This window comes from Shewanella gelidii (assembly GCF_014647855.1).
Classification (GTDB): domain Bacteria; phylum Pseudomonadota; class Gammaproteobacteria; order Enterobacterales; family Shewanellaceae; genus Shewanella; species Shewanella gelidii.
Map to the genome: position 1 here is coordinate 1 of NZ_BMPZ01000011.1, position 57671 is coordinate 57671.

General features: G+C 42.4%; 50 protein-coding genes and 3 tRNA genes (1 of these 53 running past the window's edge). 22 read left to right on the forward strand and 31 right to left on the reverse strand.

The window, feature by feature from the left end:
* Positions 1-668: 668 nt before the first annotated feature.
* Positions 669-917 (reverse strand): hypothetical protein, encoded by a 249-nt coding sequence (locus IEY18_RS15190; protein ID WP_188922378.1) that lies wholly within the window; start codon positions 915-917, stop codon positions 669-671.
* Between the two features lie 153 nt (positions 918-1070).
* Between IEY18_RS15190 and IEY18_RS15195 the strand changes: the two genes are divergently transcribed.
* A complete protein-coding gene (locus IEY18_RS15195) occupies positions 1071-2639 on the forward strand; it encodes a DUF3369 domain-containing protein (protein WP_188922380.1) in 1569 nt (522 codons plus the stop codon).
* Here the strand turns inward: IEY18_RS15195 and IEY18_RS15200 are convergent.
* Positions 2636-3124 carry a hypothetical protein gene (locus IEY18_RS15200; RefSeq protein ID WP_188922382.1) on the reverse strand — a complete coding sequence of 163 codons (489 nt, stop codon included), beginning with the start codon at positions 3122-3124 and terminating at the stop codon, positions 2636-2638. The genes IEY18_RS15195 and IEY18_RS15200 overlap by 4 nt on opposite strands.
* Before the next feature lie 231 nt (positions 3125-3355).
* Between IEY18_RS15200 and ccoN the strand changes: the two genes are divergently transcribed.
* The 11 genes from ccoN (at position 3356) to ttcA (ending at position 13282) form a co-directional block, all read left to right on the forward strand.
* The gene (gene ccoN, locus IEY18_RS15205; RefSeq protein WP_188922384.1) at positions 3356-4792 is read left to right on the forward strand and encodes a cytochrome-c oxidase, cbb3-type subunit I; all 1437 of its coding nucleotides are present in this window, start codon (positions 3356-3358) and stop codon (positions 4790-4792) included.
* 12 nt (positions 4793-4804) lie between these two features.
* Complete coding sequence (gene ccoO / locus IEY18_RS15210; protein WP_188922386.1) at positions 4805-5410, forward strand: cytochrome-c oxidase, cbb3-type subunit II; 606 nt, start codon at positions 4805-4807, stop codon at positions 5408-5410.
* 11 nt (positions 5411-5421) lie between these two features.
* Positions 5422-5592 carry a cbb3-type cytochrome oxidase subunit 3 gene (locus tag IEY18_RS15215; protein ID WP_188922388.1) on the forward strand — a complete coding sequence of 57 codons (171 nt, stop codon included), beginning with the start codon at positions 5422-5424 and terminating at the stop codon, positions 5590-5592.
* Positions 5592-6560 (forward strand): cytochrome-c oxidase, cbb3-type subunit III, encoded by a 969-nt coding sequence (gene ccoP, locus IEY18_RS15220; RefSeq protein ID WP_188922390.1) that lies wholly within the window; start codon positions 5592-5594, stop codon positions 6558-6560. The genes IEY18_RS15215 and ccoP overlap by 1 nt, the downstream gene beginning before the upstream one ends.
* Positions 6561-6670: 110 nt before the next feature.
* Entirely contained in the window at positions 6671-7150 is a 480-nt protein-coding gene (locus IEY18_RS15225; RefSeq protein WP_188922392.1) for a FixH family protein, read from the forward strand.
* A 4-nt stretch (positions 7151-7154) separates the two neighbouring features.
* On the forward strand, positions 7155-9587 hold the full coding sequence (locus IEY18_RS15230; protein ID WP_188922394.1) for a heavy metal translocating P-type ATPase: 2433 nt from the start codon (positions 7155-7157) through the stop codon (positions 9585-9587).
* Entirely contained in the window at positions 9584-9769 is a 186-nt protein-coding gene (ccoS, locus tag IEY18_RS15235) for a cbb3-type cytochrome oxidase assembly protein CcoS (protein ID WP_188922396.1), read from the forward strand. Before IEY18_RS15230 ends, ccoS begins: the two co-directional genes overlap by 4 nt.
* 2 nt (positions 9770-9771) lie before the next feature.
* The gene (locus tag IEY18_RS15240; protein ID WP_188922398.1) at positions 9772-10461 is read left to right on the forward strand and encodes a sulfite exporter TauE/SafE family protein; all 690 of its coding nucleotides are present in this window, start codon (positions 9772-9774) and stop codon (positions 10459-10461) included.
* 55 nt (positions 10462-10516) lie between these two features.
* A complete protein-coding gene (etrA, locus tag IEY18_RS15245) occupies positions 10517-11269 on the forward strand; it encodes an electron transport transcriptional regulator EtrA (protein ID WP_188922400.1) in 753 nt (250 codons plus the stop codon).
* A gap of 66 nt (positions 11270-11335) precedes the next feature.
* The gene (gene uspE, locus IEY18_RS15250) at positions 11336-12268 is read left to right on the forward strand and encodes a universal stress protein UspE (protein ID WP_188922402.1); all 933 of its coding nucleotides are present in this window, start codon (positions 11336-11338) and stop codon (positions 12266-12268) included.
* An 81-nt stretch (positions 12269-12349) separates the two neighbouring features.
* Positions 12350-13282, forward strand: a complete 933-nt coding sequence (ttcA, locus tag IEY18_RS15255; protein WP_188922404.1) for a tRNA 2-thiocytidine(32) synthetase TtcA — start codon at positions 12350-12352, stop codon at positions 13280-13282.
* Between the two features lie 72 nt (positions 13283-13354).
* Here the strand turns inward: ttcA and IEY18_RS15260 are convergent, their stop codons facing one another.
* Both IEY18_RS15260 and IEY18_RS15265 read right to left on the reverse strand, forming a co-directional pair.
* Positions 13355-13978: a DUF2987 domain-containing protein gene (locus IEY18_RS15260; protein ID WP_188922406.1), complete on the reverse strand. Its 624-nt coding sequence runs from the start codon at positions 13976-13978 to the stop codon at positions 13355-13357.
* Positions 13968-14783 (reverse strand): glucosaminidase domain-containing protein, encoded by an 816-nt coding sequence (locus tag IEY18_RS15265; protein ID WP_188922408.1) that lies wholly within the window; start codon positions 14781-14783, stop codon positions 13968-13970. Before IEY18_RS15265 ends, IEY18_RS15260 begins: the two co-directional genes overlap by 11 nt.
* A gap of 149 nt (positions 14784-14932) precedes the next feature.
* On the opposite strand from IEY18_RS15265, the gene yvcK reads away from it, so the two are divergent.
* Positions 14933-15826 carry a uridine diphosphate-N-acetylglucosamine-binding protein YvcK gene (gene yvcK, locus IEY18_RS15270; RefSeq protein ID WP_188922410.1) on the forward strand — a complete coding sequence of 298 codons (894 nt, stop codon included), beginning with the start codon at positions 14933-14935 and terminating at the stop codon, positions 15824-15826.
* Positions 15827-15943: 117 nt separating this feature from the next.
* Here yvcK and IEY18_RS15275 read toward each other — a convergent pair whose 3' ends face one another.
* The 4 genes from IEY18_RS15275 to IEY18_RS15290 form a co-directional block, all read right to left on the reverse strand.
* Positions 15944-17137, reverse strand: a complete 1194-nt coding sequence (locus IEY18_RS15275; protein ID WP_283103748.1) for an amino acid aminotransferase — start codon at positions 17135-17137, stop codon at positions 15944-15946.
* A 321-nt stretch (positions 17138-17458) separates the two neighbouring features.
* Positions 17459-17544, reverse strand: a tRNA-Leu gene (locus tag IEY18_RS15280).
* 74 nt (positions 17545-17618) lie between these two features.
* Positions 17619-17692, reverse strand: a tRNA-Cys gene (locus IEY18_RS15285).
* Between the two features lie 19 nt (positions 17693-17711).
* Positions 17712-17787 (reverse strand) — tRNA-Gly (locus tag IEY18_RS15290).
* A gap of 285 nt (positions 17788-18072) precedes the next feature.
* Here IEY18_RS15290 and IEY18_RS15295 point away from each other — a divergent pair.
* From IEY18_RS15295 to IEY18_RS15305, 3 genes are all read left to right on the forward strand, one after another.
* A complete protein-coding gene (locus tag IEY18_RS15295; RefSeq protein ID WP_229779967.1) occupies positions 18073-19758 on the forward strand; it encodes a DUF8614 domain-containing protein in 1686 nt (561 codons plus the stop codon).
* 168 nt (positions 19759-19926) lie between these two features.
* Complete coding sequence (locus tag IEY18_RS15300; RefSeq protein WP_188922412.1) at positions 19927-21558, forward strand: hypothetical protein; 1632 nt, start codon at positions 19927-19929, stop codon at positions 21556-21558.
* A gap of 218 nt (positions 21559-21776) precedes the next feature.
* Positions 21777-22241 carry a hypothetical protein gene (locus IEY18_RS15305; RefSeq protein ID WP_188922414.1) on the forward strand — a complete coding sequence of 155 codons (465 nt, stop codon included), beginning with the start codon at positions 21777-21779 and terminating at the stop codon, positions 22239-22241.
* Between the two features lie 42 nt (positions 22242-22283).
* On the opposite strand, the gene IEY18_RS15310 is transcribed toward IEY18_RS15305, so the two are convergent.
* Positions 22284-22985, reverse strand: coding sequence for an SDR family oxidoreductase (locus tag IEY18_RS15310; RefSeq protein WP_188922416.1), 702 nt, complete (start codon positions 22983-22985; stop codon positions 22284-22286).
* A gap of 33 nt (positions 22986-23018) precedes the next feature.
* The gene (locus tag IEY18_RS15315) at positions 23019-23366 is read right to left on the reverse strand and encodes a hypothetical protein (protein ID WP_188922418.1); all 348 of its coding nucleotides are present in this window, start codon (positions 23364-23366) and stop codon (positions 23019-23021) included.
* A 76-nt stretch (positions 23367-23442) separates the two neighbouring features.
* Between IEY18_RS15315 and IEY18_RS15320 the strand changes: the two genes are divergently transcribed.
* The gene (locus IEY18_RS15320) at positions 23443-24489 is read left to right on the forward strand and encodes a phosphotransferase (protein ID WP_188922420.1); all 1047 of its coding nucleotides are present in this window, start codon (positions 23443-23445) and stop codon (positions 24487-24489) included.
* 29 nt (positions 24490-24518) lie between these two features.
* Here the strand turns inward: IEY18_RS15320 and IEY18_RS15325 are convergent, their stop codons facing one another.
* From IEY18_RS15325 to pssA, 10 genes are all read right to left on the reverse strand, one after another.
* Positions 24519-25484 (reverse strand): ABC transporter permease, encoded by a 966-nt coding sequence (locus tag IEY18_RS15325; protein WP_188922422.1) that lies wholly within the window; start codon positions 25482-25484, stop codon positions 24519-24521.
* 2 nt (positions 25485-25486) lie between these two features.
* The gene (locus tag IEY18_RS15330) at positions 25487-26617 is read right to left on the reverse strand and encodes an ABC transporter permease (RefSeq protein WP_188922424.1); all 1131 of its coding nucleotides are present in this window, start codon (positions 26615-26617) and stop codon (positions 25487-25489) included.
* On the reverse strand, positions 26614-28185 hold the full coding sequence (locus tag IEY18_RS15335) for an ABC transporter ATP-binding protein (RefSeq protein ID WP_188922426.1): 1572 nt from the start codon (positions 28183-28185) through the stop codon (positions 26614-26616). Before IEY18_RS15335 ends, IEY18_RS15330 begins: the two co-directional genes overlap by 4 nt.
* 162 nt (positions 28186-28347) lie before the next feature.
* Complete coding sequence (locus IEY18_RS15340) at positions 28348-29352, reverse strand: BMP family lipoprotein (RefSeq protein ID WP_188922429.1); 1005 nt, start codon at positions 29350-29352, stop codon at positions 28348-28350.
* A gap of 794 nt (positions 29353-30146) precedes the next feature.
* Positions 30147-30698 (reverse strand): GNAT family N-acetyltransferase, encoded by a 552-nt coding sequence (locus IEY18_RS15345; RefSeq protein WP_188922431.1) that lies wholly within the window; start codon positions 30696-30698, stop codon positions 30147-30149.
* Entirely contained in the window at positions 30691-31113 is a 423-nt protein-coding gene (locus IEY18_RS15350; RefSeq protein ID WP_188922433.1) for a GFA family protein, read from the reverse strand. The genes IEY18_RS15345 and IEY18_RS15350 overlap by 8 nt, the downstream gene beginning before the upstream one ends.
* On the reverse strand, positions 31110-34202 hold the full coding sequence (locus tag IEY18_RS15355) for an efflux RND transporter permease subunit (protein WP_188922435.1): 3093 nt from the start codon (positions 34200-34202) through the stop codon (positions 31110-31112). The genes IEY18_RS15350 and IEY18_RS15355 overlap by 4 nt, the downstream gene beginning before the upstream one ends.
* A 5-nt stretch (positions 34203-34207) precedes the next feature.
* Positions 34208-35461 carry an efflux RND transporter periplasmic adaptor subunit gene (locus IEY18_RS15360; protein WP_188922437.1) on the reverse strand — a complete coding sequence of 418 codons (1254 nt, stop codon included), beginning with the start codon at positions 35459-35461 and terminating at the stop codon, positions 34208-34210.
* A 164-nt stretch (positions 35462-35625) separates the two neighbouring features.
* Positions 35626-36357, reverse strand: coding sequence for a tRNA-uridine aminocarboxypropyltransferase (locus tag IEY18_RS15365; RefSeq protein WP_188922439.1), 732 nt, complete (start codon positions 36355-36357; stop codon positions 35626-35628).
* Positions 36358-36462: 105 nt separating this feature from the next.
* Positions 36463-37776, reverse strand: coding sequence for a CDP-diacylglycerol--serine O-phosphatidyltransferase (pssA, locus tag IEY18_RS15370; protein WP_188922441.1), 1314 nt, complete (start codon positions 37774-37776; stop codon positions 36463-36465).
* A gap of 398 nt (positions 37777-38174) precedes the next feature.
* Between pssA and dacB the strand changes: the two genes are divergently transcribed.
* Positions 38175-39581, forward strand: a complete 1407-nt coding sequence (gene dacB, locus IEY18_RS15375) for a D-alanyl-D-alanine carboxypeptidase/D-alanyl-D-alanine endopeptidase (protein ID WP_229779974.1) — start codon at positions 38175-38177, stop codon at positions 39579-39581.
* 57 nt (positions 39582-39638) lie between these two features.
* On the opposite strand, the gene IEY18_RS15380 is transcribed toward dacB, so the two are convergent.
* From IEY18_RS15380 to aroA, 9 genes are all read right to left on the reverse strand, one after another.
* Positions 39639-41396, reverse strand: coding sequence for an acyl-CoA dehydrogenase family protein (locus IEY18_RS15380; RefSeq protein ID WP_188922445.1), 1758 nt, complete (start codon positions 41394-41396; stop codon positions 39639-39641).
* 234 nt (positions 41397-41630) lie between these two features.
* Positions 41631-42173: a DUF2058 domain-containing protein gene (locus IEY18_RS15385; RefSeq protein ID WP_188922447.1), complete on the reverse strand. Its 543-nt coding sequence runs from the start codon at positions 42171-42173 to the stop codon at positions 41631-41633.
* 91 nt (positions 42174-42264) lie between these two features.
* Entirely contained in the window at positions 42265-42969 is a 705-nt protein-coding gene (gene pyrF / locus IEY18_RS15390; RefSeq protein ID WP_188922449.1) for an orotidine-5'-phosphate decarboxylase, read from the reverse strand.
* Positions 42970-43021: 52 nt separating this feature from the next.
* Positions 43022-44182: a lipopolysaccharide assembly protein LapB gene (gene lapB / locus IEY18_RS15395; protein WP_188922451.1), complete on the reverse strand. Its 1161-nt coding sequence runs from the start codon at positions 44180-44182 to the stop codon at positions 43022-43024.
* A gap of 1 nt (position 44183) precedes the next feature.
* Positions 44184-44459 (reverse strand): LapA family protein, encoded by a 276-nt coding sequence (locus IEY18_RS15400; RefSeq protein WP_188922453.1) that lies wholly within the window; start codon positions 44457-44459, stop codon positions 44184-44186.
* Between the two features lie 143 nt (positions 44460-44602).
* Positions 44603-44890: an integration host factor subunit beta gene (ihfB, locus tag IEY18_RS15405; RefSeq protein WP_188922455.1), complete on the reverse strand. Its 288-nt coding sequence runs from the start codon at positions 44888-44890 to the stop codon at positions 44603-44605.
* Between the two features lie 71 nt (positions 44891-44961).
* On the reverse strand, positions 44962-46629 hold the full coding sequence (rpsA, locus tag IEY18_RS15410; RefSeq protein ID WP_188922457.1) for a 30S ribosomal protein S1: 1668 nt from the start codon (positions 46627-46629) through the stop codon (positions 44962-44964).
* 102 nt (positions 46630-46731) lie between these two features.
* A complete protein-coding gene (gene cmk / locus IEY18_RS15415; protein ID WP_188922459.1) occupies positions 46732-47424 on the reverse strand; it encodes a (d)CMP kinase in 693 nt (230 codons plus the stop codon).
* Between the two features lie 262 nt (positions 47425-47686).
* Positions 47687-48967: a 3-phosphoshikimate 1-carboxyvinyltransferase gene (gene aroA / locus IEY18_RS15420; RefSeq protein WP_188922461.1), complete on the reverse strand. Its 1281-nt coding sequence runs from the start codon at positions 48965-48967 to the stop codon at positions 47687-47689.
* 355 nt (positions 48968-49322) lie between these two features.
* Here aroA and IEY18_RS15425 point away from each other — a divergent pair, with 355 nt between their 5' ends.
* Positions 49323-50513 carry an amino acid aminotransferase gene (locus tag IEY18_RS15425; protein ID WP_188922463.1) on the forward strand — a complete coding sequence of 397 codons (1191 nt, stop codon included), beginning with the start codon at positions 49323-49325 and terminating at the stop codon, positions 50511-50513.
* Between the two features lie 184 nt (positions 50514-50697).
* On the opposite strand, the gene serC is transcribed toward IEY18_RS15425, so the two are convergent.
* Positions 50698-51789 (reverse strand): 3-phosphoserine/phosphohydroxythreonine transaminase, encoded by a 1092-nt coding sequence (serC, locus tag IEY18_RS15430; RefSeq protein WP_188922465.1) that lies wholly within the window; start codon positions 51787-51789, stop codon positions 50698-50700.
* 75 nt (positions 51790-51864) lie between these two features.
* Complete coding sequence (gyrA, locus tag IEY18_RS15435) at positions 51865-54498, reverse strand: DNA gyrase subunit A (protein ID WP_188922467.1); 2634 nt, start codon at positions 54496-54498, stop codon at positions 51865-51867.
* A gap of 338 nt (positions 54499-54836) precedes the next feature.
* Here gyrA and ubiG point away from each other — a divergent pair, with 338 nt between their 5' ends.
* The 3 genes from ubiG to nrdA form a co-directional block, all read left to right on the forward strand.
* Complete coding sequence (gene ubiG / locus IEY18_RS15440; RefSeq protein WP_188922469.1) at positions 54837-55550, forward strand: bifunctional 2-polyprenyl-6-hydroxyphenol methylase/3-demethylubiquinol 3-O-methyltransferase UbiG; 714 nt, start codon at positions 54837-54839, stop codon at positions 55548-55550.
* A complete protein-coding gene (locus IEY18_RS15445) occupies positions 55550-56206 on the forward strand; it encodes an HAD family hydrolase (protein WP_188922471.1) in 657 nt (218 codons plus the stop codon). Before ubiG ends, IEY18_RS15445 begins: the two co-directional genes overlap by 1 nt.
* Positions 56207-56855: 649 nt before the next feature.
* Positions 56856-57671, forward strand: partial view of a class 1a ribonucleoside-diphosphate reductase subunit alpha gene (gene nrdA / locus IEY18_RS15450; protein WP_188922473.1) — the 5' end (the start) only. Its footprint extends 1476 nt past the window's final position; only the first 816 of its 2292 coding nucleotides appear in the window; it begins with the start codon at positions 56856-56858; the stop codon falls past the right edge of the window.

Below are 57671 nucleotides of genomic sequence, written 5' to 3' on the forward strand. Positions count from 1 at the left end.
CAGCGCACAAGGGTTGTTGTTGAAACTTCGCACAACAGAGATTATGCAAAAAAGCCAACCGGTCACCTTTATTCTACCGATTGGCTTAGATACATAATCGCATCTTCATTGTGCGCAGTTATGTGGGTATGGAGGAGTGTGGATGCCTATAACGGTTTTTGCCTTGCTGTGTTGCTTCTCCTGCGCTCAGGCTTCGCATCTGCAACATAGCTTAACGTTGTTATTGTAAACCCGATTTAATAGAAACGGCTTTGCAGAATTAACACTTCCTATGTGCCGCAGTTTGTACTGTCCCCAAAACCCTAGGCATTTGGTTGCCTCACGAGACTGTGCCACACATCGCGTGTCTATTTGATCAGGTTTCGATAAACGCTTGTGCTGTAATGCTGCTTAACTCGCGGTGCTGATATGCTATATCATATGTCCGTGCATCACAAAGTCGCAAATTTGGCGGCGCTGTGTGAAATCTAAATTTTTTTACCGGTGATTATCTATAGATTTTAAAATAAGTCATGGGAATTGCGTTATAAACAACTTATCTCTAGTGCACTTTGTGCGAAGTGTTTAAGCAAGGAAAATCTGACGGCGAACAGCCGGTTTAGAACAAATCATTGCTTCTCGTGATGTTCAACGTTTCTAAAATTAACTTCTATCTGTGAGTAAATCCTTTAAAACTTCCTTTTGTCTTTGCATTGTTGAATCGTAATAATTTTTTCTTCCTCTACGACCATTCCATTAAGTACATATCTGACTTGCGGACAGCTTAGTGCTTTTTTGCAACCCTGAAGGCACATTTGCCAGATCTGTTTTTTTGCTAAAGCATTGAGTGGCGTAATGTCTGCTGCACACAAGTGCTGCTCAGTGATTAATTCTGCTAGCTTTTCTTTTGATACTGAAATTTCGATTCTTTCTTCCATTGTCTTATTCTACACTTACGGCAAAAATGAGAATGATTATCATTTAGTTAGTGTCGATTGTAAATAGTAAATTGTTTTTGCTTTTCTTATACCTATCTCTATTTGTTGAGCTACACTAAAAATGGCGAAAAAGTTCGATTACGGGGAGAACCAATGCTCATTGATATGGCTAAAAAAAGTCCTCTGTTTTCTGGCAATAAATCTAAAGCAATTGAAACTGAACCTGCATGGAAAGTACTGATAGTTGATGATGAACCGGACGTTCATACGGTTACTAAGCTTGCCTTATCTCGATTTAAGCTCGATAACAGGTCTTTAGAATTCATCAATGCCTATAGTGGTGAACAAGCAAGAGAAATCTTAGAAAAAGAAAGTGATATCGCTGTCGCTTTTGTTGATGTGGTCATGGAAAGCGACCATGCCGGTCTTGAGTTAATTAAGTGGATCCGAGAAGAAAACCATAACCATGTTATTCGTCTAATTTTACGGACTGGACAGCCTGGTCAAGCGCCAGAAGAAAATGTCATCGTTAATTACGACATCAATGATTACAAATCCAAAGCAGAGTTAGACTCTAGAAAACTGGTAACCAGTGTGTACTCTGCCCTTCGCTCTTATCGCGACATTATGGAAATTGAAAAATCCCGCCAAATTCAAGTGAAGCATAGGCATGGTTTAGAAAGAGTGCTTAAAGCGACTTCTGGTTTATTTGAATTGCGTAATTTGCAACAGTTCGCAGATGGTCTTCTGGCCCAAGTCGCTAGTTTACTCAATATCGACCAAGAAACGATGTTAGTCAGTTATAACGCCTTAGATGTTATGAGTGAGCGAATTGATTCAGATTCGATACAAGTACTCGCGGCTACGGGTAAGTTTGGGCATCATGTCAATCAAACCATACCCGAAGATATCATCGCGCTTTTACAACAAGCGATTCATGCGCAGCAGTGCTTATACCAAGAAGACGTCTTTGTTGGCTACTTCCCAACAAATAGTAGCTGGGTGAATCTGCTCTACATCGATGGCGTAAAGGACATTAGCCCGCTCGATAAACAACTTATCGACATTTTCTCAATAAATGTTGGTGTTGCTTTCGAAAACCTACTTCTAAATCAGGAAATAGAAGACACACAATCCGAGCTCATACTAAAGCTAGGTGATGTAGTTGAAAGTCGCTCTAAAGAAACAGCACATCATGTTCGACGGATGGCTGAATATTGTCATCAGTTGGGCATTTTGAGTGGCTTACCAATTGAGGAAGCCGAATTACTCAAGCGCGCAGCGCCAATGCATGATATCGGTAAAATTGCGACACCCGATGCTATTCTTTTAAAACCGGGGAAATTGGATTCTGAGGAATGGGAGGTCATGCGCCAACATCCAAATGCAGGTTATCAAATACTCGCAGATACCGGGCGCCCTTTGCTTGATGCATCTGCAATCATCGCGCTACAGCATCATGAAAAGTTTGATGGTTCCGGTTACCCTAACGGTATTCAAGGAGAAGAGATTCACGTGTTTGCTCGAATCGTTGCAATTGCCGATGTATTTGACGCGCTTTCGCACAAACGTTGTTATAAAGAAGCATGGCCAATAGACAAAGTCATAGAAGAAATGGATGCCTGTTCAGGAAGCCATTTTGACCCAAGATTAATCAAAATATTTCTAGAAAATATAGAGGTATTTTTACAAATAAAACAAAGCTGGCTTGATCCAAGCTAGCTATCGTTATCCGCAAGAAAATCATAAAACATGGTTTGGCGTTGGCCATTATATTCAAACTCTATAAAGAGGCGCCAAACCATATAGCCACTGCTACACGAGCCATAAACTAAAGTTCCCTGATAGTTATTTTTAGAGGTTTCATTCAACTTTAGTGGAATAACACCCATAAACATGTCTCGCCCCTCAACACGACTTGATATCAATTTGATCGTTTTGTTTGAACTCAGTTGAATGCTTAACGGCTTTTCGCTCGGTGTATTTATTGGGTCGATGGTAAGTTCAAGGGACAAATCTTGCTTCACTCCAACACAAGCGCCGCTTTTAAAGTCACATAAACTTGTATCTATAACAGCAGGTTGTACGACTTCTTTATGTTCATCTGAACAAGCAACAAGACATGAGCAGGCAAGCACAATGAACGAAAAGAAAGTGAGCTTAAAATATTGCACAATAATTAACCTGACGAACCAAAGTGTTAACATTCTATGATTCCAATTGATCTGGATCAATATCACCTTCACGTCTTTAGTATCTTTTTTGACTTAGCTCAAGTATCATTGCATCACCTCGCTTTTATTACAAAATGTTGAGGTCGCGCTATTGACACAAAAGCGTAGCTCTCGTAGGGAAAGCCTTGTTTTTGTGTCTTTCATAACAGGTAAAGAATTTCTTTACTAAAACTACAAGTAAAAGTAATAAGCAGTGGAAGCAATATGATGAACCATTCCCAGCCTACAGGCGCTGATTACAATTACACCGTTGTTCGCCAATTCGCTCTAACTACAGTTTTGTGGGGCATTATTGGTATGACAGTCGGTGTTTTAATTGCGGCTCAGTTAATCTGGCCAGCGCTAAACTTCGAAACACCTTGGTTAACCTTTAGTCGTTTACGACCATTACATACCAACGCTGTAATTTTCGCGTTTGGCACATCAGCACTTTTCGCAACATCCTATTATATCGTTCAACGAACCTGTCAAACCCGCTTGTTTGCACCTAAATTGGCTGCATTCACGTTTTGGGGATGGCAAGCAATCATTCTTTCTGCCGTTATCACTTTGCCGCTAGGTCTCACTAGTAGTAAAGAGTATGCGGAGCTTGAATGGCCGATTGATATCCTAATTACCATCGTTTGGGTTGCCTATGCCGTCGTTTTCTTCGGCACGATTGTGAAACGTAAAACATCTCACATCTATGTAGCCAACTGGTTCTTTGGTGCCTTTATTATAACGGTTGCAGTGCTACACATTGTGAATTCAATGGCGGTGCCAGTCAGTATGTGGAAGTCCTATTCCTTATACAGTGGCGCAGTCGATGCAATGGTTCAATGGTGGTACGGCCATAATGCTGTTGGTTTCCTACTTACAGCGGGCTTCCTAGGTATGATGTATTACTTCGTACCCAAACAAGCCGGTCGTCCAGTTTATTCATATCGTCTATCTATTGTGCATTTCTGGGCTTTAATCGCACTTTACATTTGGGCGGGTCCTCACCATTTACATTATACGGCGCTACCTGACTGGACACAGTCGCTAGGTATGGTGATGTCATTGATCTTATTCGCACCTTCTTGGGGCGGTATGATTAACGGGATTATGACCTTGTCCGGCGCTTGGCATAAATTAAGAACCGATCCAGTACTACGTTTCCTTGTTGTTTCATTATCTTTCTATGGTATGTCTACCTTTGAAGGTCCAATGATGGCAATTAAGACGGTAAATGCTTTATCGCATTACACTGACTGGACTGTTGGACACGTACATTCTGGCGCATTAGGCTGGGTTGCTATGGTGTCAATTGGTTCGCTATATCACTTAATCCCTGCCCTTTATGGTCATGGCCGTATGTATAGTAATAATTTGGTCAATGTTCATTTCTGGTTAGCTACGATAGGTACAGTGTTGTACATCGTCTCGATGTGGATTTCAGGTGTTATGCAAGGCCTGATGTGGAGAGCGGTAAACTCTGACGGTACTTTGACTTATAGCTTTGTTGAAAGTCTAGAAGCCTCTTACCCGTTCTATTTTGTACGCTTTGTTGGTGGTTTGTTCTTTGTAGCCGGTATGCTGTTGATGGCGTACAACGTATACAAAACAGTGAAAGCACCCAAAGATTCACTCACTGCAGTTGCTGATGCAACCCCTGCTTAAGGAGCCGATTCGATGAAATTTAATCATGAGATAGTCGAAAAAAACATCGGCTTGATGGGGATCTTAACCGTCATCGCGATTAGTATTGGTGGCTTGGTACAAATTACACCACTGTTGTTCCAAAAGGACACAACAGAGCCCGTCACCGACCTACGTCCTTATACGGCACTCGAGTTAGAAGGTCGTGATATTTATATCCGCGAAGGCTGTAATAACTGCCATAGCCAAATGATTAGACCATTACGCGCAGAAACTGAGCGTTACGGTCACTATTCAGTAGCTGGTGAGCACGTGTGGGAGCATCCGTTCCTATGGGGCTCAAAGCGTACTGGACCTGATTTGGCGCGTGTTGGTGGACGTTACAGTGATAAGTGGCACGAAGTTCACTTACTTGACCCGCGTGCTGTGGTTCCACAATCCAATATGCCTTCATTTAAATGGCTTGCTGACGCTACCCTTGATGGTGAGTTAACAGCCAAAAAGATGGAAGTATTTCGTGGATTTGGTGTGCCCTACTCTGATGAAGAAATTGCAGGAGCTCAGAAAGCTGTAAAAGGTAAAACTGAGATGGAAGCGATTATCGCTTACTTGCAGTCTTTAGGACACGCATTGAAGTAAGGAGGCAAATTATGGATTACGGAACAGCACAAGGCATTATTACAATCATCGTAATGCTAACGTTCGTCGGTATATTTGCTTGGGCATATAGTTCGCGACGTCAAAAGCAATTTGATGAAGCAGCTAACCTTATATTTTCCGATGAGGAAATAAAAAATAAGGATTCAGGAGAGCATAATTGATGAGTAGCTTCTGGAGTATTTGGATTACCGTATTGACTATATTGGTAATCGTAGGATGTTTCGTTCTACTTCGTATCTGTTCTAAAAACACTACGGATGTAGAAGAAGGTGAGTCAATGGGTCACACCTTTGACGGTATTGAAGAGCTGAACAACCCACTGCCTAAGTGGTGGAGTTACATGTTCTACATTACTATCGTATTTGGTGTGGTATATCTAATTCTTTACCCTGGCCTTGGTAACTTCAAAGGCGTCTTTGAATGGACCAGTGCTAACCAAGTTATTGGTTACGAAAAGGGAATTAAAGAAGATTCTAAAGCCGCTGTTGAACTCGCGAACAAAGAAGGTCGCTGGGTTCAATATGACCAAGAAGTCAAAGCTGCAGATGATCAGTATGGCCATATTTTTAAAGCCTATGCTGAAACACCGCTAGCAGAGTTAGTTAAAAACGAAGATGCCATGAAAGTTGGTGGCCGCTTGTTTTTACAAAACTGTGCACAGTGCCACGGTTCAGATGCCCGTGGTAGTGTTGGCTTCCCAGACTTAACTGACAATGCTTGGTTATATGGTGGTGAGCTCGAAACAATTAAAACATCCATCATGAATGGTCGCCGAGGAATGATGCCTCCAAAAGGCGGATTACCAATCGAAGACAGTGAAGCGAAAGGCTTAGCCGAGTATGTATTCAAGCTGTCCGGTCGCGAACACGATGCAGCCCTTGCCGCACAAGGACAAGGTTCTTACATGAAAGGCTGCTTCGCTTGTCACGGTATGGATGGTACAGGTAATAAGCTATTAGGCGCACCTAACCTAACCGACAATGCTTGGTTGTACGGCGCTAGCCGTGGTTCTATTGAACAAACAATCCTGCAAGGTCGAACCGGTGTCATGCCAGCTTGGAAAGAAGTACTGGGCGAAGAAAAAGTCCATGTAATTTCTGCTTATGTTTATTCCTTATCAAACAAGTAATTAAACATGGTTAATCAAAAGGCCTCGATGCATTCGAGGCCTTTTTTTTAGGTGCTAAACCCTTAATTTACCTGTAAAATAACACTACATTTCTACAAGGACACCTTTCGATGAGTGAACAGAAATCCTGGTACAAGCAATTTTGGCCTTGGTTCTTAATTATTCTCCCTCTTTGCGCCGTTGTGGCAAGTTTAACCACACTAAAAATCGCTCTTGATAACTCCGATTCGCTGGTAGCTGAAGAGTATTATAAAGACGGCAAAAAAATTAATAAGGATTTAGCGAAAGTTAATTATGCGAAACAAATTGGCATGGCTTTTTTAGTTAAATTCTCTGATCAGAAAATCACAATTGAACAACATGGCGGTCCAGATTACTTGGCCGGTTTGAACGTTCGCTTTTACCATCCAACCTTGGCAGACAAAGACTTTCAAACGTTAGCAACAGCTGATGCCAAACGTGTATATAACGTTGCATTGGAGCAACCTCTCAAAGGAGATTGGGAAGTTCGACTTGAAAGCTACGATAACAAATGGCGCTTGCATAAACGCATCACTGTAGTACAAGGACAAGATTACTGGTTGAACTAAAAACATGACTTCTAAGCTTTCTTGCTACCATTGCAATGAGCCCGTGCCGGCGGGCATCCACCTACATACTTGTATTAATGATATCGAGCAACCAATGTGCTGCCCTGGATGTCAAGCCGTCTCTCAAGCGATTGTTGATGCCGGCTTAAATAACTACTACAAATATCGAACTGAACCTGGGTCAAAGCAAAACGCGCTGGTTCCCGAAGAGCTTTCAAGTTTTAGTGCCTACGATTTACCTGAGGTTCAACAAGATTTTGTTCACAAATATGGCAGCTTAGATGAAACGTCTTTATCAATTGACGGCATCACTTGCGCAGCTTGCTCATGGCTTATCGAGCATAAAATTGGTCAAATACCTGGAGTTCATTCGATCAACGTGAACTCCACAACGCAACGTGCGTTCATTCAATGGTCAAGCGAGGCCGTTCCTTTAAGCCAAATTCTTAACCAAATTAGTCAGATTGGATATCAAGCAGCTCCTTACCAAGTTGATGAACAAGAAATTCAATCAAAAAAAAGCAGTCGTGTATTTCTATTGCGCTTAGGACTTGCAGGCTTTGCCACCATGCAAGTCATGATGTTTGCGCTTGCGCTCTACGCCGGTTACTTCACTGATTTGGAGTTGCAATACCGCGATTACTTCCGCTGGGTTAGCATGATGTTTGCAGCACCAGTGGTGCTATATAGTGCTGTGCCCTTCTATTTTAGTGCGATTCGAGCGCTATTGAGCGGCCGCTTAAACATGGATGTCTCGGTGTCTATCGCGATTATCGCAGCATTTAGTGCGAGTTGTATGGCTACCATAAACGGCAATGGAGAGGTCTATTTTGAATCGGTATCCATGTTTACGTTTTTTCTATTGCTTGGTCGATACTTTGAACAAAACGCCAAGCAAAAAGCTTCTGTTAGCTCCAGTAACTTACACAAATTAATCCCGCTAACAGCTCACCTTGTCACCAAAGACGTCACCGAAGAGATCCCGGCAAAAAAGTTAAAGCTTGATGACGTCGTGATTGTAAAACCGGGCGAAGTAGTTCCAGCCGATGGGCTAATTATTGAGGGGAAATCTTCATTTAATGAGTCCATGCTAACGGGTGAGCAAATGCCCGTGATTAAAACGGTTCAGGCAACGGTCTATGCGGGAACAATTAATGTAGAGCAGCCGATTCGCGTTAGAGTCAGTGCACTTGGTAAAGACCAGCTCGTATCGGAAATCATTCGATTACAAGAACTCGCGGCAAATACCAAACCCAAAATATCCCTAATTGCAGACCGACTTGCACGATATTTTACGGGTACAATTTTGACCATTGCGGCATTAACTTATAGTTTTTGGCTGTGGAAATCGGCTGATGATGCATTTTGGATAACCTTATCAGTTTTAGTCGCCACTTGTCCTTGTGCTCTCGCACTAGCGACTCCGACAGCAGTGACTTGCGCGACAGCAATATTTACCAAAATAGGTGTAATTACGCGAAAGGCCGGTGTGTTTGAAAAACTGCCCATGATTAATCATGTGGTGTTTGATAAAACCGGAACCCTGACCCAGGGCGAGTTAAAAATTCGGCAAGTCGACAGTATGGCAAACCTGTCCCAAAATGAATTATTAACTCTGTGTGCGGCATTAGAACGGGAGTCACAACATCCAATCGCACAAGTTTTTAAGCAATATGATGAATCGACTTTAAAAGTAACAAACAGCAACCATGTGGTGGGTCGTGGCATTGAAGCAAATATCAACAGCAAGGTCTATCGCATTGGAAATGCGCAATTTTGTCATTACGATAATGAGCCAACACAACAACAATGCATTTATCTTGCTGAATCTTGCGATGCGCAACAAAGTGTCGATATTAAATCGAGTAAAGCTTTTAAAGTGATTGGCCGAGTGATTTTTGAAGACGCGATACGCCTTGACGCCAAACAAACAGTGTCATCGCTTCACAAATCTGGTTTTAAGGTCAGTATCGCAAGCGGCGATGCTCAGCAAGCAGTCAAGCAAATAGCAAACTCGGTCGGGATTAAAAACGTCTATGCCGAGCTGACACCGGCCGGAAAGCTTAAATTAATTAACCGGTTACAAAAAAGTGGCGATCAGGTCGTTATGTTTGGCGATGGTATAAATGATGCGCCTGTTCTTGCTGGCGCAGATCTTTCTGTCGCGATGGGAAGCGGTACTGCGATTGCCAAAAATAGTGCCGATCTCATCCTTCTCGGTGACCATCTACTGCGATTCAACCATGCTGTCGCAGTGGCAAAAAAAACAACCCAGATAATTAAACAGAATTTAGTTTGGGCACTTGGTTACAACCTGTTTATACTGCCATTGGCTGTTAGTGGCTACGTTGTCCCATATATAGCAGCAATTGGTATGTCAGCCAGTTCACTGATAGTCGTTAGTAATAGTCTTAGAATTCTTAGGATCCGTGTATGAGCATAATTTATGTGTTAATACCTATCGCCATGCTTTTTGTACTTGTTGCCGTGGGCATTTTTTTCTGGGCCGTAAAATCAGATCAATTTGATGATCTGGAACGTCAAAGTGTGTCGATTCTATTTGATGATGATATTCAGCAGCCTCAACAAACCAAGCCTTCACCAGATAAAGTGGAATAATCATGATCGAGTATGGTGTGCCCGGCGCCTTCTTAGTCGGCATCATGGGGGCAGCACATTGCTTTGGCATGTGTGGTGGTCTGGTTGGTGCTTTTTCAGCGAATTTACCGAAGCAACCAGGAAATCGTTTAGCCAACCAAATTGGTTACCTTCTGGCATACAATTTTGGCCGTATTCTTAGTTACTCAATAGCAGGTGCTTTGGTCGGTGGTTCTGCAGCAGCACTCGGTGTTTTATTTGATATAGACATATATTTGATTGCGCTGCGAATATTTGCTGGGGTAATGATGATCGCAACAGGGTTGTATATAGCACAACTCTGGTTTGGCATGGTTCATATTGAAAAACTTGGGCAAGGCATATGGCATTTGCTAAAACCTTTAGCGAGTAAGCTGGTTCCTATTCAGACCAAATTTCAATCCTTTATTGCCGGCATCATCTGGGGCTGGTTACCCTGCGGCCTTGTGTATAGTACTTTGACTTGGTCAGTGGCTTCTGGTTCGGCAATAGAAGGGGCTAAAATCATGTTCGCTTTTGGGTTAGGTACCCTGCCCGCATTGTTAAGTGCCGGCATCGCGGCTGAAAAATTAGCAACTTGGGTGCAAAAAAGAACTTTTAGAATAATTAGTGGAATTTTGTTAATTGGGTTCGGTTTACAAACTTTATACATCGCTGTTTCCCAGATAAGCTAGCTCGCTCTTGTTAATTGGTTTAACATATAAGTGATAAACATATTTGAGATTAGGTATGACAGTAGACCACAGTAAGAATCGTCGCCCAGCTGCAAACGGATGTGCAATTCATTGTCATGACTGCAGTATGGCAAGTTTATGTATTCCTTTTACGCTTACCAATAACGAACTTGACCAACTTGATGAAATCATAGAAAGAAAAAAACCAATTCAAAAAGGTGAGCAAGTTTTCAAATCTGGAGATTCTCTTAAATCACTCTTTGCAATTCGCTCTGGAACCATTAAGAGCTACACCATCACTGAACAAGGCGATGAGCAGATAACAGGCTTTCATTTAGCTGGTGATGTTATCGGTTTTGATGGCATTCATGCGCAAACCCATCAAAGCTTTGCCCAAGCGTTAGAAACATCAATGGTATGTGAAATTCCCTACACAACCTTGGATGAGTTATCTGGGGAAATGCCAAAACTTCGTCAACAAATTATGCGTTTAATGAGTAATGAGATTATGACCGATCAGGAAATGATTTTATTGCTGAGTAAAAAAAATGCCGAAGAGCGCCTTGCCGCATTCATTAGTAATCTAGCAAGTCGGTTTGGCAGTCGCGGATTTTCTCCAAAAGAGTTTCGCCTGACCATGACTCGTGGTGATATTGGCAACTATTTGGGTTTGACCGTCGAAACCATCAGCCGATTACTCGGTCGATTTCAAAAAGCAGAACTTATTGAAGTCAAAGGCAAGTATATTACTATCGTAGACTTTGAAGCGTTAAATCAACTTGCCGGAAATGCCAGAATAGCCAGATAAAGAATAATGAGCTTGGGTTTTATTGTGGTACCAAGCTCTTAATATACACATCATAAGGAACAAGTTATGAAGGAATATCAGAAGTTACTTGTTGTTGTAGACCCCACATCAGAAAAGCAAAATGCACTCGCTAGAGCGGTAGAACTTGCTCAAAAAAACCAAGCGCAACTAACCGTATTTCTCTCCATATTCGATTTTTCCTATGAAATGACTTCCATCTTGTCGAGTCAAGAGCGAGAAGCCATGCGTCAAGGTGTCATCGAGCAAAGAAAAGCATGGCTCGACGATCTCATTGGCCAGTACTCTGAGCTTGATATTCAGATGAACTCAGAAGTCATATGGCACAATCGCCCTTTTGAAAGCATCATTCATCATGCAATTGACGGGAACTATGACCTAATCGTCAAAGGGACACATGAACATGACAAGCTCAAGGCGGTCATCTTTACTCCAACTGACTGGCACCTACTCCGTAAAGCGCCTGTGCCGGTATTAATGGTCAAAGAGCATGACTGGCCAGTAAATGGTAAAATTCTTTGCGCGGTTAACGTTTCTTGTGAAGATGAAGCACATCAATCCTTAAACGGATTGATCATCAAACACGCAAAAGAACTTGCGGATAAGTTTTCTGCCGATGTCCATCTTGTTAATGGATTCCCGGGTACACCGGTTAATTTGGCGATTGAGTTACCCGATTTCGACGCACATAGTTATAACGAAACGATCCGAATGCAACATGAGCAACGGGTAAGTTCACTTGCCAATGAGTTTGGTATCAAATCAGACAACACTCATGTCAGTGAAGGACTGCCTGAAGATGTAATCCCTGAAGTTGCTGCAGAGATCGATGCCGAGCTAGTGATCCTTGGGACAGTTGGGCGTACCGGAATATCGGCAGCATTAATTGGCAACACTGCTGAACATGTTATTGATAGTATTAATTGTGATTTACTTGCAATTAAGCCTGAAGGTTATATCTCTCCACTAGCGGAAGAATAAAGTCGATTAAACGACTTTACCCGACCGATTTTAGCTGGAATAATACGCGCCCTGAAACTCTAGGTTACTGGGCGCTTTTTAATGTCTGAAGAATTATCAAAAAAACAACTTACTCGTCTAAACAAGCTTCAAAAACGCTTACGTCGCGAAATGGGCAGTGCAATTGCTGACTACAATATGATTGAGCAAGGCGATCGGGTAATGTGTTGCCTCTCCGGTGGTAAAGACAGTTATGCGATGCTTGATATCCTTCTTAACCTGCAACAACGTGCACCAATTGAATTTGAATTGGTCGCCGTCAACCTCGACCAAAAGCAACCTGGATTTCCTGAAGATATTTTACCAGCGTATCTGGACAGCCTTGGCATTGCTTACCATATCCTCGAAAAAGACACGTACTCTATCGTTAAGGAAAAAATACCCGAAGGTAAAACCACCTGTTCCTTATGTTCCAGGTTGCGACGGGGAACTTTGTATGGTTTTGCACAGCATATTGGTGCAACAAAAATCGCACTGGGTCACCATAGAGATGACATTGTTGAAACCATGTTTTTGAATATGTTTTATGGTGGAAAATTGAAAGCAATGCCACCAAAGCTATTGTCTGATGATGGCGCGAACATGGTCATTCGTCCGCTTGCATATGCACGTGAAAAAGACATCGCTGAGTATGCCGAACTTAAGTCTTTCCCTATCATCCCTTGCAACCTTTGTGGCTCTCAAGAGAACTTAAAGCGCGCTGAAATTAAAGAGATGCTTAAAACTTGGGATAAAGACCATCCGGGTAGAATAGAAACGATATTTACTGCGATGCAAAATACCGCCCCTTCTCAAGGTGTCGACCGAGAGCAATTTGATTTTGTCTCTTTAAATCGAGATGCGAATGCACCTCAAACAGGCCAAGTCGCTGAAGCGGATTTACCAGCATTTGACTTTGTCGACATCAGCAATAATGGTCACATCAATTTAGATAAAGCTCACCAAATTGAAGTCGTGAACGTATACAAGCCATAGCGCTATTCAATGTATCAGCTATTTCACATAAAAAAGCCCACATCACGTGGGCTTTTTTATAAGTCACACAACTTACAGAACCAGTGGACTCACTGAAACTGGTTTGGCACTAAATTGGATTTTGCCAATCTTAGCCAGTGTATCTCGATTCAATTGATAGCGTTGCTTTACAACAACTTTCTTACCGTCAACAATCACATGGATATCAGTTTGCTGACCAAAATCAAATGTGACACCATCTATCGGATCACGAAAGTACTTTAATGGAAAGCCTTGGAGTGCGTCTAAAATATCATCCATCTCATCCATTAATGCTGTAACTTGTTTCGCATTGTATTGCTGGTGAATAAGTTTTGCTCTAACCTGCATTCCAATCCCGCAACCTTGCGCAGAGCCAAGCATATTGAGATTCACTAACGCCCTATCTCGTTTCAATTCTTCATCAAAGGGTAAATAAAGTCGCTGATGGGGAGATATAGAGAGCGCGTAATCTTTGTTCTCCGTGGTAATACTGCCCGATTGAACAGTACACTCATGGGTATTCGGTACGGTAAACGCAAGATCAACAAGGTGATACTCACCTTTTTTCAGTACTTTCATACGGTCAAAGAAGCCCTTGTACTCAAGAGAAACCGTTTCTGCGACGGAACTAGCAGAGAAAGACAGTAGCAGCGCGAACAATAATTTATTGCGCATGAGTAACCACCAAATATTTTTGATTGTGATACAGCATTTCTAATAACTCATCGATGTAGGCTTCCTTACGCTCAGAGTAGTTAATAAGTCCGTAAATTAATTGCTCCGCCGTTGGTTCCTTATCTTGGCTTCTCAAATCAGTGCGAATGGACCGTAATAAGCTATACGCCGCATTGGTGTTAATGTTACGCATATATGATGCGACAGAGGCTTGTACTGAATCAAATTTTGCAACTTCGTGGTTCATTCCCTCAACTCTAGATTGTGGGACTAAACCGCAGCCCTTAGAAAAACACCACTGACCGAAGAAATTGAGTCCTTCACGGACAAATCGAGATGTTCCCCAACCGGTTTCATTCGCCGCTTGAATTAATACCATGGACGATGGAATGGTATCCACTCGCTCAAGTAATGAGTGCAGAGACTGGGTGTTAATATCGTTGTGCTTCCATTGATACTTAGCCATTAATAATTGAATTTGATAAACCTCTGCTTCAGATAATTCATGACCCGAATTCAGATCATCGAGCGCTTTTTGTAGCGTTCGCCGCTCATTCTCAATTCGACGATTCTCAGCATTCACAACTGGCCGAAGGTAATCAAAGAACGCACGTTTTTTATCGGAAACTTTATCAAAGCTACCAAAATCAGGGATTAAACTGACCGGTTCCTTATTGGTCGGGATTGGACTACTCGCTACCGGGGCTTTTACCTGTGACGGTATTAGTCCTATCCTCACAATTAACGTAATAACAATAACGGTGGCTAGCGCCAAAGTGAATGAACCTATTCGACCTGTTTTCAAACGATTGTCCTTAAGCGAAATACACAATTAAATGAATATTGGATTATATGATAAGTCGCGCTTTTCACAAAACCAGTCAAGACACACTTCTTGCTTTTAGGTACAATCAATGTCACAGGTTACTTACGTTTTTAAATAGGTTTTTCAGGATGGATAACCCCGCTAAGCAAAGGATTAAACAAGAATACAAGCAAGTGGTCGCCATTGGCGGCGGTCATGGCTTAGGTCGTGTACTGTCTTCTTTATCATTTTTAGGGTCGCGTTTAACCGGCATTGTTGCGACAACGGACAACGGTGGTTCAACAGGTCGCTTAAGAGAAGATCAAGATTGTATCGCTTGGGGTGACTTAAGAAACTGCTTAACCCAGCTTGCTCCAAAGCCTTCGATAGGTTCATTACTCTTTGAGTACCGATTCAATGCTGAGTCAGAGCTTGATGGACACAACCTCGGCAACTTGATCCTCATGGCGCTCGATCAACTCTGCGTTCGACCATTAGAAGCGATCAACCTCATTCGTGGGTTACTCAAGATTAAGTCAAAAATCATCCCTATGTCTGAAGAGCCGACACACCTAGTTGCCCACAGTGCCTGTGGCGATCGCGTTTTTGGCGAACTTAATGTCGATAGCATGAGCCAAACTCCAATATCGATGACATTAGAGCCTGAAGTTGAAGCAACCTGTGAAGCGACAAACGTCGTCAAAAATGCAGATTTAATTATCATTGGACCTGGTAGCTTTTTAACGAGCATCATGCCACCTTTGTTGATGCCAGAACTTGGTAAGGCCATCCAAGACTCAAATGCTAAGCTGATTTATATCGATAATATTGGTCAAGAAGCGGCGCCTGCCGGGAATATTAGTCTTGAGCAGCGCATTGCTTGGTGTGAAAAATTAATCGGTCTTAAAAAAATTGATCAGATCATTTGTCACGAAAGTGTCTCGTGTGACGATGAGAGAATTGTCCGCTATGCGTTGAAGAACCAATTCAACCCAGCATTGCATGACAAGGAAGCTTTGATAAAAGCAATAGCGGACATTTAGACAGCTAACCTGCGTAAACAGAAAAAAGGGCGATATGAATATCGCCCTTTTTTGAATGTACCAAATCGTTTTGTGTTTAGTTTAGCAACTGACTATTTAATACATCGCTAAACAAAATTAAACCACCTGAGCGATAGCTTTGCAGATCACGGGCATGTTTTCTTTGGTCATACCTGCAACACTAATACGCCCAGATCCGACAATGTAAACACCAAACTCTTCTTTAAGTTTTGCGACCTGATCTTTGTTAAGCCCTGAAAAACTAAACATACCACACTGCTCTGCAATAAAGCTGAAGTCCGTTTTCACCCCTTCCGCTTTTAGAGTGTCGACAAATAAAGTTCGCATTGTTGCAATGCGTTCTCGCATTGCCGTCAGCTCGCTTAACCATAGTTTTGTAAGCGCTTCATCTTCTAAAATTGTGCTCACAACCAAAGCACCATGAGCTGGCGGGTTTGAATAATTGGCACGAATTAATTTCTTAACTTGGCTGAAAGCCTTTGTTGCCGTTTGTTGGTCAGCTGCGACCAAGGTTACGCCACCGATACGTTCATTGTATAAACCGAAGTTTTTAGAAAACGAATTCGCCACGAGCAACTCAGGTACCATATTCGCAATTGTTCGAATACCTTGAGCATCCTCTTCAACACCAACGCCAAAACCTTGGTAAGCAAAATCAAACAAGGGTAGCAACTGCTTTTCTAAACACAACTGTCCAATCACTTGCCATTGCTCTAAGTTTAAGTCAATACCCGTTGGGTTATGGCAACATCCATGAAGAAGCACTACATCGCCCGCTTTCGCTGAAGACAGATCTGCAACCATCGCTTCGAAATCTAAGCCATGACTTGCTGCATCGTAATAGCTATATTGCTTAACTGTAAGGCCTGCGGTTTGAAATATATTGTTATGGTTTGCCCAAGTTGGATTACTTACCCAAATTGTTTTATTTGGCGTTTGAGCGACTAAAAATTCTGCGGCGACCCGAAGCGCACCTGTTCCACCGGGCGCTTGAGCTGTAGCAGCTCGCTTTTGTGAAATAATGCTGCTTTCCTTGCCAAATAATAGCGTTTGCACTGCAAGGTTGTACTTGGCAACACCTTCAATACCCAAGTAACTTTTCGTTTCTTCAAGCGCGACGAGCTTTTGTTCAGCCAGCTTAACTGATTCTAAAATTGGTGTTTTCCCTGTCTCATCTTTATAAATACCAACCCCAAGATTAACTTTATCTGTGCGCTTATCCGCTTTAAACGCTTCTGTTAGTCCAAGAATGGGATCGGCTGGTGCTGCATCTATGTGGGAAAACATCATGACTAAATATCCTAAGATCTGATTGGTATGTAGGGGCTTCAACGAATACTTTATAGCACCGAAAAACAGAGATAGATAGCAAGATTATCCTCTTCTCGTTGATTTCGTCTTAAGCTTGAACAATATTCAACAAAAAGTAGTTTTTACTAGATATTTATTCGTTATCTTAAAAATATTATGAATGATCCTAGTCAATTCTAATAATTGAGAGACAGATCGAATTTGATCGGAACATATAGAGTTTTTCGTGCAAGGTTCCTATGATTTACACGCACAAAAAAGCCAGCTTTTAGCTGGCTATTTTGCTCTTCATAGGAAGAATGGTACCCGAGGACGGACTTGAACCGTCACGCTTATTCAGCGAGGGATTTTAAATCCCTTGTGTCTACCGATTCCACCACTCGGGCAAACTCGTTAACTTGGTGATACGTATTATCGGTAGTTAATACTGTGTCGAGGACACTCACCAAATTGTAATTTGTGGAGGCGCGACCCGGAGTCGAACCGAGATCGACGGATTTGCAATCCGCAGCATAGCCATTCTGCCATCGCGCCTTTGTTCCAATCAAAAGATTGGAGCGACATATCGGGTTCGAACCGATGACCTATACCTTGGCAAGGTATCGCTCTACCAACTGAGCTAATGTCGCATCTAATTCAAGCAATCACTAGCAGTGCTTGACTTCGGACTGGCATTCTACCTGTTTATAATCGTCTGTCAATCATGAAATAAATGATGAAAGCGAAAAGCTGTTTGTTTGATTGATTAATCTACACATCCTTTGAATCAGTAACCCATGCGGTAGCAGATTTCATAGAGTAAACGTCTCCATTGGCCATTAGACATTATTGTCGCCCTCTTCCAAAAATAACTATCCAGAACTCGGAGCTTGGTTTAAATTGATTCGACTTTCAGCCGTACAACCGAGATGACTATGATAAAACGTACACTAGTTGCAACCGCCATCATCACTTTATTAGGGGCTTGTACTTTATCGTTAGATAATGCCGACCAACCGAGTCAAACTACTCAAAAATCAGCTGTTGAACAAAAAGCCGCAGAATACCAACATATGCTTGATCGCTTCGTCGACATTGAAATGACTGCAGATTTATCAAGTTTAAGTGCGATTGACCGCCAAGTGCTACAAAAGATCATTCAAGTCGCAAACATCTTGGATGATGTTTATTTAAAGCAAACCTATGAGTTCAACCCTCAAATTAAAAAGCAAATAGCGGCGACGGATACTCATCAAGAATTATTAAGCTCTTTGTTCCAACTACATTATGGCCCATGGGATACACTAGAAGACGACAAACCATTTTTTGGCAACACCGTCAGACCACTAGGTGCAGGCGTATACCCTACAGATCTCACCAGAGAAGAGTTTAACCAATGGATTGCCGACCATCCGCAGGATAAAGAAGCTTTTGAAAGTGGCTACACCGTAATCAGACGTCAACAAAATAAGCTGATAGCAATCCCTTATAGCCAATATTACGCAAAGGAAATGCAACAAAGTGCTGCACTAATGCGAGAAGCCGCAGCTCTAACACAGGACCCCTCTCTAAAAACATTTCTTTATAAACGAGCAGAAGCGTTTCTAAATGACGAATATCGTGATTCAGAAATGGCATGGATGGATCTCAATGGTTCCTTAGAAATAGCCATTGGCCCTTATGAAACCTATACGGATAAACTTTTTGGCTACAAGACGTTTTTTGAAGCTTTTATAACAGTCCGAAACCCTGAAGATAGTAAGAAACTGGCGCGCTACAAACATTACCTGAAAGGTATGGAGTTAAACCTTCCCATACCTGAGCAGCACAAAAACCTGCAACGCGGTGCCGAGTCACCAATCTCCGTGGTTGATCAGGTCGCTGGCGGCGGGGACAATAAACCAGGCGTCCAGACTGTCGCATTTAATCTACCCAATGATGAATATGTTCGTGAGGTAAAAGGTAGTAAAAAAGTGATGTTAAAAAATGTTTTGAACGCAAAATATCAAGCCATCATGCAACCTATTTCCCAGCTAATCATCGCTGAGCACCAACAGCCTATGCTAATGGAGAAGTACTTTTTTAATGAAACACTATTTCATGAACTATCTCATGGTTTAGGTCCTGGGAATATTGTTAAAAAAGGCATAAAAACCAGCGTTGCAAGCGAACTCAAAGAAACATACTCAAAGATCGAAGAAGGCAAAGCCGATGTTATGGGGGCTTACAATATGTTATTTCTGATGGATAAAGGTGAGCTAAACCCTGATGAACGAGACAATATGCTCGTGACCTATTTTGCTGGCTTGTTTCGCTCAATGCGCTTTGGTGTCCACGAAGCACACGGCGCTGGTGCAGCATTTCAATACAATTACTTTAAAGAAAAGAATGCATTTGAGTATGACAAAAAACAGCAGCGTTATACGGTCAATGTAAGGCGCTTAGAGTCTTCAATTACTGAACTTGTTCGTGATATTTGCATGATCCAAGCGCTGGGTGACTATGATGCGGCAAAACAGTTCTTAGCGGACTACGCTGTTTTAGCCGATGAAGTTTCATTAGTTAACCAAAAAATGGCATCAATTCCAACGGACATTCGTCCTCATTATCCTAAAATCTAAGAATAGCAACGATACACCTATTCTCTAGTCCCCAAAAGCAGCGAACTATCGCTGCTTTTCATACTTATCATCGAGCCTAATTCACACACTTTTTATCAAATTCGGTTAGAATCTAACCACACGGCCAGCCGACTCGCTTCAAAACCAAAATAACAGAAGGACCTTGTTATGAAAAAGCGCCTTATCGTCACAGCATTTCCTAGCGCGGCGAAACTCGAACACGCTCACTTTCCTGAGCATTCAACACTGAAGAGTGAATTTAAAGAGAAGTCTATCGGTATCGCATTCTCCGGCGGCGGTACTCGCTCTGCAAGTTGTACACTTGGGCAGCTAAAAGCGTTTCATGAGACTGGTCTTATCAATAAAGTTGCCTACATCTCAGCGGTGTCTGGTGGAGGTTGGACTGCAACGCCGTACTGCTTTATCAAACAGGAAAAGTTAAACGATTTCTTTGGCTGTATTCAAGAACCGCAAGACATTCAATGGCACACCATTAAATATCCTCTTCAAGGGTCCCTGCAACAAGCTGTTACTCAATCCAGCGTTTTGGGTAAGCTTATCAAAGCTGGTTTTTCTGGTTTTGGTGATGAAAGCTACGCACAGGTTATTGGTAAGATTTTCTTGGCACCATTTGGACTTCACCATCCAAATAAATACTTTTCGTACAATGAAACCACCCTCTCCCCTATCTTAGCGTCTAATCCTGATCTTACAGCATCAGATTTTAATTTATGTCGCGCACATACGCCGTTTCTCGTCCTAGGAGCAACATTGTTAAATTATGATGGGCTGATAGGTAAGCACAAATATCCCGTTGAATATACGCCGTATTATAGCGGTATTCGGACTTCGTTTATCGACAAAGATACTTTCACATCAGATGACTACTTTGGCGGTGGTTACATAGAATCTTTTGGTTATGATTGTAGTGGACCATACAAAATAAAAGTTGAGGGTGACTTGATCACCATGCACGTAAAATCATCTCCTCGTTCATTCATAGGTTGGACACAAGAACGTGCATTTTCTCTATCCGATATCATGGCCAGCACAGGCGCGGCGCCTCAGGAAGTCACGAATGCACTCGGCTTAAAAAGCATTGGCTTCCCCGAGTTTTATCATATCCCCATTACGGTTCCTGAAGGGCAACAGCGCGTTGCGGAAGAACATCCACACTCTGATGGCGCGCATTTAGAAAATCTAGGAATTATGGCACTGCTAGCAAGACGCCTTGATCAACTTTATGTTTTTATAAATACCAAGTGCCAGTATGTACCTGGCCAGTCAATTGACAAAACGAACGTTAACAAATCATTGAAAGCTCTTTTTATAGGTCTAGAAGATAATGAAAGCTTTGGTGTTTTTGAAGACAACATAGTCTTTGAAAACGGTGAAGTAGAGTTTAAGCAACTAATAGCACAATTTAACCAGTGCATTGATACACAGCATCCTGAATACGCGGCCCGTACCGGACTCATTGTGACATCGAACTTAGTGACAAAAGAAAATACCAAATACGGTGTAAAAGCAGGACAACAAGTGACAGTGACCTGGGTTTATAACCAACGCTCAATAGAATGGGAGTCAAAAATCGCTGAAGCTGATATTGTTGCTGCCATGAGCGAAAGTTCAGCTCGTTTCCGCAAACATGCGAAGCTCGATAATTTCCCCCATTACGAAACGTTTTTAGAGAACAACAAAGTCATTGAACTCAGTAGTGCGCAAACACACCTATTGGTAAACCATGCATATTGGGTTGCAAAACTAGCAATCAATACGAATGGTGATAAGCATTTATAGACAGCACCAATTGGTAAAATTTTGTGACCGTTTTAATAATATTGGTTGAGAGTCAGCATTTTTAGCCAGGAGTTTGATACACTGAAAGCGTTAGAGTAGCCAACTAATCCAAAGCTTGACCCATAACAATGATAACGGCTGGGCAAAGCCCATACTCTGATTTTAATGAGTCAATTTGACTGAAAAACCTAAGGTCAAAATGACTGCGAGTCATCAAAATGGTTCATCAAAGATTTGATAGTGAATTCAGCTGGTTAACGGAGCAAGTAGACGTAACCAAATTGGATTTAGACAATATTGGTCATAACACAAGAAGACCTGTATTTTGGTTGAAACAGCAAGACTCTGCTGTGTATTTCATTAACGGTAGTAATGAGTGCCTTGATCTTGTGATTGCCAATACGCAAGATACCAAAACACCAGAAAACATGGCAAGACAACTACCTGAAAAACGTGGTTTTTTCTATGATAATCAAATGCCTAACCAAGGCGTTAAGGTATTTGAGTATTCAAATAGCGGTGATCGTTCATCAGATTTGGTGCTGAATTTGCGAATTAAGTCTAGACACCACAATCATTTAAAATTGTCTATAGCAGCCAATTTAAATAACCAGAATGCCGTCGTTCTTCTATGGAATACTGGTGAAGTCGGTGAAACGGTCGAGTTGACAAAAGGCCTTTAGATTTCACAAAAAAGGAGCAACTAAGCTCCTTTTTTATTGCAGTTACCAAGGTATTTCTACACCTCGATAGTCATAAAAGTGACCGGTCTCTGCAATAGTTAAATTGCTAATCACATCAATTAGGCCAACGACTGACTGCGTTGTATCGATCAGGGCATTCGGGCCGCCCATCTCTGTTTGAACCCAACCCGGATGTAGAATGACGACTTTTACTGAATCTTCCAGTAAATCGATTGCGAGGCTCTTACCAATTGCGTTCAACCCTGCTTTTGAGGAACGATAGATATAACTACCACCACTCGAGTTATCCCCCATACTTCCCATTTTAGACGAAAGACAAGCAACGGTTGCGTCTTGACCGCTCTTTAACTGCTTTCGAAATGCTTCGACTAATTTCAGGGGAGCAATCGTGTTAATTTCCAAAACTTTGCGCCACTCGACTTCATCGGTGGCACCAAGGGCGGCACCTTTAGGCCCATAATAACCCGCGTTATTAATCAATAAGTCAATTGGCATATCTTGCAATGTGGTTGCAAGCTCGTCCACTGCTTCATAATCAGTGACGTCAAGTTCGAAAATATCGAGTTGTTGGTAATCGTCGATGAGTGAAGTCAACTCAGTTGCTGTTTCTGGTGTACGGCAACACGCAACTACATGCCAGTTTAGCTGCAAATAGTGTTTAACAAACTCAAGGCCTATTCCCCTATTTGCACCGGTTATCATCATTGTTTGCTGTGTTGTCATGATATAGTCCTTGTCGATTTGCAGGGATCGCAACTAGCTTTTCTTTGCCGCAATATACTGGTCAATGAGTTCAGGGAGTTTGTCTTCAAATGATTCAAGTACTGTATTAAGATCTAAGTTAAAGGCAGATAAAACTTTTTCAGCTTGACATGAATCTAACCGCTTACTAGCAACAGAATATTGAAACTCGCTCAACGTTTTGTCATATCGAGGGACAATGTGCCATTCGATACCCAGTTTATCGGTTTGATTAAAAAACTTTTGAGAAACTAAACAAAATGCTTCTACATGCTCTAATCCGTCAGGGCCTAAACAACCGGGCTCAATACGATACATGATCGTTAAATGCGTTGTATTTGACTTGTAAGTTTCTGTATTCATTTATAAATATTACTTATTATTTCACTAACGACGATACCATATCATAATTTAAGCGTGTTACTGGAGAAAAAAATTGGTGTTAACCAACATAATTCAAAAACTATTTCCTTTCGCTAACGTTGTAAATACCGAGCTCATTCAAAAGCTTTGGAGTGATTATGGGACGCTAGAAAGAATACATTTGTCTTACTCGACTCCAACGAGCGATGCCCAGCCTCAATCGGTTATAGTTAAAAGAATAGCACCTCCTGACTTAGATCAAGGAGACAAGCCACGACATCCCAGAGGTTGGAGTGGGGTTGAATCTCATCAGCGTAAACTGAAATCATATGACGTTGAAGCCAACTGGTACCAAAATTGGTCCGCCCAGCTATCAGAGCTGGGGCTAGTTCCCCATTGTTATCTCGCAGAAAAAGTCTGGATTGAACGCCAAAACCAGCACACAGAGCAATGGGTATTCGTCTTAAGCGATCTTAACGCACTGGGTTTTAGTAAGCGCCATAACACACTCTCTCCTGAGCAAGCGAAATGCTGTTTAACTTGGCTAGCAAAGCTCCATAGCCGATTTTTGACCACACAACAAGACCCACAATGGGCTTCAGGCTTATGGCCTATTGGTGGTTATTGGCATTTAGATACGAGAAAAAAAGAGTGGGCTGCCATGTCCAGTAGTCCCCTAAAATCACAAGCTAGCGAAATTAGCGAAGTCCTTAATCAATGTAAGTTCAAAACGTTAATTCATGGCGATGCGAAAGTTGCTAACTTTTGCTTTGACGAGGATGCCAAAAGCGTTACTGCTGTTGATTTTCAATATGTGGGTGTTGGATGCGGTATGAAGGATGTCGCATACTTTATCGGAAGCGGTATCAGCGTAGAAGATTGCTTTGAACACTATGAGTCGCTGCTTGATTTTTATTTTGGTGAATTAAGTCATTATGCAAGTGATTGCAGTCTCAATATCAGTGAAATTGAAGATGAGTGGCGTCCTCTTTTTTACCTCGCATATGCAGACTTTAACCGCTTTATTCTCGGTTGGGCCCCTGAACACCATAAAAACAACGCCTTTAGCCAATTAATGACTGATATCACCCTCAATTTATTACAAAAAAAACGCTGCAAATAAGCAGCGTTTTTAGTGAATCAATATCTCAATTAACGAGATTTTACATATGGCTGACCAACTGCTTTAGGACCAACTGCACGTCCAATGAAGCCTGCAAGTAATAACACAGTTAATACATACGGTAGTACTTCAATGGCTTGAACTGGGATCTCCCCGACTATAGGCAGTTCTGCACCTTGAAGTCGAATTGCAATCGCATCAAGGAAACCAAACAGCAAGCAACCGAATAGAACAGGGACAGGACGCCATTTACCAAAAATCAATGCAGCAAGGGCGATGAAGCCTTTACCTGCACTCATATTTGGCACAAAACCAGCGCTGTGTGCCGTGGACAAATATGCCCCAGCAATACCCGTAAGAATACCAGCGACGATCAACGCACGATATCTGAGCCACGCAACGGAGATACCCGCAGTGTCAACAGCATGTGGGTTTTCACCAGCAGCGCGTAAACGTAGTCCAAATCGAGTTTTAAACACGACCCACCAACAGGCCGGTACGAGGGCTAAAGCAAGATAAACTAAAACGTTATGACCAGAAAGAAGCTCTGAATAAACTAAACCGAGTACAGGTACATCAGCAACAGCATCTGCGCCTGGAAGCGTAATTGGCAAAAAGCGCTCTGAATCAACTAATGCAGGAGTTTGCCCGCCTAAACCGAACCAGAAACGACCCAGCGTAACCGTTAAACCAACCGCAAGCATGTTAATCGCTACGCCCGAAACAATTTGATCACCCCGATGTGTAATCGATGCAAAACCATGAATCAGCGATAAACAAACCGCAACACCAATTGCGGCAAGTAAACCAAGCCATACCGAGCCAGTTACCGACGTCATTGCTGCAGCGGCAAACGCACCCGACAACATTTTGCCTTCTAATGCGATGTTTACAATACCTGAACGCTCAGAAAATAAGCCGGCTAGTGCAGCTAGAATCAAAGGCGCCGATACACGCAAAGTCGCGTCTAGAATTAAAATTAGACTCTCAAACATAGTTATGCCCCCGCCTCTACTTTAGCTGCAGCTTTTTTCTTCTGATCGAGATAAACGAAGAAACGCTCAGTTGGTTTAACAAGCATTAATGACAATGCACCGCTAAAGAGTACAACTAGAGCCTGAACCACTTGGATCATTTCTCGGTCAATATTTGGGAAGTCAAACGATAGCTCTGCACCACCTTGATATAAAACCCCAAACAATAAGCTCGCAAGAATAATTCCAATGGGATGATTGCGACCAATCAAACATACTGCAATGCCGGTGAAGCCATATCCAGCAACAAAGTCGAGTTTGAGCTGGTAACTAAAACCTTGAACTTCATTTAAGCCGAGCATACCCGACAGCGCACCAGAAATCAGCATAACGACGATGGTCAGTTTCTTAGAGTTGATGCCACCGTACTCTGCTGCGCTAGGACTTGCTCCCATAGCTCGAATTGCAAAGCCCCAACGAGTACGCCACAACAGCAACCACACGAGAACACAGCAACCGAGGGCAATGAAAAAGCTAAGGTTCATTGGTGATTGAGAGAAGCTCAAGCCAAACCAAGCCACGATTTCATGGAATGCTGGCATAATTGCGGATTCTTCAAACAATCGAGAAACGGGTGCCATTTGACCGTCTAGCTTTAGAACGTTGACCATTAAGTAAACCATCAAAGCAGATGCAATGAAGTTAAACATAATGGTTGTAATCACAATATGGCTACCACGATAGGCCTGTAGATAGGCTGGGATCAACGCCCACAGCGCACCAAAAGCCATACTGGCTACCATTGTTATCGGCAAAATAGCCCAAAACGGCAGAGTGTGATCAAGTGCCAAACAAGCTAGGCCAACACCCAAGCCCCCCATGTAGGCTTGTCCTTCACCACCGATATTGAACAGGCCAGCAGAAAACGCGACCGCAACCGCTAAACCAGTGAAGATGAAGTTTGTTGCATAATACATGGTGTACCCGATGCCTTCTTGATATCCAAGAGCACCTGCAACCATGACTTGAGCGGCTTCAATAGGGTTAACATCGACAGCGACAAAAATAATTGCTGCAAATGCAAAAGCAAAAAAGATGTTGATTAAAGGTAAGACAATTACGTTTACCCAAGCTGGGATTTTAGAGTCGTTCATGACTGACCTCCGTTATCCGCAACTAGCTCATCAGGCATTATATTTGCCATCATCATTCCTAAAATTTTCTCGTTCGCTTGGTCTGCAGCGACTTCGCCAACAACCTGACCATCAAACATTACGATAATACGATCCGACAATGCCATGATCTCGTCAAGTTCGACTGATACCAGTAAGATCCCCTTACCTTCATCTCGTAACTCGACGATTCGTTTGTGGATAAATTCTATCGCACCGATATCCACACCACGGGTTGGTTGACCAATCAAGAGCACATCCGGGTTTTGATCGACTTCACGAGCAATAATCAATTTCTGCTGGTTACCCCCAGAAAACAGCGAGCTCCTTAATTTAGGATCTTGTGGTCTTACATCCCACTCCGCCATTAAACGTTCGCACTCTGACTGGATAACTTTCGGCTTATTCAATAAAGCGCCATTATATTTGTCTAGGTTTTGATGCCCTAAAATAGCAGACTCTTCGGCACTGAATTGCTTAATCAGTCCCATATGTAGTCGATCTTCAGGGATATGTCCGACACTCATTTTCCGCACTGAATCTGGAGAACTTGGGTTATCGGCGGTTATTTCTGTATCGCCAATTTTAATACTACCCGATGCTGGCGCCAGCAAGCCCGCTAAAGAGTTAATAAGCTCTGATTGACCATTACCAGAAACACCGGCAATACCAACGACCTCTCCAGAACGTATTTCCATTGACACTTTTTTAAGTCGGTCAACACCCATCACATCGGTGTAGGTTAAGTCGTGGGTCGAAACTAATGTCTTACTTGCTTCGGCTTGTTGCTTGTCCACTTTTAACCGAACTTTACGGCCGACCATGAGTTCTGCCAACTCTTCTTTATCTGTTTCTGCCGTTTTCCGGTGAGCGACCATTTCACCTTGACGCATAACTGATACGTTATTAGTCGCAGCCAAAATCTCACGTAATTTATGGGTAATCAGAAGAATCGTCACCCCTTGATCACGTAGCGCATCAAAAATATGGAACAGGTGATCGGTTTCCTGCGGCGTTAGCACCCCTGTCGGCTCATCTAGAATCAAAATTCTTGCGCCTCGATACAGGGCTTTTAGGATCTCAACCCGTTGCTGTAGACCAACAGGCAAATCCTCAATTAAAGCGTCAAGTGGGACATCAAGTTGATATTCTTTTGCCAGGCGTTCTAATTCTGTACGCGCTTTGCTTAAGCTTTCGTTTAGCATTGGCCCGCTTTCAGCACCCAATATGACATTTTCTAATACGGTAAAATTATCAATCAACATAAAGTGCTGATGCACCATCCCAATACCATGCGCAATCGCCTCTTTCGAGTTGGTAAGGTGTTGGGTTTGGCCATTAATCTTAATCTCGCCAGCATCTGCAGTGTAAAAACCATAGATGATGTTCATCAGCGTAGATTTACCTGCACCGTTTTCACCGATGATGCCGTGGATAGTACCTGCGGGAACCTGCAGGCTAATATTCTTGTTTGCATGAACGGCACCAAAGCGTTTATCAATGCCTTGAAGCTCTAATGCAAAATTAGTGTCGCTAGAATTGTTGGACATAGCTTATGTTTCTCTTTGCTGTCCTATGGAGCTTCCCTTTCTTTAACGCTAGCAAAAGAGTGGGAAATTTTTTGCAATAATAGGTATAGCTCGACCATTAAAGGAATAAAAGTGCAGCACCTTCGCAGGACAACTGCACTTTTAAACTAAATGGTTTTCAACTTAGTACTTACAAGTGTTGTCAGCCATGTAATCGTGAACTTTCAATTCGCCACTAACGATCTTGTTTGTGATGTCTTGAATCTTAGCTTCCATTTCTGGTGTTACTAAGTCACGGTTATACTTATCTAGAGCCCAGTTTACGCCGTTCTCTTTTAAGCCACGAGCTTCAAGACCTGTCTCGAACTCGCCTTTCTGACCCGCTTTAAATACTTCGTATGTTGCTAAACCTACACGCTTAACCATAGAGGTTAACATGACGCCTGGGTGCATGTAGTTTTGGTTTGAATCGACACCGATTGCATACTTGCCTTCATCTTTGGCTGCTTGGTATACACCAACGCCAGTGCCACCGGCTGCTGCGAATACAACATCAGCGCCTTTCGAGAACTGACTCTTCGTTAGTTCGGCACCACGCGCAGGATCAGACCAAGCAGACGGAGTAGAACCAGTCATGTTTTGGAAAACTTCTGCATCTTTATTGATGTACTTCGCGCCTTGCTCGTAGCCACAAGCAAATTTACGAATTAATGGGATATCCATACCACCAACGAAACCGACTTTCTGAGAGCCAGATTTCATTGCTGCTAACGCACCAACTAAGAAAGAACCTTCATGCTCTTTAAACACGATAGATTTTACATTCGGCAGGTCTACAACAGCATCGATAATAACGAATTGGCTTTCAGGGTATTTTTTTGCAACTTTTTCAAGAGCTGAGCCATACATGAAACCAACAACGACAACAGGGCTAAAACCGCGGCGCGCTAAACGCTCCAGGCCTTGCTCACGCTGCGCGTCATTAGCTGGTACAAATTCACGTACAGAAATATTGGTTTCTTCATTGAACTTCATTACGCCATTTTGATAAACCGCTTGGCTAAAAGATTTATCAAACTTGCCTGATGAGTCATAAGCCACTGCAGGTTTAAAATCAGCAGCGTTTGCAACAAATGAACATAGTGCTAACGACACAGCTGTCGCAGTAGCAGTTAGGATTTTCATCATGATTGTCCTCGTGGTATGTAGGTGTTTTATTTTATTCTGCGGATTAGCATTTTAATTAGCAGCTTAACCTGTTTCTTAACAAGCATAGCCTTTTATTGAACTAACCCAGTACAACACGAGAATAGAGCTTACAGCAGTAAAGTATACAATTACTAGAGTAATATGTGTCACAGATCTCACACAATTTCATTCTTCCTCGCAAAAACCAAACGTGTAATTTTATTACGTTTTTTGGCGAGCTGTGATCATTTAACCACGCCTTAAAGGTTAATTGGTCATACCAATTACTGGGAATAGTATTGTTTAGTTATTAGACTGTAATCTTGTTCGATATAAAAGAAAGTTAAACTCGCCTCTAGAGTGTTAAACCCTTAGTAATCGGCACTATACATTCACAAACCGATAACAAGTACATGTTCAACACAATAATTGTCCATAATAATGAACAATTATTTGCCATGTAGGAAAGTAACACTTTAAAAATTTTTGGCGATTTAACCAACGAAAACAATGTTGATTTAGCCCTCTAAATGGCTATATAACGGCGTTTAGCGAATTGTGAGCCGATTTAAATTTTTGAACGACAAGCCAACCAAGTGAACAATATTTAACCAGCAAAAACTAAACCGAAACGATTTACTTGACGAATTCAGTCGGGTAAAACTTAAGTTTTACCTTTTAAAGGATGATCAACTACCTCAACACAAATCACTAGTTAATCACATTGATTGACTTTTTAGTCATCCAGCGTCTTGTTTAGCATTCTGAACACGGAGCAAGTTGATGCAAAAACCTTAATCATTGACAGCCAAATGATAAAAAACAGCATCGCTATCACCCAGTGGATCTCGATAAACAGCAGACTTTAAGTACGTCATATTGAGCTTTTTCATCAAAGCTACCGAGGCATTATTTCTTGGATCAGCGATGGCGGTAAAGTATTGAATCGGTTGACTTGAGACTAAACCTTTTATCACACTTTGCGCAGCTTCAAAGGCATATCCTTTCCCCCAATATTGACGTTTAAAGCGCCAGCCGATTTCCAAGTTTGAATCGTCAAATTGCCCACTAAAGAAGTGTAGCGGCCGAATGAGTATAAATCCTAAAAACTCGCGAGGACAACTAGCTGTACCTATGGTTTCTACTTTCCACATGCCCCACCCTTTTTCTGGCGTGGTATAAGACATTAGCCTAGGTAAGTAGACCTCATCTAATTGTTGTTTTGTCGTTTTATTGCCGCCGTTAATATAGCGCATCACTTCAACGTCTTGGTCAAGTTCATAAAGCAGATCAGCGTCGTTTGGATTCATTAAACAAAATTGTAGTCGTTCGCTATTTTTAATCATATTCACCATTGCGTTGATATCTATGTTTAGGACAATTATCGTCAATTTGCAGCCAACTTGGTTGGCTACTCGTATAGATATGATATTTCGGCTCAATTAAACCTGGGTCATCAAGAGTTGCAATCGACAAAGTGATATAGTCGGGGTGCTGCAAATGACGGTAACTGACACTGCAGCCACATTGCTCACAAAAGCCACGTCTTATAAACTCCGATGATGCATACTCCTTTGGCGATGCAGTTAACCACTGAACCTGTCCGACTTTAAAGTCCATCCATACAGATACGACAGAGCCAGTTGTACGCTGACATTGACGACAGTGGCAGTAATCCGCGTCAAACGGCAAATCAGTGAATTGGTACTGAATAGAGCCACAGTCACACTGGCCTCGATATTTAGGCGTCGGTTGATTCATTCAATTTTCCTTTTTCGACAAATCATAGCGAAGAACAACGGTACTAAGATAATCCCAATTGTCGTCGCTAAAATCATTCCTCCAAGAATAGGTGTAGAGATTGATTGGCGACTATTCGCTCCGGGACCAATTGAAAGCACTAAAGGTAGCACACCAAGTATAAATGCTAGAGACGTCATTAAAATTGGTCTGAAGCGAAGTTTAGCAGCTTGTATTGTAGCCGAATATATATCGACACCAGATTTAACAAGTTGATTGGCATATTCAACTATTAAAATGGAATTTTTAGAAGCGAGCCCTATCAAGGCAATAAAAGCGACCTGAAAAAATAGATTATTTTCTATATCTAGTAAATATGCCGCAATACAAGCACCAAACATCGCAATTGGAGCGATCAAAATAACGGCTATCGGTACAGTCCAGCTTTCATACAATGCAGCAAGGAAAAGAAAGACAAAAACAGACGCCAGCAATAAAGCAATAACGGTTTGGTTATTCGACTTCACTTCCTGATAAGTTATCCCTGTCCATTCATAAGCGAAATCATTCCCTACAATAGGTTCGGCAACCTGATCGATCGCGGTAATAACATCTCCTGTCGCATAGCCCTGTGCCGGCGTTACACTAATTCCAATACTGCTAAACATATTGTAATGGGTCACAGCGGCAGGCCCCACGGTGTAACGATAGTGAATAAGCACGCCGATAGGAACCATAGCCCCTGAAGAAGCTCTCACATAATAGTTTTTTAATTGTTCAGGAAACTGCCGGTAGTCTTGCTCGGCTTGAACTTTTACCCGATAAACACGACCAAATAAATTGAAATCGTTGACGGTAGACGAATCTGTGAACGTTTTTATCGTGCTATAAATATCCGCTACATCGACCCCGATAGCCTTCGCCTTTTCTTCATCCACCTCAAGAAAAAGTTGCGGGATTTGTTCTTGAAGACTAATGCTTGCCGAAGCGACTTCAGGCCTCGCAGACAGCTGATGAACTAGGGTGTGTGCAGCTTCAGACAGGCCTTTAAAATTCGTGCCGGTTGTGTCTTGCAATTCCATTTCTACACCGGCACCGTTTCCCAAACCTGGAACCGTAGAGGGTAAAAAAAGGTGAAACTCAGCTTCTAAAATATGGGCAAGCTGCTGCTCAATCTGATGCATGACTTTTTTTACGGTTAAACCATCTTCTTCCCTTGCTGTCCAAGGTTTTAAAATAACTTCAAATTGACCATTGGCCTGATTCGATCCAGAACGCTTATTTTCACCTGCCAAGCTAAACGAAAAAGCAACTGCCTTGTGGTTCAATATAAAGTGTTCTGCTTTTTTGAGCACTTCTTGTGTACGGTTTACTGTCGCGCCACTAGACAAAGACATATCAATGAAGAAACGGCCTTGGTCTTCTTCAGGCATAAAACTTGCCGGTAAATTGGACATCAATATACTGGTGGTAACAATCATCAGTACAAAAAGAACTAAGCTCGTTTTTACCTTTTGAATCGCGGTTTTCACCAGATAAGAATAGTGATCTGTTAACTGGTTAATTTTACGGTTCAATACAATAAACACCCCCCGTTTTTCCTGTGTCGTTGGTTTCAGAATAAGCGCGCATAAAGCCGGACTTAGAGTTAAAGCGACAAGTGTAGAAATAAGCACTGATGTCGTGATTGCAAACGCAAACTCCCGATACAAGATACCGGTAATGCCAACTAGAAATGAAACAGGTACAAATACCGCAGCTAACACTAGACTCGTTGCTATTAAAGGACCGGTAAGCTCTTTCATCGCTTTTTGTGTGGCTTCTTTTGCACTAAGACCTTGCTCATTGATTAGCCTTTCTACATTTTCAACCACAACAATGGCATCATCAACAACTATTCCTATAGCTAAAACGAGAGCCAAAAGGCTAACCGTGTTAATCGTAAAACCGAAAGTGATCATTGCAGCCAAAGTACCAATTAGAGAAACCGGTACCGCAATTGCGGGAATGATTGTTGCGCGTACATTCTGTAAAAATAGATAAACCACCACAATAACTAGCAACAATGCCTCGACTAGAGTCAGAATGACTTCATAAATAGACTCTTCAATAAAAATAGATGCATCATAAAAAACCTGCCAATCAAGCCCCTGTGGGAACCTATTTGCGAGTTTATCCATAGCTTTTTTAACTGCACGTGTGACTTCCAGTGCATTCGCACCTGGCAATAAAAAAACTTGTAATATGGTTGCGTCTTGACCGTTTAGCTGAGATCTCAGTGTGTAAGCCGAAGAACCCAGTTCGACCCGTGCAATATCGCGTAACCGAACCTGAGACCCATCTTTGTTTGCTTTGACAATAATTTCTTTAAACTGATGAACGCTGCTCAGCCGACCGTTTGCTGTAATTGGTAAGGTTAAAGAGAGCGCGTCAGAATTTGGCTGTGATCCTATATTTCCAGCTGGTGACTCTTTATTTTGTGACTTAATTTCGCTAATGACATCGGCTGTCGTCAAACCATAGCCGGCCATAACATCAGGTTTTAACCAGATGCGCATCGCATAGCTTCTAGACCCTGTATTTCTAGTCTTGCCGACCCCAGGGATCCTTCGCAGAGCGGGTTCAATATTAATCGATGCGTAATTACTTAAATAGATTTCGTCAAACCTAGGATCGTCAGTGGTTAATGCCAATTTAAGCAGTTCAACCGTTGCCTCTTTCGATACAGTGACCCCTTCAGTTTGTACATCAATGGGGAGACTTCCGTTCGCCTGCTGTGTTGAATTTTGAGCATCCACAGCGGCAAGCTCTTCATCGGTCCCAACCTCAAAGGTCACAGTAAGATTAGTGCTTCCTGAATTGGTACTTTTAGAAGCCATATAGATCATGTTGGGTAGCCCATTAACCTCTTGCTCAAGCGGGGTGGCTACGGATTCAGCCGCTGTCGTCGCTGTCGCTCCAGGATAGGAAGCAGAGATCTTCACTTGTGGCGGTGTTATATAAGGGTATTGATCGACTGGTAAATGTAGCATTGCAATCGCACCAAGTAGCACGATGATTATCGAGATCACGCTTGCGAAAACAGGACGCGAAATAAAGAATTGAGCCATATGACTTACTCCTCTACTTGTAACGATACTTGAGAGGAGATTTCTAAGTTTCTCGTTTCTTCTAGTTTTCTGTACTCTTCAATTGTTAACGGGGTTGCTAATTGACCATGTCTTACGCGGTGCATGCCTTCGACAATGATATTTTCGCCAGATTTCAGGCCGCTTTTTACGATGACCCCTTGCTCAGTTTGGTGCTCGATGACAATGAAACGCTGTTCAACTCTGCCATTGGGCAATACGATCATGACATATACCCCGCCCTGCTCGATTTGAATGGCTTTTTGCGGTACTACAATACTATTTTCAATTTCATTAAGTTTGATGCGGACGTTAGTGTACTGACCGGGCAGCAGCTCTCTTTCAGGGTTTGGTAATACCGCCCGTACTTCAAAAGTACCAGTTTCCGGATTGACGGAAGGATCTGTGAAACTTATATCCCCCCAGTATCGATAATCGCTAGAATCGGGCAAGCTAATTTGTACGAATCCTTCAACCGTTTTTCCTTCGATATCCGCTTGACGCTCCTTGTACGCGGTCATATTACGGCGAATATTTAGATAATCGAGAGCAGACATATTAAAACTCACGAATATTGGGTCAACTTGCTTTACTACCGTAAGTAAAGATTGGCCTTTACTCCCGACTAGTGCACCAATATCAACTTCTGACTGCCCAACCAAACCCGATATCGGCGCTTTTATCTCGGTATAGCTTAATTCGAGCTGCTCTTCTTCAAGCTCGGCCAGACTTGCTTGCAAATTTGCATTTGCTTCTGCTTTCGCTGAAAGCGCATTGTCATAATCAAGTTGGCTAGCAGCATTCTTTTCATAGAGGGGCTTTAGCCGATTGACATCGCGTATCGTTTTTTCATAGATAACGCGTTGAGACTCTAGCTTGGCTTTTAAGCGATTAACTGCTGCGATATAGGGCAAACTGTCAATTTGATAAAGCGTATCACCTGCGTTAACCGCACTTCCTTCGATAAAAAGTTTATCTTCTACATAACCATCAATTCTTGCTCTAACTTCAACACTAATAGACGCTTTCGTTACGCCAATATATTCGCCATAAATTGGGATGGTTGCAGTTTCAACTTGCTGAACGATCACTTCTTTAGGCGTTTCAATGATGATTTCAGGTTTACAGCCTGCAATAGCGTAAATCACCATGATCAAGAGCAACGGTTTACAAAAACGACGGGGACGTGCGGTGAGCTTAAACGAGTTCGGCGAAGAAAAATCAAGGTGCTGATAAAACATAATGCGCTCCCGCAATATGAAAAAAGAATGAACAATAGACTAAGATGAGCAATCTAATTATTAAACTGGTCACACCACTCAAAATTATACCTATTACAAGGTATTGTCCATTGTTCTTTCAGCTTGATTTAAAAGCAAAGAACGTTTTACAAAGTGTACGATATTTATTCAGCAAACTGTTGGATTAGACTATTTCTTTTTGAAAGGTCCTTATCACTTTGACGACTACGGCTGAGCAGCGAGGATTCAATAAACAGTGAAAACCATGTGGCGAGTGAATTCGCATTTTCGGGTTCTCCGAAAACCTCTAAGACTAAGGCTGCGACTTCGGCAGTCCCTAATTGAAAATCTCGCTTTCCTTTGCGTAACGTGTAGGCTGCTGTTTTTTCAGGAGATATGGAAAGCATAGGCAATTGGTGTAAATAAGGGCTTTTACGAAACATTTTGATTGCCTCACGCCAGCTTCCATCCAAAATTACAAAAAGTGGCTTTTTGTTTTGATTCAATTTTTGCGGAAGCGTTTCGACTACCGTTTGAGATTCTGTCGCGTATTCACTTGGAAACACGATAAAGGGTTGGTATTGAGGATGGTTTAATAAATCTAATATTTTTCGATTCGTATGAGTTCTCGACCAAATATACGCGCGCACATCAGGGATTAAGTCAGCAATTAATCGACCACTATTACTCGGTTTCAACACTTCATCATCGTACATAATAAGCAAAAATGAAGCATTTGAATTCAATTGCTTACGATAGCGACAAGTACAATGTTTCTGAGCAAGGAGGCACAATTCACAGCGGAGTAGGTTTTTGCCGCGGGCGCTAAAAGGTTTGCTGGAAATCGCTTTTCGGTATTGAAATAAACGATGAACTGCATGCTCGGGCTTTTTCAAGAAACTATCCTAGAGCCATCTCAATCATATATGGCTTACATAATTGTGTTAAAACGCCAGCTAATTATAGCTGGCGTAACAAGTTCAGTACTTTTAGAATTGCCTTTAAAGAATACGGCGTAGTAAAAAGTCTGCTTTTAAGCGCCTTATCCGATTCAGAAGTTTTTTCACAACTTTGGGGTAACTATCTAGCGAATCGATTTGGCTGTAGTGCTTTAAACATTGTGAGTGCTCAAGAATGTAGTTTTGCTCTTTCTCAAAGTCTGATTGCCAAATTCCATCCACATCATGAAGTAACAAGCCATTTTCTATATCTAAAGCCCAAGCTCTGGGGTTCAGATTGCTGCCCGTCAATAAATGGCGGTTGCCATCAGCACTGATGCCTTTTAAATGGAAACTATTGCGATCATGCTTCCATAAATGAATTCGTAGCAAACCTTTATCGATAGCCCATTGATGTTTACGAACAAACTTACGCAGCATTTGTTCATACAAATAAGGTAAACCACCTATCGTTGAAAACTTATCTTCTGGTGGTATATAGAAATCGTTAGAGGTTTTATCGCCAACAACAATATCTATCTGCTTGCCTTTGCGTAAGTGTTTTGCCAGCGCTCGAACCAACACGAAAGGAGGGTTAAAATAAGGAGTGCAAATAAATAACGACTCTTTAGACTCTGCGACCATTGCAACAACGGCTTTATTAAGAGCGTTCTTTTTCCGCCCAAGCCCAACAAATGGCGTAATTCTCGGCCCTGTCTTAACCCCTTCGAATTGATACTTAGCGGTTGATAATCGTTTTTTAAAACGACGAACATCTGCTTTCGTTGGTAACTTTTCAAGCTCTTTCGATTGGGTCAAGGAACTGCATGCTTTATCTTCAATCAGATACTTTTGCACCATTTGCCGCATTGAATGCGCGAGTTGTGCTGATTCCACAACATGATAACGGTCGAAACGATATTTCTCATCGTGATGTAGATAGATATTATTTAAACTTGCGCCGCTATAGATTACGGTATCATCAACAATAAACCCTTTCAGGTGCAACACGCCCATCAACTCTTTGGACTTCACAGGTACGCCAAGAATATCGAATGGGTGGGCAGTATTCTCCATGACTTTTTTATACATGAAGTAGTTGCCGCTATCTCCTTTTTGGCCAATCAACCCACGACGAGCTCGGTGGAAATCCACTAAAACTTCTATCTTAAGTTGTGGATTTGATTGCTTAGCATCGACGAGTGCTTGCATAATCTCACGACCACACTCATCGTCTTCAAGATAAAGCGCTGTGATTAATATCGAAGCCTGCGCATTCGCAATGCGACTTAATAGTTCTGTACGGAAATTCTTTGGTGTCAGTAACCAAGAAATATCACCCGAACAAATTGGTATTCCACCTAGCTTTTCAAGCAAGGCATCCTCCTAATATCGTCATTTGTAGTTTGAATACGGCATCACTTCAATGCAACTACAAACCAATTATTCATGTTGCTGTAACTATTTTTGCTAGACCAAATTGAGCGCAACTTAGTTTAGCGCAGGTCTTTTCATGACCTAAATTTGTGCATCAAACAAAGGCAATAGAAACTACCCATTTCCGACCTTAACAGCAAGTGCTTTCTCTTTTTTTTGGCCAGAAAACCACGATTTCAAACGAAAAACAGTCGCGAAAATGACGAATTCACAACCTGTTTTGCATTCGAGTACTTATGACACCTAAATCTTTATAACGAAACGACGAGTGACAAAGCTGTAATTTTGTTTGAAAAACGCCATAATTGGTCATAATTTCAAACAAGTGATGTGTTTAAGTGACTAGACTTTCCTTTCTACTTTATTCTGCTATTTTGTGCATAAGCACAAGCTTGCAAGCCCAAGATATCAACAAGCTTGAGCCCTCTATTCTAGAGGCATTCCCACCATCTTCAGTTTATGCTGCATATATCTATGATCTAGAATCGAATAAAGTTTTGCTCTCAAAAAATAGTGAGCAACTCATGTCTCCAGCAAGCACGCTAAAACTTCTCACTGCAGTAGCCGCAACTCGTGTATTGGGTAACGATTTTAGATTCAAAACCGATATTGCAACGAAGCACGCAGTTCATTCGGAGCGCATCCTAGGTAACCTTTATATCCGCTTTCATGGCGATCCTACATTGAGTTCAGATAGCCTGATGAGTTTGTTACAAGGTTTAAAACAAAAGGGAGTTAAACGTGTAGATGGTGATGTGATTTTAGTGGGTGATGATCAAGCCCCTTCGAAAGCACCAGGCTGGGTGTGGGATGATTTAGGGATCTGCTATGCAGCACCTGTGTCGGCATTTATGATCGATGGCAACTGCGTACCGGCTGCACTCGTCCCTCAATTAGCAACTTACGTTGGCAAAGTGGTGAAGAAACGCAACCTCCCCATTACCGTAAACAGTAACGCAACCTTTGACAAAAAGAGACAGCAAGCGTTTTGCAAGCTAGAGATGACTAGTACCTATAAAAACTATTTTTATTTAACCGGTTGTCATCAAGGCGATCGGTCGCTGAACCTAGAAATTGCAGTAAATAACCCGAAACAGTTTGCTCTGGATATTGTTCGTCAACAGCTCAATAGCCTAAATATCAAGGTTAGAGGTCAAATTCGCTTAACCGATGTTTCACCAATGGGGTTAGTCACCATAGGAACTGTGTATTCCCCTCCGCTCTCACAAATGGTTGAAGCCGTCCTTTTAGAGTCCAATAACTTAATTAGTGATGGCCTATTAAAGCAACTAGGTCGTCAATTGTATGGAGGAAAGCAGAGTTTTGAGAAAGGTGTTGCGGCATTAAAGCGTACGATTCAAAGAGAAGGTATCGACTTATCAGAGGCCGTAATTGTTGATGGTTCCGGGCTTTCTCGATACAACCTCATCTCTGCAACGCAACTGGCGAACGTTTTGAAGCTCATTGCGACGCGGCCCTTATACCAACGCATATTACAAAACTTACCCATTGCTGGTGTTTCAGGAACATTAAAATATCGGGCAGGATTTAATCGCGAAACGCTTCGCCATCGAGTTCAAGCTAAAACAGGCTCCATGCAAGGCATGTCCAATTTCGCTGGTTTTATAATGAATAAGCAAGGTGAACCTACTTACGCTTTTGTCATACTAGAAAACGGACTTAGTTTGAATGGTAAAACGACCAATGCAGCGACTGCACTTGCGAAGTTTATCTCAAAAAAATAAGCCATTGTGATTCCATAATGGCTTATTTTTATATAACAAACCCATATTTTTTATGAGTTAAAACAGGCTCTCATCAATAGCCATCACACTTTGGTCACCTGTGCGGAGTAGACTTAAGTGATAATTTGCTTTGGTTAGTAGTTTTTCAAAATAAAAATGGGTCAACTGTTGCTTCGCACGTGCAAACTCTTTATCCATATTCACTGCAGCTGACTCGGTCATTTTTAGCCAGAAGTATCCATAAAGTATATAGCCGAATGCATCTAGACTATCGACTGCACAAGCATTAATTAATGCAGATTGTTGATGACGTTTGTCTTTTATCTCAGCAATCACTTCAACAAATTTATTAATCAAGCCAAAGAGTTGATTTTTATATTGCGACTCGACATGGGACATATCGTCTAGCTCTTGCTGGATATCTGTCACAAGCTCCTTCAATGCAAATAGATCGTCTCCTATCAACTTTCGCCCTAGAAAATCTATTGCCTGTATACCATTGGTACCTTCATAAATTTGAGCGATTCTGGTGTCTCGAACGAGTTGTTCAATTCCAGTCTCACGAATATATCCATGGCCACCAAAGACTTGCTGGGCAGTTATTGTGGCCTCTAAGCCCCTATCCGTCAAAAATGCTTTAGCAACGGGTGTTAACAAACCAACAAGACGGTCAGCCTTTTTCTGTTCTTCACCTGTGGCGTGTTTTGCTACATCGAGCTGTTTCCCGGTAAACACGGCTAACGCACGACCAGCATCGGTCAAAGTTCTTATATTGAGAAGCATCCGGCGGACGTCTCCGTGAACAATGATTGGGTCCCCTTGTTTATTCCCTGAGCCGCCTTGGGCGGCTTTGCCTTGAATACGTTCTTTCGCGTATTCAGCTGCCATTTGATAAGCGGCTTGAGAACTACCCAACCCTTGAATACCAATGGCTAAGCGCTCGTAGTTCATCATGGTAAACATACAAACTAAGCCACGGTTAGCTCGTCCGACAAGGAACCCTTGTGCATTGTCATAGTTCATCACGCACGTTGATGATCCCTTAAGACCCATTTTGTGTTCAATAGATCCCACAGTAACACCGTTGCTACCAGCAAGTTCACCACAGTCAGAGACCTTATACTTTGGAACCAAAAACAAAGAAATACCGTCCGTATCAGGAAGTTTCGCCAATACAAGGTGGATGACATTTTCTGTTAAATCATGATCACCACCGGTGATAAAAATCTTACTACCGGTAATATGGTGGCTGCCATCTGCTTGGGGGACAGCTTTTGTTCGTATGTTCCGGAGATCAGAGCCTGCTTGAGGTTCTGTCATATCCATTGCCCCAGCCCACTCTCCTGAATAAAGTTTAGGTAGAAATTTGTCTTTTAGTGACTCACTCGCATGTGCATGAATACATAGTGCGGCGCCTGCCGTTAAAGAGCCATACAGGGTGAATGCATTACAACCGCTGTAAGACATCTCATCGACTAAAACACCAAGCATTTTAGGCATGCCCATACCACCAAAATTAGATTCGCCGCATAAACCAACCCACCCACCTTCAACGTATTGAGCGTAGACATCTCGATAACCGTCTGGCGTAATGACTTTGCCGTCGATAAACTGAACCCCTTGCTCATCGCCCTCTCGATTCAAAGGATGAATTAGCTCTCGACTCACTTTATCAGCTTCATCCAGTATTGCTGCGGCGGTATCTATATCAACCGCCTCTGCAATCGCAGGGTATTTTGACCACGTATTCGAGGCATCAAAAACATGTTCAAGCAGGAAGCGCATTTCTGTCAAAGGAGCGGTATAAGGGTTCATTAGCTAGTCTCAAACGTTAAATTAAAACAGTTGTTTTAATTTATACTGTTCGATAGACAAAAGGAAGCAATTTATTTTTGTAATCATTTGAAGAAGAGGAACAAAAAGCAGAACAATTGAGACGGGTTATAATATGACTTAAACGGTGCTTGCATACTAAAAATGCCAACGCCCGATTCCTTTTAATATCTAAAAGGAAACGGGAATAAGGTCAGTTTTTAATTGATAAGCCAGTTACCACATTAAATCATCAGGAATAGCATAGTCTGCATACGGGTCGTCCTCTTCAATCTCTGGTTGAGAGCCAGCAGCGTCCCATAAGTAGCCACACCATTCCGGAACTAGTAACTGAACGCGTTCCGCTAATTTATGTGGTACAACGTAACTTTTGTCTTCGTAACGAACAATACCGAGTTTGCCACTGAGTAGTTGCTTCTGGATGGCTTCATCAACGTATATCGAGAAAATTTTTGTATCCAGCGTGTAGTTAAACTTTATTTCAGAATGACTACTTAACGTTACCGCAAACTTTTTAAACTCTGTAATTAGGCCGCGGACAAGCCCTTTGTCACTGGCTTCTTTGAAGCGCTGTTCATTCAGGGCTTTATCTTTCGCAATTTGTTCTTGTTTCTTGGAAGCAATCTCTTGTTTTAGCGTTTCACTTCCATCATCAATATTTGCTTTGCGATTACGCTTTTTCTTAGTTTTTGCGTCTCTGACTTTTTGCTTGCTCGTTAATCCAGCCTTCAGCAGCTGATCTTGTAATGCATTAGCCATGTAAACTCTCTTTAAATCTTTATGTATTTTGTCGTGAAGTTAATTGTGCATCACTCGCTTTCGCTTCAAGCCGAGTAACGTGTCGGCTTACTTAGCTTTGTTTCGTAATAGAATGATAGATTTCAGTAAGCGCACTTAATGGGTTTGCTGCCTTGGTTATCGGACGCCCAATAACCAAGTAATCGGAGCCCGCTCGCAATGCATCTTCGGGGGTCATCACGCGGTGCTGATCACCTACCGCGGCACCTGCTGGTCGAATACCTGGTGTTACCAATGAGAAATCTGCGCCGAATGCTGCCTTCAGTATACTTGCTTCTTTTGCGGAGCAAACGACCCCATCAAGTCCCGCTTGATGCGTTAGATTCGCAAGACGCTTCACATGCTCGACTGCCGGCACATTTATCCCCAACAAAGAAAGGTCTTCGTCTGACATTGATGTTAACACTGTGACAGCGATCAATAGTGGCGCATCTTTCCCGTAGGGTTGTAACGCATTTTTTGCAGCTTCCATCATGGCAAGGCCGCCGCTCGCATGTACATTGGTCATCCATACACCGAGCTCTGCAGCAGCAGTAACCGCTTTTGCGACTGTATTTGGAATATCGTGAAACTTCAAATCTAAAAACAGTTCAAACTTCCGCTCATGAATATCTTTTACGAGTCCAGGTCCGAACAACGTAAACATTTCTTTGCCAACCTTTAGGCGACACATTTCCGGATCAAGCTGGTCGATTAAATTTAGCGCGGCTTTTTTATCGTCATAATCTAATGCGACTAAAATGGGTTTGCTTGTCATGGGTGTCTCCGGTTTTTGCAGGGTAATAATTTTATTGTGTTGATATGAAGCATTATTCGCCATCAAGTCCTCGAACGCGCTTAATCGCACCCCAACTTTTACAAGATGGGCAGTGCCAAAATAGCGAGTGGGCAGGAAAACCACACTCTTTGCAGCGATAGCTCGGGCGATATTTTATTTGTTGTTCGACTAATTTTTCGAGCATACCAAGACTTTGTTTCGCTTGGCCTTCTTCGGCTTGTTGCAAATGCATTTTCATCAAATGCTGGAAACCTTTCATTGTGGGTTGGCGATATAAATGTTCGAGAACAAGTGACTCTGCTTGCTCTATTTCATTGTTCTTAATTAAATGCTGAGCTAAAGCAATAACTGTGGATGCACCAGCACCTTTTTCTATCGCTTGTTGCAGCAATAATTGATAGCCACTTTCATCCTGTTGCTCTTGATAGACTTGGCTGACGACCGGCAGCGCGTCACAGAACAGTTCGGCATCTGCTTCTAGCAATTTGTACAATGTTTGTGAGCATAATTTACTTTCGCCCGACTCTAAATATTTTTGCGACAAAACTAAAAGCGCGCGGGCACAGTTACTATCGTGCTTCAAAGCGAGTTGTAATTGTTTGATCTGCTCTGAAATGGTGTCGGCTTCTTCAGCAAGTTGGCAAAAGAAATGAGCAATAAGAGGCTTAAGACTTTGCTGTCGTTTACGCTTTAGCCCTTTCGTTATATCTATCGCTTTTTGCCAATCTTTAGTCACTTGATAAATGTCTATCAACAGAGTTTCAGATTCCTCGGTGTGATCTTCTTGACGAACCAAATTAAGAAAAATCTCTTCTGCACGATCATAAAAGCCCGCAGCGAGATAATCTTTGCCCAGTTCCATCATGGCTTGATCACGTTGCTCTGTGGTAAGACTTGGCCTAGCAATTAAGTTTTGGTGGATACGAATCGAGCGGTCGACTTCACCTCGTTTGCGAAAAAGCGAACCTAATGAAAGATGCGTATCGATGGTTTCATCATCAACATCAAGCATGCTTATAAATAGATCGACCGCTTTGTCTGACTCGTTAGAGAGCAAAAAATTAAGTCCGGTAAAGTAATCTCGACTCAATTTTTTTTGCTGGTGTTGCTGATTCTGCCGTATGCTTCTACGCCCCATATACCAGCCATAACCGGCGGCAATAGGTAACAGCAGAAAAAGGATTTCTAGCATATTAAGCGTCTATTTCCTTCAACGCTGTGGTTTCTGCGGCTTCTAGTTTTTTATTTGCAGAACGTAATGCCAGCTTCATCTTCGCCAGTTGATAAAGTGTAAAAATCCAGCTAATCGCAAAGCCTGCTAAGAATACACTAGCAAGTAATACAGGGAGTCGAAACTCACCGCTAGCAATAAAATAATTAATAGTTACAACTTGTTCGTTTTGCGAACCGAGTAATAACGCAAGGAAAAACAGTAGTGCTACAACGATAGTTACGATAAATGACTTCACTTGAGACTCTCCTATGTTTCAATACAATGATTATCTAAGAAATTTATCACTCTTACTAGGGATTAAGAAAATTATAATCACATATTCTTGAGGTTACGCGCACAAAAAAGCCCCCTTTCGGAGGCCTTTTAAGACATTGCTAATTAAGCATTAACAGCGTCTACGCGCTCGCGCAGTTCTTTCCCTGGCTTAAAGTGCGGCACATACTTTCCATCCAATTCAACTGACGTTCCAGTTTTAGGGTTGCGACCAGTACGAGGCGCACGGTAATGAAGTGAAAAGCTACCAAATCCACGGATTTCAATACGCTCCCCGGATTCCAATGTTGTCGACATCTGCTCCAACATTTCTTTTATCGCATTTTCCACTTCTTTAGCCGACAGCTGCGACTGCCTAGTGGCAAGTTTTTCGATCAGTTCGGATTTTGTCATCCTAGCTACCCTCTATTATCAAGCCAAACACAGTCACCTAGCAGGGGCTTACGCCCCAGAACAACAGGCGATTATTTACGAGCTGCTTTGAACGCTTCTGCCATTGCATTGCTCATGACAGCTTCGTCTTGCTTGTTCAAGTTAGCCATCGCTTCCTTCTCTTCAGCTTCATCCTTAGCACGGATAGATAAGCTGATAGAACGGTTCTTGCGATCAACACCCATGAACTTAGCTTCTACTTTATCACCAACACTGTATACAGTTGATGCATCTTCGATACGCTCGCGAGAGATATCAGATACACGTAGGTAACCTTCTACAGTCTCAGCTAATTCAATTGTAACACCTTTTGCGTCAACTGCAGAAACTGTACCAGAAACTAGTACACCTTTCTTCTTGTCAGCAAGGTATGCATTGAATGGGTCGTCTTCAGTTTGTTTAACGCCTAAGCTAATGCGCTCACGTTCTGGGTCAACTGAAAGAACAACTGCGTGGATTTCGTCACCTTTCTTATAGTCAGATACAGCTTCTTCGCCAGTACCGTTCCAAGAAATGTCAGACAAGTGAACCAAACCGTCGATGCCACCGTCAAGACCGATAAAGATACCGAAGTCAGTAATAGACTTGATCTTACCTGAAACCTTGTCGCCTTTGTTGAAGCGAGTAGCGAAGTCATCCCATGGGTTAGTCTTACATTGCTTCAGACCTAGAGAGATACGACGACGTTCTTCGTCAATGTCTAGAACTAGAACTTCAACTTCATCACCTAGGTTAACAACCTTAGATGGGTGGATGTTCTTGTTAGTCCAATCCATTTCAGAAACGTGAACAAGACCTTCAACGCCTTCTTCGATTTCAACGAAACAACCGTAGTCAGTTAGGTTAGTTACGCGACCAGTTAACTTAGTGTTTTCTGGGTAGCGCTTGCTGATTTCTAACCATGGGTCTTCGCCAAGTTGCTTAAGACCTAGTGAAACACGAGTGCGCTCACGATCGTACTTAAGAACTTTAACGTTGATTTCGTCGCCAACATTTACGATTTCAGATGGGTGCTTAACACGCTTCCAAGCCATATCTGTGATATGTAGAAGACCGTCAACACCACCTAGGTCTACGAATGCACCGTAGTCAGTAAGGTTCTTAACGATACCCTTAACCGCTTGACCTTCTTGAAGGTTCTCAAGAAGAGCGTCACGCTCTGCACTGCTCTCAGACTCGATAACAGCACGACGAGAAACAACTACGTTGTTACGCTTCTGGTCTAGCTTGATTACTTTAAATTCTAATTCTTTGTTTTCTAGGTGAGCTGTGTCGCGAACTGGGCGAACGTCAACTAGAGAACCAGGTAGGAATGCACGGATTGTGTTGAGTTCAACAGTGAAACCGCCTTTAACCTTACCATTGATGACACCGATAACAGTTTCAGCATCTTCATAAGCTTTTTCTAGAACAATCCAAGCTTCGTGGCGCTTAGCTTTCTCGCGAGACAATTGAGTCTCACCGAAGCCATCTTCAACAGAGTCAAGCGCAACATCAACGCTATCACCTACTGCAACTTCAATTTCGCCTTGAGCGTTTTTGAATTGGTCAGCAGAGATTGGGCTTTCAGACTTAAGGCCAGCGTCTACAAGTACAGTACCGTTTTCGATACGTACAACAACACCGCTTACAATCGCGCCAGGGCGAAATTCTAAGTCTTGTAGAGATTGTTCAAACAGATCAGCAAAAGATTCAGTCATTTTTAAGTTACTTAATTTAATTAAACCACAGTCAATCCTAGACGTGGAGTCAGTAATATAATTTGTCTTTTCCCTAAGACAAATACCAAACAACGCAAGTGATTAACTTGCGTCAGATAATTTTTCAACAATATGCTTTAAGCAAAGCTCCAGCACTTGTTCAATTCCTATACCCGTCGTATCGATAACAAGCGCATCATCCGCAGCAACCAAAGGTGCGACTTCACGATTCATATCACGCTCATCACGCTCAATAATTTCGGCTAAAAGACGCTCGATATTACCATCGAAGCCCTTGTCCTGCAACTGATTATAGCGTCTTTGGGCCCTTTCTTCTGCGGAAGCAGTTAAATAAATTTTGGCTTTTGCATTCGGAAAAACGACGGTACCCATATCGCGACCATCAGCAATCAACCCAGGTTCTAAATTAAAGGCTCTTTGGCGACGCAATAATGCTTCGCGTACACGGGGGAATGCGGCAACTTTTGAAGCAGCATTCGAACATTCTTGGGTACGTATTTCCGAGGTTACATCCTCGGTTTCCAGCACGACTTTGATCGGCTCACTTGGGCCGCTTACTAAAAACTTAACGTCAAGATGCGCAGCGAGTAAACTAATCGCTTCTTCGTTATCCAACTCAACATTATGGTGAATCGCTGCAAGTGCGAGAACACGATAAATAGCACCACTATCAAGTAATTGCCAACCTAATCGGTCCGCAAGTAATTGACAAATTGTACCTTTTCCCGCACCACTTGGGCCGTCAACAGTGACAACAGGAGCCCGTTCTGACATATATTCCTCCACATTTAGTAATCATCTTCCGTGACGTAACCGAAAATGAGCGCGCGCATTATATACTATGTCTTCGAATAAAACTGCTTTATTTATCCTTAAAGCGAATAAGGGTTAAGAGCAAATCATCAAGTGCTTCATTATTCACCATTTGAGGCGACAGGAAGAAATAATCAGGAAGAAAACACAAGGTGTGGGACATAACAAAAGGCGCTCCTAAGTGGAGCGCCATTGCAAAATTGTGTGGTCGATTACTTCACGGCTATTTTGACAACCTTCTAAACTCATCAAAATAGGTCGGAAACGTTTTAGATGTGCAACCCGGGTCGTTAATGGTAATACCACAATCTGCAAACGCGACTAAAGAAAAGCACATCGCCATGCGATGGTCATTATAGGTGTCGATGTCAGCGGTATTTAGCTGTTGCGGGGGTGTAATGGTGATGTAGTCATGTCCTTCTTCTACGGTCGCCCCAACCTTTCGAAGTTCCGTCGCCATCGCCGCTAACCGATCCGTCTCTTTAATTCGCCAATTATAGATATTTCGGATACGTGTCGTTCCTTCGGCAAACAATGCCGCGGTAGCAATGGTCATTGCTGCATCCGGAATATGGTTCATATCTAAATCTACAGCTTTTAGCGTTGAGGCGTGAGCAATAATATGTTCATCCCCCCACTCGATTCTGGCGCCCATTTGCGAAAGTACGTCCGCAAACTTTACATCACCTTGAATGCTTGCTCGGCCAACGCCTGTGACTTTGATGGTGCCACCTTTTATCGCCGCAGCAGCAAGGAAATATGATGCTGAAGAAGCGTCGCCCTCGACGAGGACTTTGCCTGGCGAAACATAAGATTGTCCGGCTTTGATTTCAAAGCGTTGATAATTTTGGTTGTCAACAAAGACCCCAAATTTCTCCATCAAATCAAGGGTTATATCAATATATGGTTTAGAAACGAGCTCACCCTTAATATCAATATTCACCGGGCCTTTGGCCAACGGAGCAACCATCAATAAAGCCGTTAGGAATTGACTGGACAGGTCACCAGCAATAGAAACGTTCCCACCTTTAAGTCCTGTCGCATCAATAGTTAGTGGTGGAAAGCCTTCATTTTTTAAATAGGTGACTTGAGCTCCTAATTGACGCAATGCGTCAACAAGATCGCCAATGGGCCTTTCTTCCATCCGTGGCTCACCGGTTAATGTGAACTCTCCCTCGCCTAATGTTAAAGCCGCACATAAGGGGCGCATTGCAGTTCCAGCATTTCCCAAAAACAAGGTTTGTGCTTGTTCAGACTTTATTTGTCCGTCAAGGCCAATCACTTCACATTCGGTTTTATCTTCCGACAATTGATATTGCACGCCAAGTTGCTTTAATGAAGCCAGCATATGGCGAATGTCATCCGAATCGAGAAGGTTTGTCAGTTGAGTCTTACCCTTTGCTAGCGTCGCTAGTAACAGCGCACGATTGGAAATACTCTTTGAACCGGGAATATTGATTGTGCCATCTACTTTACGGATTGGATCTAAGCGTAACTGTTTCATGCGGTCTACTTCTTAAAAGATAAGTCAGGATAAGTTAATCGATTGCACTGCTGCGGTTCATTCTGCGGAATTTGGAGCAAAGCGTATTTGGCAAGTCACCTTGTATCGACGATGTTATAAAATTACTGATCGGGCCTTAAAATTCAAGTTGTTTTTCATGTTTTCATTGATTTTTACTCATGATTTGAAAAATAGTAACAAACGCTAAAGCATGTAAACCAAATAATACTACCGAGAGCAAAAACTTTAGTTTATTTAAGGGGCAATTTAGCATTCATTTCTTCATTTCTAGTGAATAATCAGGTTAAGCTAGTTCAATAAAATTGCATATAACTCAAATAAGGTAATCAAGCCTATGTTTAACCAGCTCTCAGCCCTGCCTGCCGATCCAATTCTTGGGCTACTTACCCAGTACCGCCAAGACCCTAGCGAACATAAAGTCGACTTAGGTGTTGGTGTTTATAAAGACGAAGCAGGCCACACACCAGTTTTATCTTGTGTCAAAAAAGCCGAGCAGCAACGTGTCAACCAAGAGCAATCCAAAGTTTACATTGGCCCTACTGGCTCCCCTTTATTCAATCAAAGAATTACAGAGTTATCATTTGGGCAATCCCATAGCGCATTACTCGCAGACCGAGTACGAACCGTATCAACACCTGGGGGAACCGGTGCGCTAAGAGTGGCTGCTGACCTAATTAAACAGTCAAATCCAGATGCTACCATTTGGGTGAGTGATCCAACCTGGGCAAATCACACCGGACTATTTGAAGCCGCAGGGCTCACCGTGAAAACCTACCCCTATTACGACTATGAAACCAAAACACTGAAGTTTGAACAAATGGTCGATAAACTAAAGACGATCCCAAGTACTGACGTCGTTCTATTTCATGCATGTTGCCATAACCCAAGTGGGATGGACTTAACATCAGATCAATGGGACATTATAGTTGCAGCCACCCAACAGCAAGGTTTTACGCCTTTGATTGATATGGCTTATCAAGGGTTTGGTGAAGGCATTGACGAAGATGCTTATGGAGTACGCAAAATGGCAGCCAATGTGGATAATATGCTGCTCTGTGCGTCGTGCTCAAAAAACTTTGGCTTGTACCGAGAGCGGATTGGTGCCTGCTCTATCGTCGCAAAAAACGCAGCAACAGCAAATATCGCCCTTTCAGTCATGCTCTATGTTATTCGCTGCAATTATTCAATGCCACCTGCCCACGGTGCAGCGCTCGTTGAAACCATTTTAGATAGCAGCGAATTAACCCAAGAGTGGCATAGAGAACTGAAAGTGATGCGAGATCGAATCAATGGGAACCGAGCTCTACTCGTCAATAAATTGAAGCAAAACGGTGTTGAAAGAGACTTTGGGTTTATTGCGAAACAAAAAGGGATGTTTTCTTTCCTTGGTATTACACCGCAACAGGTTGCCGAGCTCCAACAGCGATATAGCGTATACATGGTTGATTCTAGCCGCATTAGCATTGCTGGTATCGCACCAACCAACATTGAGTATTTAGCGAACTCAATCGCCAAAGTGCTGTAACTTCAATCGATAAACGGACATACCAAACGAATGATATCAAAGTTTTGAATTATCAAAGCAACATCAAAAAAGCCCAATCTTTTGATTGGGCTTTTTTCGAATTGCGCAACCTTATCGGTCAACACAATTCTTTCGCAGTTATGCCAACTATAGTCATGATAACGCGATCTAGTTTTTAAACACCTTATGCATTTTCTTTTGCAAACGCTTCCATAAATTGAACGAGTTTCTCGACCCCTTCATAAGGCATAGCATTGTAAATGCTTGCGCGCATACCACCCACAACGCGATGACCTTTTAATGCGATTAAGCCTTGTGCTTTTGCTTCGGCAAGAAACTTGTCGTTCAATGCATCATCCGCGAGTTGAAAAGTCACATTCATATTGGAGCGATTTTCTACAGCAACGCCATTTCGATAAAACGCTAAGCTATCAATGCACTGATATAAAAGCTGTGCTTTTTTTTCATTGGCAATTGCTACTTGCTTTAGTCCGCCTAATGACTTCAACCATGCAAACACTTCTGCTGCTAAATACCAAGCGAATGTTGGTGGGGTGTTATACATGGAGCCATTTTTAACTGCAACACGGTAATCCATAATCGAAGACTGCTTCAGGCTCGGTAGTGCAAGAAGTTCGTCTCGAACAATCACGATACTTAATCCAGACGGTCCAATGTTCTTTTGTGCGCCAGCATAGATTACGCCAAATCGGCTCACATCTATTTCTCGCGACATAATGGTTGAGGACATATCTGCAATAACAGGCCATGGGCAGTCTATCTCATCAAAAATTTCGATACCATTAACAGTCTCATTTGGACAATAGTGCAAGTAACGATACTGCTCTTTATCACCTTCAAATTCAGGCAACACTACTTTATTTAAGCCATTGTCTTTTTGCACTATTTCAATTGAATCAATCTTGTCTTCACCAACAAGTTTAATCGCCTCATCAACAGCAGCATTTGACCATTGCCCGCCTTTTAAATACAGTGCTTTGCCATCTTCACCTAAAAAATTATTCACAACAGCCGAAAACTGACCTCGACCTCCCCCATGCATAAACAACACGTGATAATTACTCGGGATATTCATGAGTTCACGCAAATCGGACTCTGCCTGTTCTGTTAACGCAATAAACTCTTTACTTCGATGGCTGGTCTCCATAACGGAAACGCCCTGGCCATTCCAATCGAGTAATTCCTGTTGAGCTTTTTCCATTACAGCGTGGGGTAACATTGCGGGACCGGCACAGAAATTATATGTTGCGCTCACTTTAACCTTCCTATTTATTTTTTAGATATTCAAAAAAAACGAGCGTCCATTTGGACGCTCGCATTGTATTTCTGATTAATCCTGTTCAGGCTCAGGGGCCTGTTCGACATCGGGTATATCACCACTTTCAGCAGTGCCACCTTCTGTACTTTCGAGCTCGGGATTTTCATCATCCTCATCACTCTGGATTTCATCAATACGTTGCAAGCCAACAACAGTTTCATCATCAGCTGTTCTAATTATCGTTACGCCTTGCGTGTTACGACCAATCGTTGATACGCCTTCAGCAGGCGTACGGACTAAAGTACCCTTATCACTGATTAGCATGATTTCATCATTTTCACCGACTTGAACTGCACCAACAACGGCGCCATTTCTTTCGCTGACTTTTATTGAAACCACACCTTTTGTTGCGCGACTCTTAGCCGGATACTCTTCAAGTAAAGTTCGTTTACCAAAGCCATTTTCGGTAACCGTTAGAATTGGCCCGTCTTCATGAGGCACAATGAGCGACACAACACGCTGACCATCTTCGAGCTTAATACCACGAACACCCGTTGCAGTACGCCCCATACCTCGCACTTGCTCTTCGCTAAAGCGTACGACTTTACCTTCATCAGAGAACAACATAATTTCGTTATTGCCGTTGGTAATATCGACACCGATTAACTGGTCGCCATCTTTCAAGTTCACGGCAATAATACCGTTTGCTCTTGGATTGCTATACGCTGTTAAGGCCGTTTTCTTAACGGTGCCATGTGCCGTAGCCATCACAATGTACTTATCCGCAGAGTATTCACGAACCGGTAAAATTGCGGTAATACGCTCACCTTCTGATAGTGGCAATAAATTCACAATTGGGCGACCACGAGCCTGACGACTGGCTAATGGTAACTGGAATACTTTCAACCAATACATCTTACCAAAGTCAGAGAAGCACAAAATGGTGTCATGGGTATTGGCTACCAGAAGTTTTTCGACAAAATCTTCGTCTTTAACTTTTGTTGCCGCCTTACCTTTGCCACCGCGACGCTGCGCTTGGTAGTCAGTTAACGGCTGATATTTGGCATAGCCAAGGTGTGACAGCGTAACTACAACATCTTCTTCATTGATCAGATCTTCAAGACTCATATCAATTTCGTTAGCGTTGATCTCTGTACGTCGTTCATCACCGTAATTCTCAAGGACTTCTTCGAGCTCTTCCTTGATCACTTCCATCAGGCGTTCTGGACTACGTAAGATGTATAACAAGGCGGCAATGACTTCAAGCAACTCTTCGTATTCTTGAAGAATTTTCTCATGCTCAAGCCCTGTCAAGCGGTGAAGACGAAGCTCTAGAATAGCCTGAGCTTGTTGTTCTGTTAAATAATACTCACCATCTCGGATGCCATATTCAGGCTCAAGCCATTCAGGACGTGCTGCGTCGTCCCCTGCTTTCTCGAGCATGCCTTGGACGTTACCAAGCTGCCAGCCTTGTGCGACGAGCTTTTCTTTCGCTTCTGCTGGAGTAGGTGAAGCCTTAATCAATGCAATGATGGGATCGATATTTGCCAATGCAATTGCTAATGCTTCAAGGATATGAGCTCTTTCACGTGCTTTTCTTAACTCAAATACGGTTCTGCGTGTTACGACTTCACGGCGGTGAAGAATAAAACTCTCTAACATTTCTTTCAGGTTAAATAGTTTGGGTTGACCATCAGTCAACGCAACCATGTTAATTCCGAATGAAGCTTGCATTTGAGTTTGAGCATATAAATTGTTGAGAACAACCTCACCAACTTCGCCACGTTTCACTTCTACGACAATGCGCATACCGTCTTTGTCAGACTCATCACGAAGACCACTAATGCCTTCGATACGCTTGTCTTTTACTAGTTCGGCAACTTTTTCAATTAATCGAGCTTTATTCACTTGATAAGGAATTTCGGTCACGATAATACGTTCACGACCATTATCTTCCGTTTCAACCGTTGCTCGAGCACGCATGACTGCGCGGCCTCGGCCGGTTTTATAGGCGTCAATAATGCCCTTACGCCCATTAATATAAGCCGCTGTTGGGAAGTCAGGGCCTGGAATATGTTCCATTAATTCGTCAATCGTAACCTCAGGGTTATTAATCAACGCTAAACAGCCACTGACAACTTCTGTTAAATTGTGTGGTGGAATATTGGTTGCCATACCGACGGCAATACCCGATGAACCATTCACCAGTAGATTAGGAATACGCGTTGGCATCACCGCAGGAATGAGTTCGGTTCCATCATAGTTCGGAACGTAATCAACCGTCTCTTTCTCTAAATCAGCTAACAGTTGATGTGCTAGTTTCTCCATGCGGATTTCGGTATAACGCATCGCCGCTGCAGAATCACCATCAACGGAGCCAAAGTTACCTTGACCGTCAACTAAGGTGTAACGCATTGAGAATGGCTGCGCTAAGCGAACAATTGCATCGTAAACAGCGGTATCACCGTGAGGGTGATATTTACCAATTACGTCACCGACAACACGCGCTGACTTTTTATAAGGTTTGTTCCAGTCGTTTTTGAGTTCATTCATCGCAAATAGAACACGGCGATGTACTGGCTTTAAGCCATCGCGAACGTCTGGTAATGCGCGTCCAACAATTACGCTCATCGCGTAATCTAGGTACGAATTCTTGAGTTCGTCTTCGATATTAATTGGCGAAATAGATGATGCCAGATCAGTCATAAACTGCTCGTTCCCCTGAAAAAAAAGCTCGCATTACACAGTCCGTGTTTTCGCGTAGCCTAAAAACGTGATTTGGCATTCTATCACAGATATTTGTCGCCGCCAGACCTTAACCCAGATCAATTTAAGGTATTGTTACTAATTCAATTAACCCAATCACACTACACTGATGACTATTTGAACAAATCGCAGCAAGTGAAGTCATTAATCCCCCTTTCATACCATGGTCACTCTTTAAAAACGCAGTCATTGATATGATGAAAACGAGACTATATCCCTTTGTTTATTCGCGACTATGGTTATAATGGCTGCAACTAGAATAAGATAGGTTGATAAGAATGACCCAAACGCTAAACGTTGATCCCCAAGAAATCGAAAAGTTTGAAAAAATGGCCGAATCTTGGTGGGATCCAAATGGCGATTTTAAGCCACTACACCAATTAAACCCTCTACGTTTAAATTATATTGACCAAACGTCTGGCGGCATTTTTGGTAAACGTGTTCTTGATGTGGGTTGCGGTGGCGGCATTTTGGCCGAAAGTATGGCGAAAATAGGGGCACATGTTCAGGGCCTCGATATGGGAGAAGAGCCACTTGAAGTTGCAAAACTCCATGCTTTAGAGGCTGGTGTAAAAATCGATTATATAAAGTCGACCGCTGAAGAGCACCGAGATCATAACGTTGGCGTGTACGATGTTGTGACTTGTATGGAGATGCTTGAGCACGTACCGGATCCTCAATCTGTTATTCAAGCCTGTTGCGATATGGTTAAGCCTGGCGGTTATGTCTTTTTTTCTACGATTAACCGAAACCTAAAATCATTTGTTCAAACCATCGTTGGTGCAGAATACGTATTAAAAATGCTACCTATCGGAACCCATGAACATAGTAAATTTATCAGGCCGTCTGAGTTAATTGGTTTAGTCGAGAACACCGACTTGCTTTGTAAAGATGCGCTCGGCATTACTTACAACCCGATAACCGGTATTTTCAAATACACGCCGAATGTAGACGTGAACTACATGATCGCAACGGTAAAGGTAGAAGATTAATGGCACAAGCGAGCTTTAACGGCGTATTATTTGATCTTGATGGTACCTTAGCGGATACAGCACCCGATTTAGTGTATTCATTAAATCTTAGCTTAATCGATCATGGACACGACGCCGTTCGCTTTGCAGATATACGCCATAGTGCTTCCCATGGCAGCTTAGCTATGGTTAAAACGGCATTACCAGAAGCAGATGACACACATCAATCTGACGTACAACAAGCAATGCTGCAGCATTACCACCATCAAATAGGTAAGCACGGCCAGTTATTTGATGGAATGGAAGACGTTCTACAACACCTACATAGATTAAACATTCCCGTTGGAATCGTTACCAATAAGCAAGCACGTTTCACGCGTCCCCTTGTCAAAGCTTTAGGCTTACAGGGCCAAATATCGAGTATTGTCAGCGGAGACAGTACTGCCTACCCAAAACCCCATCGCGCGCCAATGTTACTGGCTGCACAGCAACTAAATGTTGATCCGACTGATATTCTCTATTTAGGTGATGCTGAGCGAGATATTATTGCCGCTCACAATAGTCGAATGACCAGTGTAGCTGCTTTGTGGGGCTATTTAAGTGAAATGGATGACCCATATGCATGGGATGCCCATTATCAACTTGAACAACCACAAGATATTATCGATCTGTTTTAAATCATAGATTTTCTAAAAGCATAATTGATGTAATACTTAAGCGTCCTATTGCAGCTTCCGCTGCACTTTGCTCTTTTCTCGTGCCCTAGCCACAAAATTAGTTGCCGCTTCGAAATAACCGCAACGAGAAGTGATCGGTCTGTGCGAGGCTGGTTATTCCATTTCCATTCTCCGACAAAATAGCTTCTCCGTTTTGAACAGAAAATTAACTCTGAACAAAATGTGCGATCGCGATCGCTGGTTTTTAACCCTATTCATTGTTAGGGAAGCTTTGATTAAAAAAACACCTTTCGTTTATACAGCAATCAAACACGGTGCTAACGGGTTAGCCAATACTAACCATGGAATTTATCCTCAAGATATCCACAGAATGCACAACAGTTATCAGTTGCAAATGAGTCAAAACCTCACTATCTTGTATCAATATAAATAAAAAGCACCATATATAGTGTATTCATCACAATAAAGCGCACTAGTCAAGTCAAGCGAATGAAACCCTGTTTTAACCGCATTTCACGCTAGAAAACGCTGACGACTCTTGAATAACATGGACGTATAAGGTGACATTTCAATCATATTTGTTGGGTTTCAATGATCAATTGGCGATCGCTTGGAGAAAACAAATGATATGCATCAGGGCACTTTTTAAATGAAAAGCAACATGACAGTCACAAAACGCAGTGGCGAGAGAGAAATCATCGATTTAGATAAAATTCATCGCGTGATTACATGGGCAGCCAAAGGGCTCAATAACGTGTCGGTTTCCGAAGTAGAGCTGCGTTCTCACCTCCAGTTTTTCGATGGTATACCCACTGAAGCAATTCATGAAACAATCATCAAAGCCGCTGCTGATCTGATTTCACCAGAAGCACCAGACTACCAGTTTGTCGCTGCACGACTCGCAATATTTCATTTGAGAAAAAAGGCCTTTGGCCAATTTGAACCACCCAAATTGTATGAACATGTCACTAAAATGGTAGAAATGGGTAAATACGACACCCATATTTTGCATGACTACACGCAAGAAGAGATCGAAGTGATGGGAAGTTATGTCGACCACTGGCGTGACATGGATTTTTCATACGCTGCAGTGAAACAACTTGAAGGCAAATATCTCGTCCAAAACCGTGTAACCAACGAAATCTATGAGAGTGCGCAATTCCTGTATATCCTCGTGGCTGCCTGCTTATTTGCCCGCTATCCAAAAGAAACGCGTCTAAAATACGTTAAAGATTTTTATGACGCGGTATCAACGTTCAAAATTTCATTACCGACACCTATAATGTCAGGTGTTCGTACGCCAACACGACAGTTCAGTTCTTGTGTACTAATTGAGTGTGGCGATAGCTTAGACTCTATTAATGCCACGGCCTCCTCAATTGTAAAATATGTTAGCCAACGCGCTGGAATTGGAGTCAATGCCGGTCGTATCCGCGCATTAGGAAGCCCGATTCGTGGCGGTGAA

Excerpts from the sequence above, each read along its gene's own strand:
- IEY18_RS15190 (WP_188922378.1), bottom strand. The coding sequence starts at position 917 with ATGGAAGAAAGAATCGAAATTTCAGTATCAAAAGAAAAGCTAGCAGAA.
- IEY18_RS15195 (WP_188922380.1), top strand. The coding sequence starts at position 1,071 with ATGCTCATTGATATGGCTAAAAAAAGTCCTCTGTTTTCTGGCAATAAA.
- IEY18_RS15200 (WP_188922382.1), bottom strand. The coding sequence starts at position 3,124 with ATGTTAACACTTTGGTTCGTCAGGTTAATTATTGTGCAATATTTTAAG.
- ccoN (WP_188922384.1), top strand. The coding sequence starts at position 3,356 with ATGATGAACCATTCCCAGCCTACAGGCGCTGATTACAATTACACCGTT.
- ccoO (WP_188922386.1), top strand. The coding sequence starts at position 4,805 with ATGAAATTTAATCATGAGATAGTCGAAAAAAACATCGGCTTGATGGGG.
- IEY18_RS15215 (WP_188922388.1), top strand. The coding sequence starts at position 5,422 with ATGGATTACGGAACAGCACAAGGCATTATTACAATCATCGTAATGCTA.
- ccoP (WP_188922390.1), top strand. The coding sequence starts at position 5,592 with ATGAGTAGCTTCTGGAGTATTTGGATTACCGTATTGACTATATTGGTA.
- IEY18_RS15225 (WP_188922392.1), top strand. The coding sequence starts at position 6,671 with ATGAGTGAACAGAAATCCTGGTACAAGCAATTTTGGCCTTGGTTCTTA.
- IEY18_RS15230 (WP_188922394.1), top strand. The coding sequence starts at position 7,155 with ATGACTTCTAAGCTTTCTTGCTACCATTGCAATGAGCCCGTGCCGGCG.
- ccoS (WP_188922396.1), top strand. The coding sequence starts at position 9,584 with ATGAGCATAATTTATGTGTTAATACCTATCGCCATGCTTTTTGTACTT.
- IEY18_RS15240 (WP_188922398.1), top strand. The coding sequence starts at position 9,772 with ATGATCGAGTATGGTGTGCCCGGCGCCTTCTTAGTCGGCATCATGGGG.
- etrA (WP_188922400.1), top strand. The coding sequence starts at position 10,517 with ATGACAGTAGACCACAGTAAGAATCGTCGCCCAGCTGCAAACGGATGT.
- uspE (WP_188922402.1), top strand. The coding sequence starts at position 11,336 with ATGAAGGAATATCAGAAGTTACTTGTTGTTGTAGACCCCACATCAGAA.
- ttcA (WP_188922404.1), top strand. The coding sequence starts at position 12,350 with ATGTCTGAAGAATTATCAAAAAAACAACTTACTCGTCTAAACAAGCTT.
- IEY18_RS15260 (WP_188922406.1), bottom strand. The coding sequence starts at position 13,978 with ATGCGCAATAAATTATTGTTCGCGCTGCTACTGTCTTTCTCTGCTAGT.
- yvcK (WP_188922410.1), top strand. The coding sequence starts at position 14,933 with ATGGATAACCCCGCTAAGCAAAGGATTAAACAAGAATACAAGCAAGTG.
- IEY18_RS15275 (WP_283103748.1), bottom strand. The coding sequence starts at position 17,137 with ATGATGTTTTCCCACATAGATGCAGCACCAGCCGATCCCATTCTTGGA.
- IEY18_RS15295 (WP_229779967.1), top strand. The coding sequence starts at position 18,073 with ATGATAAAACGTACACTAGTTGCAACCGCCATCATCACTTTATTAGGG.
- IEY18_RS15300 (WP_188922412.1), top strand. The coding sequence starts at position 19,927 with ATGAAAAAGCGCCTTATCGTCACAGCATTTCCTAGCGCGGCGAAACTC.
- IEY18_RS15305 (WP_188922414.1), top strand. The coding sequence starts at position 21,777 with ATGGTTCATCAAAGATTTGATAGTGAATTCAGCTGGTTAACGGAGCAA.
- IEY18_RS15310 (WP_188922416.1), bottom strand. The coding sequence starts at position 22,985 with ATGACAACACAGCAAACAATGATGATAACCGGTGCAAATAGGGGAATA.
- IEY18_RS15315 (WP_188922418.1), bottom strand. The coding sequence starts at position 23,366 with ATGAATACAGAAACTTACAAGTCAAATACAACGCATTTAACGATCATG.
- IEY18_RS15325 (WP_188922422.1), bottom strand. The coding sequence starts at position 25,484 with ATGTTTGAGAGTCTAATTTTAATTCTAGACGCGACTTTGCGTGTATCG.
- IEY18_RS15330 (WP_188922424.1), bottom strand. The coding sequence starts at position 26,617 with ATGAACGACTCTAAAATCCCAGCTTGGGTAAACGTAATTGTCTTACCT.
- IEY18_RS15335 (WP_188922426.1), bottom strand. The coding sequence starts at position 28,185 with ATGTCCAACAATTCTAGCGACACTAATTTTGCATTAGAGCTTCAAGGC.
- IEY18_RS15340 (WP_188922429.1), bottom strand. The coding sequence starts at position 29,352 with ATGATGAAAATCCTAACTGCTACTGCGACAGCTGTGTCGTTAGCACTA.
- IEY18_RS15345 (WP_188922431.1), bottom strand. The coding sequence starts at position 30,698 with ATGATTAAAAATAGCGAACGACTACAATTTTGTTTAATGAATCCAAAC.
- IEY18_RS15350 (WP_188922433.1), bottom strand. The coding sequence starts at position 31,113 with ATGAATCAACCGACGCCTAAATATCGAGGCCAGTGTGACTGTGGCTCT.
- IEY18_RS15355 (WP_188922435.1), bottom strand. The coding sequence starts at position 34,202 with ATGGCTCAATTCTTTATTTCGCGTCCTGTTTTCGCAAGCGTGATCTCG.
- IEY18_RS15360 (WP_188922437.1), bottom strand. The coding sequence starts at position 35,461 with ATGTTTTATCAGCACCTTGATTTTTCTTCGCCGAACTCGTTTAAGCTC.
- IEY18_RS15380 (WP_188922445.1), bottom strand. The coding sequence starts at position 41,396 with ATGAACCCTTATACCGCTCCTTTGACAGAAATGCGCTTCCTGCTTGAA.
- IEY18_RS15385 (WP_188922447.1), bottom strand. The coding sequence starts at position 42,173 with ATGGCTAATGCATTACAAGATCAGCTGCTGAAGGCTGGATTAACGAGC.
- pyrF (WP_188922449.1), bottom strand. The coding sequence starts at position 42,969 with ATGACAAGCAAACCCATTTTAGTCGCATTAGATTATGACGATAAAAAA.
- lapB (WP_188922451.1), bottom strand. The coding sequence starts at position 44,182 with ATGCTAGAAATCCTTTTTCTGCTGTTACCTATTGCCGCCGGTTATGGC.
- ihfB (WP_188922455.1), bottom strand. The coding sequence starts at position 44,890 with ATGACAAAATCCGAACTGATCGAAAAACTTGCCACTAGGCAGTCGCAG.
- rpsA (WP_188922457.1), bottom strand. The coding sequence starts at position 46,629 with ATGACTGAATCTTTTGCTGATCTGTTTGAACAATCTCTACAAGACTTA.
- cmk (WP_188922459.1), bottom strand. The coding sequence starts at position 47,424 with ATGTCAGAACGGGCTCCTGTTGTCACTGTTGACGGCCCAAGTGGTGCG.
- aroA (WP_188922461.1), bottom strand. The coding sequence starts at position 48,967 with ATGAAACAGTTACGCTTAGATCCAATCCGTAAAGTAGATGGCACAATC.
- IEY18_RS15425 (WP_188922463.1), top strand. The coding sequence starts at position 49,323 with ATGTTTAACCAGCTCTCAGCCCTGCCTGCCGATCCAATTCTTGGGCTA.
- gyrA (WP_188922467.1), bottom strand. The coding sequence starts at position 54,498 with ATGACTGATCTGGCATCATCTATTTCGCCAATTAATATCGAAGACGAA.
- ubiG (WP_188922469.1), top strand. The coding sequence starts at position 54,837 with ATGACCCAAACGCTAAACGTTGATCCCCAAGAAATCGAAAAGTTTGAA.
- IEY18_RS15445 (WP_188922471.1), top strand. The coding sequence starts at position 55,550 with ATGGCACAAGCGAGCTTTAACGGCGTATTATTTGATCTTGATGGTACC.